Genomic DNA, 57,671 nt, shown 5'->3' with positions numbered 1-57,671 from the left:
GGCTGTTCACTGCACAAATCCACGCGACTTTACGAGCGATAAACACCATCGGGTAGACGATGAACCCTACGGTGGCGGTGTGGGGATGTTGATGAAGCCAGAACCGATCTTTGCAGCAGTGGAGTCGTTACCAGTTTTGCCGCGACGGGCAGTGCTTTTGATGACGCCTCAAGGTGAGCCGATGCACCAGGCAATGTTCCAGCAGTTGGCGATCGACCACGATCAGATCGTAATCATCTGTGGGCACTATGAAGGGGTGGATGAGCGCGTGCTGCATCTGGCAACGCGAGAAGTCTCTCTCGGTGATTTTGTGCTCACCTGTGGCGAGATCCCAGCGTTGGCATTGCTGAACGGTGTTATCCGCTTGCTGCCAGGTACGGTGGGCAAAGCAGAATCGCTGAAGGCAGAAAGCTTTGAGGATGGTTTGCTCGATTATCCGCAATACACACGTCCTTCTATCTTTCGGGAATGGGCAGTACCCGACGTGTTGCTTTCTGGTAATCACCAGGCGATCGCCCAGTGGCGCAAAAAGCAACAGCTTGAGCGTACCCGTGATCGTCGCCCTGACCTTTATGCCCAGTGGCTTGAAGCGCAGCCCAGTCAAGAATCATGACTGTCAGGGCAGCCTCAAGACTGATTGCTTAAAATAGTACGCAGGGTAGCTTTAACGTCAGAGGTCAGCTTTACAGCCGCAACTTCAATCTATGAGACACTCACAACTTCAGCGCTATTGTGCCATTGCTGTTGGAACACTGCTGGCAAGCACAATTACTTTGCACCCTTCCACTGATACAACCAACGCACGTTTGACCTTCGATGCTGAAGCCTCTGCCCGCAGCAGTGGTGGTCGCAGTGGTGGTGGCTCCTTCCGTTCGTCCCCATCGCGATCGTCTGGTTCAAGCTCATCCCCTTCACGATCGTCTGGTTCAAGCTCGTCCCCTTCACGATCGTCTGGTTCAAGCTCGTCCCCTTCACGATCGTCTGGATTCGATCGAAGCCCGTCCTACCAGCGTAACTATGGTGGCGGTGGCACTGTCATTGTGCCCGTGCCAGTCGGTCCTGGCGTCTATAATGACTCGTATCGCAACGATGGTTACCGTAGCGGTGGCTCTAGTAATGGGCAAGCCTCAACTGATGACTCCGGGCTTGGCTGGATTGTTGGACTCATCTTTCTGGGTGTTTCGGCAGCAGTCATCTTTGGTCTTGTGTTTCTGGTGGTGAAAGCCATGCGGGGCAGTGCTGGTGAGAACGAACGTGACAATGATATTGTCACCGTTAGCAAAATTCAGGTTGCACTGCTGGCAGTGGCAAGGGATATTCAGGCTGAGCTGACTGACCTCAGCCTGGAGGTTGATACTGACACACCAGAAGGACTGCTACAACTGGTTCAAGAAGCGTCTTTAGCGCTGTTGCGGATGCCAGAAAACTGGTCACACGTATTGGCAGACTCACAAACGGTTAAAAGTCGGGAGGAAGCAGAAGCCCTTTTCCAAAAAAGCTCGATCGCCGAACGTAGCAAGTTTAGTGTTGAGACGCTAACCAATGTAGGTGGCAGAGTCAACAAACGCGATGGGTTCAAGCCGAATCCAGATGAAGATCCAGCAGCATATATCGTGGTGACGTTATTAGTTGGCACAACCCACGATCAACAGCTTTTTGAACGGATTCGCACCGAGGCAGAGCTAACTAGTGCCTTAGAACAGTTAGCGTCACTGCCATCTGATAACCTCATGGCGTTTGAGTTGTTGTGGAGTCCACAAGAGTCATCTGATAGCCTCACCTACGACGAACTGCTCACGGAGTATACAGAGATGGTTCAGCTTTAGATTCACTGCATGAGCAAAGCAGGAACGGTTTGACACTAGGGCGATGCAAGGATTGTGGGAGAATGATTAGAGGGCGTCTGGTCTTGAGCAACCTAATGTTATGATCGTCTATCCTTCCATCGCATACTTCGTTAAAAACAAACGATTCAAACGCTTTCAAGTGGCATCTTTGTAGTCAGTCTTTTTGAGAATGGGGTTAAAAATAGGGTGCTATGGAACAAGATTTGCAAGCAATGTCAGACAGTGACGGCGCTGATGATTCAGAACTGACAAATGATATTGTGACAGTGAGTCGTCTTCAAGTAGCGCTGCGATCGCGGGCAAAACGCCTCCAGACAAAACTCTCCGACATTGCATTACGGGCAAATACTGCTACGGCAGAAGGGCTGTTTGAACTGTTGCAAGAGACAGCCAGTACACTGCTAGAAAATGCTGATTTCTGGACACATGTTTTAGCAGGGTCACAGACGGTAGATAGCCGCGAACAAGCAGAAGCGTTGTTTAATCAGTATTCAATCCAAGAGCGCAGTAAATTTAGTGCTGAGACTCTAACGAATGTCAATGGAGTTGTGAGCCAGAAAGCGCCCGTAGCACCCTCCTCTAGCGAACAGCCAGCTTATATCGTGGTGACGCTGCTGCTTGGTACAGCGGATGATGCGCCTCTTTTTAACGAGATTTATTCGACCTCCCTTCTGCGTGATGTGTTGGAAGATATTACCCTGCTGCGATCGCGCTTCCTGCTAGTCTTTGAACTCCTCTGGACACCACAAGACGTAACCGATAGCCTGACTGAAGCTGATCTAGCCTCCGACTATGCAGATCTGGTGCCCATTGCATAGCAGAAGCAGTCGGCATCTTGAGCGCTGTAGGTTCTCTTTAAGGCAATGCCTCAAGGTCGAGGCTTCAAAATTGGTGGCTCACAGTGCTGGTGTGCCGTTGATTGCTGCTTGTCCGCATATAATCAGAAAGCCGCTCACCGCAAGCTGATGACTAACATTCGGATTGGCAATGGATACGACATTCATCGTTTGGTTAGCGATCGCCCGCTTATCCTGGGGGGCGTGAGCATTGAGCATGAACTCGGGTTGTTAGGTCATAGCGATGCCGATGTGCTGACTCACGCCATCATGGATGCCATGCTCGGTGCCTTGAGCCTAGGCGATATTGGTCACTACTTTCCACCCACTGATCCTAAATGGGCAGGTGCGGACAGTGTGGCAATGCTAACCCAGGTCGATCGCTTGATTCAAGACAACGGTTGGACGATCGGCAATGTTGACTCCGTAATCGTGGCAGAGCGCCCGAAATTAAAGCCACATATTAAGGCGATGCGCGATCGCCTTGCAACAGCTCTGAACCTGCAACCCAATCAAGTTGGCATCAAAGCTACGACTAATGAAACTCTGGATGCAACTGGACGCGAAGAAGGCATTGCCGCTTATGCAGTTGTGCTGTTGGTGCAGCAGTGACAGGAAGTGATTAAGGTAGCTAATGGATGACTGCCTGCGACGATAAAGGCTTTCGTCAAATCTTCACTAAAAATTTATATGATAGCGCTCAACCTTGGCGGGGTAGATTAAGTTGCAGGTGTAGATCGAGGCTAGCTCCTTACGGCTAGATTGATAAACCCTATTGACCATCTGAAAGTGCTAGTTTAAGAAGTCTAATTTAGGGTTCTCTGCTTCCTTTAGTTGCAGAAACTCTGTTTAGTCCGGTTAAATGATCTTGTTTGCTGATTGCTTGGATGCACAAAAACCAATTGTCTTAATATCAAAGGGCGATCATTAAAGGGCGATTATATTTTGATTGAGCTTAAGCCTGTTTCTATTGAGCTAATTCTTTATCTTGCGCCTCCCCGTATGGTCATGCTCCTAGTGCTGTCTGTTTACTAATCATGCTTCACCTTTGGTCTGACACAACGTTTTAGTGCGGATCGTCCTGGTTTTTACGCTTACTGTCTCCTCGCTTTGGAAGCTACTTGTTATGACTGCTATTAACGCTTCTACTGGTTCTGCTGGATCGAAGCCTGACGCACCGACATCGATTCGGTTTGTCATCCAAGACGCACACAATCGAGGTGCAACAGCGTTATATCTTCAGCCAGGTCGCCCTCCGTTCTATCGAATGAGCGGGAAGTTACTTCCTCAGGAGCATCTTGCTCCGCTAGCACCAGAGCAGTTTCGGCACTACCTCCAAGAAGTGTTGACCCCCCAGCAGCTCAAGCATTACCTGGAAGTGCGTAAGCTTGATATGGATGTACGTATTCCTGGCTTTATGCAGGGTCGCATTAACTGTGGACCGACTGCCCAGGGTACTGAGGCAATGAGTCTCAACGCGATCGCGCTGGATGGTCCTGATCAAGCGGTGCAACGTCAGGGCACTGTGCAAGTCATGGTTGAAGATGCTTACAAACAACGTGCATCTGATATTCACCTCCAGGTCGGTGAGCCTGTGCGCTTCCGTATTCAGGGCAAGATGGTCAAGCAGGAGACGTACGGTAAAGTTACTTCGCGTCAGTTTGAAGAATTTTTGCAAGAAGTCTTGCTACCAGTCCAACAAGAGCAATTTAAGGAACGGCAAGAGCTGGACACTGCCATTCTTTATGATGGGATGGTGCGGTGTCGGGTCAATTGCTCTCAGTCGATTATGGGCGGCGCGATGGTGCTGCGGTTGATTTCGCTGGATGTGCCAACGCTGCGGAAGCTCGGATTGCCAGATATTTTGCGCGTGCTGGCAGAAGAGCGGCAAGGGTTGATTTTGGTGACAGGTTCGGTGAACTCTGGTAAATCTACCTCGCTGGCAGCAATGCTGCGCCATGTGAATGAAACGCTGCCCCGCAAAATTGTGACGATCGAAGACCCGATTGAGTACGTTCACACGTCCAATGAGTCGTTGGTGACACAACGCGAAGTAGGGCTGCACACTCAAGAATTTAAAGATGCATTGCGCGGCGCTCTACGGCAAGACCCAGACATCATTTTGATTGGTGAAATGCGCGATCGTGAAACGGTAGATACTGCCATTCGCGCCTCTCTTACAGGGCACCTTGTTTTGGGTACTCTGCATACAAAAGGTTCTGTCAACGCCTTCAAGCGCCTGCTCAACTTCTACTCTCCTGAAGAGCAAGAAACTGTGCGGATTCAGATTGTCGATGCCCTCCGTGCTGTAATCGCGCAAGCGTTAGTGCCGACTGTCCACGGTGGACGCACGGCTGCACTAGAAATCATGATCAACACGGATACTGTTCGAGACTATTTACAGAAGGGTGCTACCGACGAAATTTATCAGTTGATGGAAGAAGGTAAGGACGGTAGCCAAACGCTCAATCAGGCGCTTTTCGACCTTTATGAAGGTGGTGTCATTACGCCTCATGATGCACTTGCTGCCTCCCTCTTTCCAGATGATCTGAACTATATGCTGAAAAACTACACGCGCCGCTCGAGCCGATCGGGTCTCACGACCTCGGATTATTTCAATCACCAAATGACTTAGCTGCTTGAGTTCGCAGTATTCAACGTTCAGTTTGCCTCTGAGATACAAGCTACAGTACATTCCAGACTAACTACGCTGATGCTCGCTCGCTCAAACCACCGCTTACCGTTTATGCAAGATGAGAACTTCTAGCGTTAGTTAGTCTGGTCGTGAAGCACAACTTGAAGCGTAGGAATTGAAAGAAAAGTTGCGTTCTATGTTAGGTGTGAGGTCAACCGGAGGGGTTGAGCTAGAATAAAGTCAGCTAAATTTCTTCCCTACTAAACCGTTTTGACCTCGATTACGATCGTCTGTAGCCACCTTCTCTCTTGGTATGAATTCTCTCGGTGCAAACTAGGAGCTTCTCACCCGCATGCGTGAATCCGATCGCAACCTGGATTCCCCCATAGCAGCAGGTGCAAAGCATCTGAAGCCTATTAAGCAGCCTGCTAAGCTGACTTCAGATGACGCATCATTGGTTGCCCTTCCTAGTGTTCATCGCCCTTCTCTGCCTGAGCGCCCAGCGTCAGCACGCCCGCTACCTCATCCCAGCGATGCATGTGGCGCTGCCTCAAATCTTCTAGCTGCAGGAGTTGCGGGTTTAGATCAAGAGGTTTCAGAACGATCAGTTTTACGCGAGCGCATTCTTACCTGGTTGCAAAAGAATGTGCCGAACAGTCGCCTGCAGCACATTTTGCGGGTTGAGCAGATGTCAGCCGAGTTAGCTAAACGGCATCAGGTTGATGTTGCTCAGGCGGCTTTAGCAGGCTTAACGCATGATTTGGCAAAGTTCTTTAAGCCGCAGCGTCTGCTCCAGATGGCACAAGCGGAGGGTCTAACGCTCGATCCCGTAGAGCTAGCCAATCCACATTTGCTTCATGCTGCGGTCGGGGCGATCGTCGCTAGAGATGAATTTGGCATTGGCGATGACGCAGTGCTGGACGCGATTCGCCATCACACGCTGGGTTGCCCCGGCATGAGTGCGTTAAGCTGTATCGTTTTTCTAGCCGATAGTCTGGAACCAGGGCGGGGCGATAGTCTGGAGCTAGAAGCCTTACGCCGTCTTAGCCAGCAAGATCTCCATCATGCCGTTTGGCAAACCTGCGACGAGTCCCTGCGTCACTTGCTAGCTCGTTCTCAACAAATTCATCCTCGTATGGTGCTAACCCGCAACTGGGCGTTGGCACTGACTGACAAAAAGCCATTTGACAAGAAGTTGCCTGTCTCGCGCACACCTTAATTGTTCCGGGCTGGGGCTGTTGGAAGGCTCGTTCTCACCCACTACTTGACGCCTAAAACTACTTTATAGAACTGGAGACTAAATGCCAAATTACGCTCAAGAATCTTCCTTAGATGCTGCTGTAACAACCGTTGTTGACGCTGCAACGATCGCTCAAGATCCAAGCCTGCAACTCGCGATCGCGGCTGCTAGTGCTGCTGATGATCGCAAAGGTGCCGATATTACGCTTCTACGAGTGGCACATATTTCCACGCTGGCAGATTATTTTGTCATCGTGACGGGCTTCTCGAAGGCACAAGTACGGGCGATCGCGGGTTCCATTAAGGACAAGGTTGAAGAGGAATTGCATCGCCTTCCCACTCGTACAGAAGGGCAGTCAGAAGGAAGCTGGACGCTGCAAGATTATGGTGATGTCATTGTCCATATTTTGATGCCGCAAGAGCGGGAATTTTATAACCTTGAGGCGTTTTGGGGGCATGCAGAGCGAGTGGACTTTGCTGCGATCGACCAGTGGGCACATGTTTCTCCCTCCGTCTAAGTTGGGTAGCTTCAGTAGTGCTAGAAAGGGTAGAGGGGTTGTCCCAAGATAGAGACAATCCTTCTATGCCAAAAAGTATCTTTCACAGTACCCAACTTTTAATCTGTCTCGCGCGACGCCCTTAGCTGGACAGACACCAGTACTAACGTTGCTCCAAGCAGCAGCGTGGCGGCAGCGGCAGCATAACCGAAGTCAAACTGAGCGAATGCCTGCTCGTAGATGTAATACACCAGCAGGTTTGTGGCGTTGAGTGGTCCGCCACCCGTGATGACGTAGACTGGCTCAAAGCTTCGCAGGGTGAAGATGGCTGTCGTTACTGCGGCAAAGATTAGCGTGGGTTGCAGCCCCGGCAATGTAATGTACCAAAACTGCTGCCAGGCGTTGGCTCCATCTAGCGTGGCAGCCTCGTAGCGGCTGATAGGAATGGTTTGCAGCCCTGCTAGAAAGACTACCAGATTGAAGCCGATTTGCTTCCAGATGCTTAACAAGATCAGCACAGGCATTGCCCAGACAGTGCTGCTCAACCAGGGAATGGGGTCGATACCAAGTAATGCCAGCCATTGATTGACCGGTCCCTCTGTTTGAAACAGCCATCGCCATCCCAGACCGACCGCAACGAGCGAGGTAATCGACGGCAAAAAGTATGCCACTCGTAAGAGATCGCGCAGGACGATCGCTCGATCGAGCAATACTGCCAGACCCAGCGGCAGCAGCAAGCTAGGAAGCACAGTGGCGACGGTAAAAACGATCGTATTGCCCACGACTTGCCAAAAATCGGGAGTCAGAAACAAGCGCCAATAGTTTTGTAAGCCAACCCAGTGAACGCCAGCCCTGGTAAAGCTGCCTGCGGTAAAGCTGAGGTAACACAGGTAGGCGATCGGATACAGCACGAAGATTCCCAACAGCAGTAGGGCAGGCGCTAGAAAAAGCCAGGCAATGACTGTCTCATTATCAAAATCTAAGAAGGCGTTGCGGGATAGCTTCTGGTGGGTCATCTCACGGTGCAATGAGAACGATAGTGATGGCATCTGTTGAAGCGTAGGCTTGCAGGACGATCGCTTCAAGTTTGGCTCAGAGATTGTAAAGTTGGCTGGTAGTTCGTTGGGCAGTTTATGCAGCTAAAAGAGGTACTCCTAATGCTTGTAAATTAATTGTTTCTACATTGCGAGAATAGTTATCTAGGGTAATGACAACCACTTTGCCATCACTGTCATAGTCCAAAATCAAATCATCAGTGATGGTATCTGTTGCAGCGATCGGCTTTATTGTTAGCTCGATCGCTAGCGTATCTGTTTCAGAAAAATACTGGATTTTCATTAGGGTTCTTCACCTCGCTGCTGTCGCTTGTAAAAGTTACGGTCCAAAAAGGCGTTATGGATAGTTAGCTGAATTGTGTCGGTGCCCAGGGACCAACGATCGCCTCTCCCCGCTTTTCTTTTGCGGCTAGTTCTAAGTTTAACGTCAGCAGTTTTTCGAGCAGATCATCGTCTGGGCTGAAGCCGTAGGCTTGCAGGACGAGGGCATCGAGTTTGGCGTGGAGTTTGTGGAGTTGGCTGGTGGGTTCGTGGAAGTATTCGTTGTAAAGCTTAGTGATGCCCCACTGTTTTTTCTCCATTTGGGTGCTGCGGTAGTCGTGGAGTTCGAGGGCGGTGGTGCGGATGGTGGTGATGAGTCTGACGACTGGGGTTTGGGGAAAGGGGAAGGTTTCAAAGCAGGTGCTTGGAGTATACGCTGTTCTATCTTCAAGAGTAGATTTCTGAGCTTCCATCCATGTTCTGTGAACGATAGATAGTAAAACGCCTAGTACATAGAAATCATCAGAAGCAAAAGTAACCGTTTTTTCTCCTGCAAGCCAATCGACAGAAATAACGAGAGGCATTGCCCACTTAGAAACTCGTGGAACTGCAAAACAGTGGCTCAGTGTTGAAAGTGCTGTCCGCATTGGTTGATTAGTACGTTTAAACTTCCACCACGTATCTCTCAGCAATTGCACACGATTTTTGCCTCGTTCTGGTTTGACTGTAGCTTTGACGTGCTGAAAAGGTAGTTTATAGTCGCTGGCATCTTCAACAGACATCTCATTGAAATCAATCACCCAACGTTCGGGCAGTCCATGAGGATTTTGTGCCAAGTTTGCACCCATCGAAAACAGTTTGAGGACTTCTTGATTTCGAGAATCAGCTTTTAACCAATCTTGTACTTGTTCATTAGTGACTAAAAAACCCATACCGTTGGGTTCTACACCTCTAAAGCTCTTATTTGCATTGGCTTTAAGCGGTTTAGCAGCAGAAACATTCGTTGTAGATTTGAGCGATGAGCTAATAAAACCGACTTTCTGATTATCTAAATAAAACGCTCCGGTGTTCCTGCGGCTCCAGTTAATAATACTGACATGGACAGCCGCTTCTCCTGTCCAGGGTTGAGTAGAAATTGCGTCGTGTATGAATCCACCGTTATCAGTAACGTAATCTAACGCGGCTGCTTTGCTTTTGCCTTGACTAATTGAGTTGGTAGCAACCAGACCAGCTCTGCCATTCTCATCAAGTCGCTCATGCGCTAGTCGAAACCAATAGCTTGCAAAGTCAATCTGCTGATTTTCAATTGCTGAAAACTTTTCAAAGACTCGCTCAACGTAATCATCTCCCCGCTCCTTTCGCATTCTTGCACCACCTAAAAATGGTGGATTCCCAATAATTGCGTCTGCTTTTACCCACTCGGTAAACAGCGCATCTTTGCAAACAATATTGGCATCCAGCGTGTCTAACGGTAGGGCGGGTTGGTCGTGAATATCGCAGAGGTCGATCGCCACTTTGCGGGCAATCATCAGCGTCACTCGTGCCAGCTCCACCGCAAACGCATTTGTGTCCATGCCGTAGAACTGCTGCGGGGTGACAAAGCCAATGCTCATCTGTCCATGTTCGCTCTTTGCCTTTGGATCGGCATCAATCTTGTCTTGCAGTACGCGCTCCAGTCGTTTTAGTTCGAGATACGCCATGTAAAGGAAGTTGCCCGACCCACACGCCGGATCAAGCACTTTGTAGTCTTGCAATTCCATCCGTAGTGAGTAGAGTTCCGCTAACTTTGTTGTCTGCGCGATCTTTTCTTCCCAATAGCGCGTGATGGTGGGGCGAACAATCTTGAGAATGTCTTCTTCCGAGGTGAAATGAATGCCGTGGGCATGACGTTCTTTGCTGTCGCTTTTGCCGATCGCCGACTCAAAGATGTTGCCAAAGATGGATGGGCGCACTGCTTTCCAGTCTTGTGATGCGGCTGCTTCCAGTAGCTCTAGTTCTTTCCCGGTCAGTTCTAGCGGCTGCACCTCCCGAAACAAGCCACCGTTGAAATAGTCCACACCCTGATAGCGTCCTGCGGGAGCAATGCCGGGTCGATTCATCTCCTGAAACAGGTTGCCTAGAATATCGTAGGTGTTTGAGGATTTGCCCTGGCGAGTACGGTCTAAACACTCGCGCACCAGACTAATAAAGAGATCCTTTGGCAACAGATCTCGATCTTCCGCAAACATTGCCAGCACGCATTGCAGCACAAACCGCTGTGCCGTCTTCGGATCAACCGCATCGCGCGATCGTTTCGTCAGCATCGTCAGCAATTCGCCCATGCGTCCGGCTGCTTTCTCCGTCACCGACACCAGATTGTTGTTAAAGATAGGCGCACGATCCAGTTCTGGATTCATGAACGTGAACGCCCCAATGCGATCGGGCAAATGTGCTAACGCAATCTTCTCGATCGGTTCCTCGGACTGCTTACGAAAGTCGTAAAGCCAAAACTCATCAAAATTGCACAGCATCACATAGCTGGGGCACTGCAACTGCATCCAGTAGGTGACGGCTTGCGCGTAATGCTTGTTGAGGTCTTCACCCCGCTTCTTCATCTCAATCAGCAAATGAGGCTGCTATGCCAGATCGGCAAAGCCCGTATTGCCTTTTTTGCTGCCCTTTTTTACCCGTTGCTCTAGCGTTGCCCCCGCTTCTTTTACGCCTTCATGTCCAAACGCCTGAAAGAAGCGATCGAGAAAGTTTTGCGACTCGCCTTTTTCATCGCCTTTAAGATGCTGCTGGCAGTACTGAACAAATTTTTGGAGGCTTGCAGTTGTAGCTGGCATGAGGGGCGTTCAAAGTGAGATTAATGGAGGGGAGCGATCGATCAACACATGATAAGGAATGGAAATTAAATAAGTTCGATCTTTGGTAGGGGCGGGTTTTGCTGTCAAATCATTGCAGGATGCAGTTTGGTCTGCTAAACCCGCCCGTACAGTTTGCGGATTTATTAAATTCCCGATCCTAAGCGCTCAGTGTTCCCACCTTAACCTTCAACCTACAGGCTCTAGCCGAGATACCTAACGTCTGTATCTGGCTTAACCAGCACAATCAGGGCTATTCAAAGAAGTTAGGGATCTATTTCGAGCTTTTTGCTCGATCGTTGCAGTTCAGAACTCGAAGCGCCGAGCTTTTTACTCCAAGCACCGAGCTTTTTGCTCGATCGTTGCAGTTCCGAACTCGAAGCGCCGAGCTTTTTACTCGAAGCACCGAGCTTTTTACTCGAAGTGCCGACCTTTTTGCTCGACGATTGCAGTTCCGAACTCAAAGCACCGAGCTTTTTACTCGAAGCACCGAGCTTTTTGCTCGATCGTTGCAGTTCCGAACTCGAAGCGCCGAGCTTTTTACTCGAAGTGCCGAGCTTTTTGCTCCAATGGTCAGATTCAGACAGGTTAGAAACCGAGTTTCTGGAGCGCAAGCGATCGCCATCGCAAGGCAACTTGAGGGAGAAACCCGGTTTCTGGAGCGTGACCTTAGACGTTTGCAGCTTGTGGCTTTGGCTTGCGTGTCTTGCGGGCAAAACGCTGACCTAATTCTTCCACCAGCCCTTCTAAGCCAGCATCCTGTCCACTTGCCTTCGCGTAGCTGTAGACCTGCAACGCGGCTGCCATCGCCTCACTACCGGCTGCCGTGGTCGTATCATCGACCAGTTCTTGCAGTTGTGCCAGCGCTACCACGATCGGGTACATTGCTTCAAATAGCTGCACATCCTTCCGCATTTCCTCCAGGTCAAACGAGCGTGGCAAAAAATCTGGGTTCTGCGTGGCAACCTCTAGCGCCTTGCTTACAAACGCGCGACTCTTATCGCCCATTTTGGGCAGTGCTTTACACTCCTCGGCTGTGAGATCAATCAAGAACGGTAGTCTGGTTTTAATAGTGGTAATGGCATCCATCACGGCTTCGCGATCGGTTTGGGTCAGCGCAGCACTAATGCGGTTGGTCATCGGTCTTTTTCTCTCAAAGATTTGACGTGTTTAGAGTGCCCACGCGACCCGCAGGGATATAACAGTCAGCGGTGCGGTGCTCCATTGCCAAACTGACGGCAAACCTTAAGAAATCTATTAGCATTCAACCTCTGGTCAGTAGCCAGCAAAACAATAGACCAGGGTTTTTGGATGCTACTCTCCGTTTTTACATCCAGTACCATTAGTATGATTAAGTCGCTCGCTAGCGTGATGGTGTAGCCTGTGCATAGCTGTGGATCGCACTCGGAGTCTTGCACTCAGACAATGCCAACTCGACCAAAAACCGATCAGGAGTAACCAATGGCAACGAACCTACTCGAGCAACTGCGGGAGATGACGGTTGTCGTCGCGGATACGGGCGATATTCAGGCGATCGAAACCTTCAAGCCACGCGATGCCACCACCAACCCCTCACTGATTACGGCAGCGGCGCAGATGCCCCAGTATCAGGAAATTGTGGATGAAACCTTACTGCGGGCAAAGCGGGATGCGGGTGCCGATGCCCCTAACGAAACGATTTTAACCCTGGCGTTTGATCGCCTCGCCGTTGCCTTTGGTCTCCGCATTCTCAAAATCATTCCCGGTCGCGTATCAACCGAAGTGGATGCACGGCTCTCCTACGATACCGAAGCGACGATCGCTAAAGGTCGTGACCTGATTGCTCAATACGAAGCAGCAGGCGTATCGCGCGATCGCGTGTTGATTAAAATCGCGTCTACCTGGGAAGGCATCAAAGCGGCTGAAACGCTCGAAAAAGAAGGCATCCACTGCAATCTCACGCTATTGTTTGGCATCCATCAGGCAATCGCTTGCGCTGACGCGGGGATCACTCTCATCTCGCCGTTTGTCGGACGCATTCTTGATTGGTACAAAGCCAACACTGGCAAAGACTATGCCGCGACTGAAGATCCTGGCGTGTTGTCTGTAACCCAGATCTATAATTACTACAAAAAGTTTGGCTATAAAACTGAAGTCATGGGAGCCAGCTTCCGCAACCTTGGCGAAATTACCGAACTGGCAGGCTGCGATTTGCTCACCATCTCGCCCGCTCTGCTTAAAGAGCTACAAACGACTGAAGCGGAACTGTCCCGTAAGCTTGATCCTGCTAAAGCGGCTGGCTTAGAACTGGAAAAGCTCACGATCGACAAAGCCACCTTTGACCAGCTCCACGCTGAAGACTCAATGGCAACGCAAAAGCTAGACGAGGGCATCACAGGCTTTACCAAAGCACTAGTCGCCCTCGAAAAACTGCTCGAAAAGCGGCTGGCAGCGCTGGAGGGCGAAGAATTTGTGTTGCACGCGGCTGAAGATATCTTCCACGCCTATGATCTCGATGGGGATGGCTTCATCACCCGCGAAGAATGGATGGGCACGGATGCCGTTTTCGACGCGATCGATATCAACCACGACGGCAAGATTACACCAGCAGAAATGGGCGCAGGGCTGGGAGCCGCGTTCCACCTGGCTGAAGCGTAAATTTTGAAGGAATTCACAACTATGCAGACTGTACCGAATCAACCGATCGAGTGCGTGCCAACCGTCGTCGTCGAGGACGATCGCACCGGACTCAGCGTCGAAACGCTCAAACGCGCTTTTCAAGACAATCTGTTCTACATTCAGGGCAAGTTCGCCAACATTGCCACCCAAAACGATTACTACATGGCGCTGGCATACACCGTGCGCGATCGGCTGCTGCGACGCTGGCTTACCACTGCCGAAACTCATACCCATCAAGGCGTACGCACCGTTGCCTACCTCTCTGCCGAGTTTCTTATGGGTCCCCACCTGGGCAATAACCTGATTAGCCTGGGCATCTACGACGAAGCCAAGCAAGCAATTACCGAGCTCGGTCTTGATTTTGACGCGCTGCTCCAGCAAGAGGAAGAGCCTGGACTGGGCAACGGTGGCTTAGGACGGTTGGCGGCGTGCTACCTCGACTCCATGGCATCGCTCGATATTCCCTCGATCGGCTATGGCATTCGGTACGAGTTTGGCATCTTTGACCAGGACATCCGCGACGGTTGGCAGATCGAAAGCACCGACAAATGGCTGCGCTACGGCAATCCCTGGGAAATTTCTCGTCCCGAATGGGCAGTCGAAGTGAAGCTGGGCGGTCATACCGAACGCTACACCGACGAAAATGGACGCAATCGTACCCGCTGGATTCCCCACGAAGTCGTAATGGGCATTCCCTACGACACGCCAATTCTGGGCTACAAAACCAACACTGCCACTACCCTCCGTCTCTGGAGCGCCGCCGCCGCCGAATCGTTTGACTTCGCCGCCTTCAACTCTGGCGATTATTTCCGCGCGGTGCAGCAGAAAACCGTTTCCGAAACGCTCACGAAAGTCCTCTACCCTAACGACGAATCGGCTCAGGGTAAGAAGCTACGCCTTGCCCAGCAGATCTTCTTCGTGTCCTGTTCGCTGCAAGACATGATGTTGATCCTCATTCGTCAAGGCATTCCGCTGGAGCAATTCCATGAGAAGTTTGCGGTGCAGTTGAATGATACGCACCCTGCGATCGCCGTTGCCGAACTCATGCGCCTGCTCATGGACGAACACGGCATTGAGTGGGATACTGCATGGCGCATCACGCAAAAGACGCTCTCTTACACCAACCACACGCTGCTGCCAGAAGCATTAGAGCGCTGGGGCATGGGGCTGTTTAGCACTCTCCTGCCGCGCCATCTGGAGATCATCTACGAAATCAACAGCCAGTTTCTAGACGACATTCGCCGTAAGTTTCCCAATGACGACGCGCGCCTGAGCCGGATGTCGCTGATTGATGAAGCAGGCGAACGCTACGTCCGTATGGCGCATCTGGCATGTGTGGGCAGTCATGCCATCAATGGAGTCGCTGCTCTGCATAGTGAACTCCTTAAGCAGGACGTGCTGCGCGACTTCTACGAACTCTATCCCGAAAAATTTAGCAACAAGACGAACGGAGTCACGCCACGCCGCTTTATGGTGTTGAGCAATCCTCGTCTCACCAACCTCATCACCAGCAAAATTGGCGATGGCTGGATCAAACACCTCGATGACCTTCGCAAGCTCGAAGCGTTTGTTGAGGATGCTGATTTTCGCCAGCAGTGGCGAGACATCAAATTGGCGATTAAGCAAGACCTCGCCACTTACATTAAGCAGGTCAACGGCATTGATGTTGATCCCACGTCGCTTTTCGACATCCAGGCAAAGCGGATTCATGAGTACAAGCGCCAGCATTTAGATGTGCTGCATATCATCACCCTCTATAACCGCATTAAAGCGAACCCAGATGTCCACATTACGCCTCGCACCTTTATTTTTGGTGGCAAGGCGGCTCCTGGCTACTTTATGGCAAAGCTGATCATCAAGCTCATCAACTCCGTAGGGGATGTGGTGAACAACGATCCTGATGTGCGCGATCGCCTCAAAGTTGTTTTCCTGAAAGACTACAACGTGAAGTTTGCCCAGCGGGTGTATCCTGCTGCTGACCTGTCTGAGCAGATTTCGCTGGCAGGCAAGGAAGCCTCTGGCACGGGGAACATGAAATTCTCCATGAACGGGTCATTGACGATCGGTACGCTAGACGGTGCCAATGTGGAGATCCGCGATGAAGTAGGAGCCGAAAACTTCTTCTTGTTTGGTCTCACCACACCCGAAGTCTACGAGCTAAAAGCCAAAGGCTACAACCCTTACCACTACTACGAAAGCAACCCAGCGCTCAAAGCGGTGATCGATCGCATTGCCTCTGGTGGCTTCTCTAACGGCGATACCAACTTGTTCAATCCGTTGGTCAGCACTCTGCTTTACAAAGATGACTACCTGCTGCTGGCAGATTACCAGTCCTACATCGACTGCCAAGATCGCGTTAGTCAGACATACCTCGATCAAGAGTATTGGACACGGCTCTCCATTCTCAACTCGGCGCGGATGGGCAAATTTTCGTCCGATCGCTCGATTCGCGAATACTGTGAAGACATCTGGTACGTCAAACCCGTCGCGGTCGAACTCAAAGAGTATGTTCAGGCAGGAACCGGCTTGGCTTAGGCGATCGCTCTGCCCCAAAAGCAGAGTTTTGAGTTCTGAGTTTTGTCGTTGTCAACAGTGAACCGTCAGCAGTAAACAGTTCCTTAGCGCCTGATGTAAGACGATTGAGTCACTGAACACTGCCATGGAATGACGAAGGATTACCTTCTGCCCTTTGCCTTCTGCCTCCTGCCTTCCCTCCTCTGCCCTCTGCCCCCTGCCTTCTCCCCCCTTACCTCCCGATGGAAACAAAAGATCCGCATTTTCTAGTCGATCACCAGTCCGTCGCGTCTCTCGTCACGCAACTCCATGAGTATTTCAAAAATTCTCATTCTCACTATGAGGTTGAGCGGAGTACGCTCATGAGCAAGCTGCACGACGTTGAAGGCGACGTTGAGCAAACGTTACTACAAGAAATCCGCAAGCTAGAAGCCGAAATTTCGCTCTTCGGTGTTTTGAGTGATTCGCTGTCGATCGCCGATCGCGTCCTCCATGCTCGCACCGTCATGAATGAGTTGGGACTCGACAACCCCATTTATCGAATGCACTACGACGAGGACAGCAAGCAAGCCTCATGACCCTAACCCTTTATTTTGTGCGGCATGGTGAAACCACCTATAGTCGCTCTGGTGGCTATTGTGGCGATCTAGATGCAGAACTCACAGAAAATGGCTTCAAAATGGCAGAGGCGTTTGCTGCTGCCCATAAAACCATCGACTGGGCTGCCGTCTACGTTAGCCCCATGAAACGCACGATCGCGACTGCAAAACCCCTTTGCGACGCGATCGGGCTGGAAATGCAGTTGCGCGATGGACTCAAAGAAATTCGCTACGGCGAATGGGAAGGGCTGACGCAAGAGCATGTCAAAGAACACTACGCCGACGACTATATTCACTGGCTGGCTGAACCCGCTTGGAACGCGCCCACTGGCGGCGAAACCTCTGTGCAAATCGCCAGTCGTGCCTCATTGGTAGTCGCTGAAATTGAGCAAAAACACAAGACTGGTAACGTACTGGTCGTGTCACATAAAGCCACCATTCGCATTATCTTGTGCAGCCTGTTAGGGATTGATCTAGGGCGCTACCGCGATCGCATCAATACCCTTGCCGGTTCCATTAGCGTTGTCAAATTTCGTGAACATGGTCCACTTCTGGAAGTCCTGGGCGATCGCTCCTACATGGATGAAGCGCTACGGACGTTAGAAGGCACTTGAGCGAAGGCAAGCGGTGACAACAAAATAATCAGACAATCGCTCAGTGCTGATACATTGGTACTAGGGTGATTTTTGCTTGTTCAGTTAACTGTTAGAACGATCACATACTCTCCACATCTAGCGTCAATTCTTACAAAAAAGCCTAGCCGTAGCGCCTGCAATCGAGTAACCTTATTGGATTCGCGTGATGCTTGAGTAATAGTATGTCCTTTGTTGGTCTGCACATTCATAGTGACTACAGCCTGCTTGATGGAGCCAGTCAGTTGCCGGAACTGGTCGATCGCGCCGTTGAGCTAGGGATGAAAGCGATCGCCCTGACGGATCACGGGGTCATGTATGGGGCGATCGAACTGCTAAAGGTGTGCAAGGGCAAAGGCGTGAAGCCCATCATCGGCAACGAGATGTACATCATGAATAGTGATGTCACTAAGCAGGAGCGTCGCCCCAAGTATCACCAGATTGTGCTGGCAAAGAACGACATCGGCTACAAAAATCTGGTCAAACTCACGACTCTTTCCCACCTCAAAGGCTTTCAAGGTAAGGGGCTGTTTGCCCGCCCCTGCATCAACAAAGAGATGCTGGAGGAGTATCACGAAGGGCTGATCGTCACGAGCGCGTGTTTGGGTGGCGAAGTGCCTCAGGCGATTCTTCAGGGCAGACCGGAAATTGCGCGGCGAGTGGCACAGTGGTACAAAGATCGGTTTGGCGACGATTACTACCTCGAAATCCAGGACCACGGGTCGCAGGAAGACCGCATCGTGAACGTCGAACTGGTCAACATTGCCCGTGAACTCGACATTCAAATTATTGCCACTAACGATTCGCACTACATCTCTTGCTTCGACGTAGAGGCGCATGATGCGCTGCTGTGCATCCAAACTGGCAAGCTGATCTCCGAAGACAAGCGGCTGCGCTACAGCGGTACTGAATATCTCAAATCCGCTGAGGAAATGCGCTCGCTCTTTCAGGATCATTTGACGGAAGACGTGATTGACGAGGCGATCGCCACCACCCTCGAAGTTGCCGACAAAATTGAGGAGTACCACATTCTGGGCGAACCCCGGATTGCCGACTATCCCATCCCTGAAGGGTTTGATACAGCCGATGCCTATTTTGAGCACGTCGCTTGGGCGGGCTTGCTTGAACGGTTCAAATGCCACTCGCGGGAGGAGATTAAGCCGGTCTACCGCGATCGAATGGACTACGAACTCAAGATGATGCAACAGATGGGGTTTGCTACCTACTTCCTCGTCGTGTGGGACTACATCAAATACGCTAGAGACAACCGGATTCCTGTCGGTCCGGGGCGTGGTTCGGCAGCAGGTTCCCTCGTTGCTTATGCGATGAGCATTACCAATATTGACCCGGTGCATCACGGCTTGCTGTTCGAGCGCTTCCTGAATCCCGAACGGAAGTCCATGCCTGATATTGATACGGACTTTTGCATCGATCGCCGGGAAGAAGTCATCCAGTACGTCACCGAAAAGTACGGCACCGAGCGGGTTGCTCAGATCATTACCTACAACCGCATGACCTCCAAAGCGGTGCTGAAAGACACAGCGCGGGTGCTCAACATTCCCTACGGCGATGCCGATAAGATGGCGAAGATGATCCCCGTGGTGCGTGGTAAGCCGACCAAGCTGAAGGTGATGATTTCGGCAGAAACGCCTGCACCAGAATTTAAAGAGCGGTACGACAAAGATCCGATCGTGCGCCAGTGGATTGATACTGCCATCCGCATCGAAGGGACGAACAAGAGCGTCGGCATCCATGCGGCTGGAGTCGTGATTTCAGCGCAACCGCTGGATGAACTGGTGCCGCTTCAGCGCAACGCTGACGGTGCTGTCTTCACCCAGTACTACATGGAAGACATTGAATCCCTGGGACTTCTAAAAATGGACTTCCTGGGACTCAAGAACCTGACCATGATTCAAAAAACGGTTGATCTAATCGAGCAGACAAAGCAAGAGACGATCGACATGGATGGTCTGCCGCTGGATAACCCCGAAGTCTACAAACTCCTGGCACGGGGCGAGCTGGAAGGAGTCTTCCAGCTAGAATCCTCCGGAATGCGCCAGATTGTTCGCGACCTCAAACCCGACAGTCTGGAAGATATTTCCTCTGTGCTTGCCCTGTATCGTCCTGGACCACTGGATGCTGGACTGATCCCCAAATTTATCAACCGCAAACACGGACGGGAGCAAATCGACTATCCCCACGAGATTCTTACCTCCATCCTGAGCGAAACCTACGGCATCATGGTCTATCAGGAGCAGATCATGAAAATCGCGCAGGACATGGGCGGCTATTCCCTCGGTCAAGCCGATCTGCTGCGTCGGGCAATGGGTAAGAAAAAGAAAGCCGAGATGGAAAAGCACCAGGAGATGTTTGTCGCAGGTGCTCAAAAGAATGGCGTGAAGGCAAAAGTTGCCTCTGATTTGTTCGAGCAAATGGTGATGTTTGCCGAGTATTGCTTCAACAAATCGCACTCTACGGCGTATGGGTATGTGACGTATCAAACGGCGTATCTCAAAGCCAACTATCCGATCGAATACATGGCAGCGCTGCTGACCACCAACAGTGGCGATCAGGATAAAGTGCAGCGGTATATTGCCTCCTGCATGGCGATGGGTATTCGCGTAGAACCACCAGACGTAAACCGCTCGGGCGTAGACTTTACGCCACTGGCAGACCGCATTCTCTTTGGGCTGGGCGGTGTGAGAAACGTAGGCATGGGACCGATCGAGTCTCTTCTCTCTGCCCGTGATCAAGATGGACCCTTCAAATCATTGGCGGATCTGTGCGATCGCGTTGATTCTCGTACCGTTAACCGTCGCGCCCTAGAAGCTTTGATCTACTGCGGAGCCTTCGACACGATCGAACCCAACCGACAGCAGTTGATCAAAGATCTGGATCTGGTCATTGATTGGGCACAGTCGCGCGCGAAAGATCGAGCCAGCGGACAGGGCAACCTGTTTGATTTGTTCGGTGGTGGTACAGCAGTCAAAGAAGCACCTGCCAGTTTTACGTTGGCTCCCAAAGCGCCACCCACACCCGATTTTCCTCAACAAGAAAAGCTGCGGCTAGAAAAAGAAATTCTCGGCTTCTATATTTCTGATCACCCGCTTAAAGCGCTGCGGGAATCAGCGCGAGTGCTGGCTCCAATTAGCTTGAGCGATCTCAACGATTACAAAGAAGGCACCAGCGTTAGCGCGATCGTCATGCTTACCAGCGTCAAATCCGTCGTGACGAAAAAGGGTGATCGCATGGCAATCATCCAGATCGAAGACTTGACGGGCCACACTGAAGCGGTCGTGTTCCCCAAATCCTTTGAGCGCATTGGGCACTACATTCAAGCCGATGCACGGCTGATGGTCTGGGGTAAGGTCGATCGCCGCGATGATCAGGTACAGTTCATCATTGACGATGCTGAGCCGATCGAGTCTGTCCGCATGGTGATGGTCGAACTTGACCCTAAACTTGCCAGCGATATTTCAGAGCGGCAGCGATTGAAAGAGGTTTTGCTGGAGCACCAGGGCGAAAAGGACAAGGCAAAAGTATCCATCATTGGCATTGTCAGCAACTACAACCAGCGGTGTGTGGTTGGCTTTGGCTCTCAGTTTCGCATTCAGGATGATCAGCTAGTTGTCAGTGCGCTTGCCAGAGCAGGCTTTCGCGCAAGGATAGCGTCGTTGACGAGTGCGTAAACGCTGCTTGTAAAGAGAAATCCGATCGCGGGAGCGCGATCGGATGATCCACCAAGCAACAGTAACAATGAAACAAGGAACAGAAGCCGAAGCTTAACCAAGCGTTTTAGCCTGTGCAGCCTTGCGCTTCTGACGGAGAACGCCTAGCCCTAGACCAATGAGACCGGGCAAAAGTGCGGGTGTTGGCACCGCCGTCGCTGATGCTGTAACTGTTCCACTTGCCAAGTCACGAATAATCCCGACGCCACCTGGAACTGGAAGTCTTTCAAAGGAGAATGACGGCACCAATGAAATTGTGCCACCCGCCTCTGTTAAGGGTGCAGAGAACAACGTTTGGAAAGAGAACTCGGAGCCAATGAGTTCTAATCTAATAGAGTCTTGTAGACTTCCAGTAGACGATGCAGCCGTATAGGTCGCACCTGGGAAAAGGAAGTTAGACGGTGCGGATGTACCAGCCAACGTTTTAATGTTGAACTGAGACAGTACCCCACTGGTTGCATCGTAGTTGAATGAACCTGTGGCTGTGCCACCGCCAGCAAACTGAGCATTAAGGTTCCAGGTCAGTGATGCAGCCGATGCTGAACTGGCATGAGTGACAAAAGCAGCAGTGGTACTGATGGCAGCAACTGTCACAAGGGCTTTTAGTTTCAGGGTCATCATTAGTTCTCCAATAAAGTTGAATCTTTGGAGATGCACTGCGATCGTTCCCTTTATCAAACTGCTTCATTTTCAAGTAACGTCCAGAGCGCAAAATCTCATGCCCTGGATTGTGTAACGCTTGATATGACTTGAAAAGAAGGTCGAGCAGAGGGTTAAAAGACACACCTGAATGATGCCTACTACAATAAATTGCCAAAAGCGAGGCTGCTGCTTAAAGGGGGCAAGCAATAAATTGGCACATCGTTGCAAAGTCGGTTGAAGGAGCAGAATTATACCTACCTTAAGACTGGTGACGTTACGAAATCAACGAGCCTGAAAGGCTATCAGCGACAAACGAAACCGTAGATAGGTTATTAGCTTAAGAGTCTGTCTGCTTGTAGGACAAGTGAAAAAGTGTCCTATGCTAAGTGTGCATTTCCTATTTGTTTGTGGGTGACCAACAAATTTCGATTGCACGCATCAATCTTGGGAACGAAGAGCCCTTCGTCCCTAAGCCAGATTTATCGGCTGCAACTTTATTGACTGCAACTGAGAGTTACTGATGAGAGCCTGTTTGAGAGTCGCTTTCTTGCTGAAGTAACTTGTCCTTAGAGTCGCCCCAGTACGCGCTGTACGTCCAGACCTCGCTATTGCCTTTTAGTTCCATCGACCAACGGTAGAGCACTGCCTTGGGTTCAATGCCGATTTCGATCAGCTTCGCGCCCATATAGTAGTGCATCTGCTCTTTAGTACGAGTTTTGAAGAAGTCTGGTTTGTTGGACTCGATCGTACGCGTAATATGTGCCTGGGTATGTTTTGCCATTGTCTTGCTTGAGTAGCTGTCGTTCTTACCGAACGTTGTGACCTAAAAGCGATGGGTCAAGGTTTAGCTGCGTTGGTTCCATTGGTCAGCAGCATCAGCGATCGCCTGATCGACACCCTTTTGACCTAACATTGCTGCCTGCAAATTATCGTAGATCACTTTTTGGAGTTGTTTTACGTCCTTCATCGCTGGAATCAGCACTTCGGCATCCTGCATTTGCTTGGCGCTAATAATGCGGGCTTTGTCTACAGGCGTGGCGTTGGCTGGTGCTGTCTGAAAGTAACTGTCTTGCAGTGCCTTCACCGTAGAAGGCAGGACATTCGCGGCTTTAGCGAAGGAGAACTGATTGGCATCGTTAGTGACAAAGAGGGCAAACTTAAGGGCAGCATCAGGTACGTCTGTGTTTTTAGGAATCACCAGATTCATGACAGCGACGTTTTTCTTTGCTGTGTCACCCGTAATTTGTGGCGCAGAGGCAGAGGCTTTGGCGATCGTCGGTGCGTTTTTGGCGATCGTATTCAAAAACTCAGCACCTGAAGCCAGAATTGCAGTTTGCCCTTGCTGATACAAGTTAATTGCGTGACGATGCCCTTCCGTCAACGCTTCTTTAGGCATCAGTTCATTCTTATATAAGTCCACCCAGAACTGAAATGCTGCTTTACCCTGAGGCGTATTAAACGCTGCCTTGCCTTGGGCATCGACCAGATCGACCCCCATTTGCACAAACGATTCCAATACTTCGCCGGAGTCTTCTGGTACAACCGTCGTAAAAAAGGCGTATTTACCTGTTTTCGCCTTAATCTGCTTGGCAACCTGAGCAAGTTCGGCATAGGTTGCGGGGGGCTTGCTTACTCCCGCTTGCTCTAACAGCGACGTATTGTAGATTGCCACTCGTGTCGTTAAATACCAGGGAATGCCGAAGCTCTGGTCGTTCAGCGTGCTGGCTTTCCAAATCTTTGGCAGATATTGCTGCTGCACGTCGCGAGGAACCTTGTCATCCAGTGTTAGCCAGGCGTTGCGTTGTGCAAGTTGCGAAGCAAAATCTGGGTTCAGGTTTACGACATCAGGTGCAGTTTTAGCAGAGACAGCCGTCAGAATTTTGCGCTGCATATCTGCCCACGGCACATCGACCCAGCGGATCTTGAGTGTCGGATTTTCCTGCTCAAATTGGGCGATGAGTGTATTGAAATAGTTGGTGAAGTCGGGCTGGAGCTGCATAGTCCAGAATTCGACTTCTTGCTTGCCGCCTGCTTGCCCGCTGTTTGCAGCAGGTGGAGCGCCAGTACTGCAACTCACCAGCCAACTGAGCAAGAAGCCCAGCAGCGAAAAAATGCCAATTTGTTTCCAGGTTTTTGTCCGACTCATTGCACGTATCATCTAAAGCATTTAGGGGGCGGGAATTGAGAGGAGAAGCGGGGTGAGCACAAGTAGAGGAGAAGGATGGAGATCCTTTCGTCCTCAATGACTGCTTTACGGTGCCGTTTGTGTCCCAGTGGGTCGATCGCCTTGTTTAGTTTAGAGGATGCAAGCTAGCTCAGGGGCGATCGTGCTAGAAATCATTTGCCAAATCTCTCTTTTTACAGAGGTATTACCTGTCCACCTTGTCTAAGCTCACTTAATTAGATCACTGTTTTAATACGCAGCTTAAATAAGGGGGCAACCTAATGCATATCCTACGCCTAACCGCTTCTCTATCAGTGGCTTCTCTAGCAGCAGCGATCGCTCCAATTCTGCTACCTGGTAACGCTTTCAGTCAGTTAGTTAGCCAAACACCTGTAGGGGTCGGTCAGTCGCCAAACCTCTCCACGCCTGGTACGAACCTGGGAACGCCTGGCGTAGGGGTGCAAACGCCTGGTGTAGGAGTGCAAACGCCTGGTGCAAACTTGGGAACGCCTGGAGCAGGAGTACAAACGCCGGGTGCCACCCGAGCCACGACTGGACAAACTCAGACAACGGGTGGACAAACTCAAACGACGGGTGGACAAGCTGGCGGTGCAGTTCAAGCGCCCTCTCAAAGCATTAACGGGCAGCCTGTACAGATTACGCCTGGTTCAACGACTGGCGGTACCGGCACAACCTCAACAACTGGCGGCGCAGGTACAACTACAACGACTACCAACGGTCAAGCGGCAGGGACAACTACTGGCACGTCTCAAACCTTAATTAATGGGCAGCCTGTACAGGCTGCACCTGGTTCAACAACTGGTGTAACGGGTACAACTTCAACGACTGGGGTAACAGGTACCACTCCAGCGACTGGCGTAACGGGTACAACCACAACAACGACCAATGGTCAACCGGCAGGGACAAACACAGGTGCGCCTGTCGGTGCCTCTGGCAGTTCCAGCCCTACTAGTGTTGTAAGCCCACCACAGGTGATTCAGGGTACTGGCGGCTTTGTGCCATCTATCCAACCCGGAGTTAATCAACCCGGAGCAGTGCAACCAGGAGTTAACCAACCAGGAGCAGTGCAACCAGGAGTTAACCAACCAGGAGTTAACCAACCAGGAGCAGTGCAACCAGGAGCGGTTCGTTCTGGAACAACCCAACCGGGAGCCACTCAGCCTGGTGCAGCTCAATCGGGGACAAATGCAACACCTACGTCGCCTCAGGCGGCTCCTGGCGCAGCGGCTCCTGCGGCGGGCAATGGTCAAGCGTCACCCACTCCGCTACAGTCTGGGTCTGGACAAGGGTCGCTAGATATAGCGTTGCAGCAGGCAACCTGTGCCCAAAACTGGCAGCAGGCGATCCGGGTGGTCAACACCGCGATCGCAGCAACTCCTGCCAGCCAAGCAGGCTATCGATCGCAACTGGTTTCTTACAGAAGCCGCCTCCAAAACCTTCAAGCAAAACGTGTGCAGGCACCAAATTGGTCACAACAGTGTCGGGGTGGCGCTGTCACGAATGCCCAAACTCGGTAATATGAGTCGGTAGAAGGCGTTAGCAGTGTAAAGGCAACCTCTGGACAAGCATTAGGCATCACTTAGAGGCTGGTTTGCTTGACGGATGGTTGCCAACAGTTCTCGAATTGCTGGTGCTTCGGCGGCAGTGGGAGATAGGCTAAGGTACGCTTCTAAATCATGCTGGGCATCGACTGGGCGATCGAGACGATAGTAAAGGATGCCGCGATCGCGCAATTCTAAAGGCGCGTTGGGAACCAGCAACAGCAAGCGATCGACGACTGCTAACGCCTTGTCAAACTTGCCGCGATCGATGTATGTCACCTTTAGGTTGGTCAACATTCGCGTTAGATACTGCCGAGTCGTGACTGCTTGCAAAAAGGACGGTTTAAGCGCTACTGGACGACCATACACTTGAGCCAACCGTTCTTCGCAATCCTGCGGAAATAGGATATCGCCGCGATGAAACGGATCGACGCAAATCTCTACGTCCTCCAGGTCTGGGCGAATCAAAAAATGCCCCGGCATATTGATGCCTACCATCGGCAAGCCAACCCGACGCGCGATCGCTAAATAAACCAATGACAGCGTGATCGGTATACCCGTGCGACGATCGATTACCTCGTTTAGAAAGCTGTTTCGTGGGTCGTAGTAATCTGTGGTGTTGCCTGCAAACCCCAGATCATCGTAAAGATAACGGTTGATCGTTTGAATGATTTTGAGCGGATAAAACTCTATAGGCAATCGCTCTTCGACATCTGCCGCCATCGTTTCCAGCGCATTCAAATATGCCTCTACCTCCAGCTCAGGATATTCCTCCTGGGCTATATAAAGTGCTGCTCGTTCCAGATGAATCTGTTCATCCGGCTGCTGTACTTCGCGCTGAAACAATTGTCGGGCAAGGGAACGGTTCATGGGGCAGAGGGAAGAGGAGTAAGGATTGATGCAGAAGGAGAAGGACGGCTAGAGGCTAAAAACAAATTCAAACTTAAACCCATTTATCCCTCATCCTTTAGCCCTCATCTATAGTCTCCGCCTGAACCGTACTCCAGTGCCTCTAGCCAACGATGGTAATCGTACTGTTGAGTGGGCGGGAGTAGTTTGATCTGGGGTAATATCGATCGCCCTAAGGGATAAAGAGCAGCGTAAACAGCAAGACTAGTGAAGTGAAACAACCAGGCAATCAAGGTTGGCAGCCCTACATGAGGGATGATTTTCAGAATCAAGCGAGGATGGGCAAGCGCTGTTTGAGCCAGGGTTTGCAGTAAGGCAGGAAATTGTACTACATCTTGCAGGAACGGCTTCAGTACTGGGTCGCCCAGCGTGTTCATAGTTTGAAACACGATTGCCAGCAAGTCGTTGATCTGGTTTGGCTCGATCGTCTGGTTCATGCCGACGCTCATCGATCGCTGAAAAAGCCAGGTGACAGACAGGTTGGGTTGATAGGGCTGCAAGCGTGCTAACGCATGACGACTCAGCTGATCGCTCTGTAACGCTTCATGAATGCCTCCCGTCAACCGTGCTAAATGGCGCACCATTGCCCCGAAGCCGCCAAAACTAAGGGGCGATTGACTGCCACTGCTATCACCGATCGGTAAAATGCGTTGCCACCGTGGTTTAAGCGGGCTTTGGCGATAGCAGGGAAAGAAGCCAAACAGCGCCCGTTTGAACTGGAGTTGCTCTAGCGACACCGTTTGATAGCCAGGCATCAGGCGGAAATAGTCATCAAACAGCGCTTCTAGACTGGGGCGCTCGGGATGCGCGTCTAAATAAGTAAATAGGTAAGTGGTGCGCCCGTCTCTGGCAGGAAACGCTTCCCAAAAGTATTGGCACTGCTGCTGTATGGGTGTAAAAGTCGCCATCAAATCACCCGTGCTATTTTCGGGAAAGCCGTCCGCGCAGGTGCCCACCACTAAACAAACTGCATCCGGTTTTTTACTGTGCCGCGCTTGTTGCACGATCGGCGAAAAGTGTCCCATTGCATCCAGCACTAGGCGCGTTTTGAATGACTGTTGTCCTGCTTTAACGGTGACACCATTGGGATGAACGATCGCGCTTTCAAACGGTGTTTGCTCAAACAACTGCCCACCGTAGGTCAGAAACTTTTGTTTCAACAGTTCCAGCAGAGACACCGGATCAACCCCAATGTTCAGCACATCTCGCACCCAAACATCAGGACTGTTGAGAAACGCAATCCGGGCGGGATTGTACTCAGTGGCAATCGCCTGCTGCAACTCTGCTTCAGTCAGTAGTGCCAGTTCGACAAACACTTGCAGCTCGTGACGTGAAATGTTCCATTCCTGGTCGCGTCCTCGCAGGAAGCCACGTTCCAGCAGCGCCACTCGCCAACCTCGCTGCGCCAACGCTGCCCCTAGCAAAATGCCCAGCGTTCCACCGCAAACAACAACATCCCACTCGACCGCGATCACGTCCAGGCTCTCTTCAATCACAGTTGGAACGGGTTGAGTGCCGTCCTTCACAGATTGCCAAAGGCGATCGGTGCGTCTCAGTCCTTCCAACGGGTTTCCCGGTATCTGAGACAGCAGTTGTTCGGTCAAAGTCATGGCAAGGCGTGTCACAGAAGGCGGCTACCGTTCAGCGTAACGCGATCGCCGATCGTTGTTCAGTGCCAGTAAAAGACTAATCCTGAGAGCGTAGAAGACCGCTGCTTCCCCTACGTTCGGCTCCAACCTCACTAGAGGTAACGAGTAGCCACTTATTTTGCTGTTGCTGAGGCTGCCAGGGCTGCTTTTGCCTGAGTTTGTAACAGCAACCCATATTCCAAGCCTTCCACGACTGCTAGATAAGAGGCTTCCAAAATATTGCCGGACACGCCAACCGTCGTCCAACGTTGATGACCGTTGCTGGACTCAATGAGCACCCGCGTTTTAGCAGAGGTTCCAGCCGTACCATCCAGAATGCGTACCTTGTAATCAGTCAGGTAAAAGGTGCCAATTTCGGGATAGAAGCTGATTAGGGCTTTTCGCAAAGCCGCATCGAGTGCCGAAACAGGACCATTGCCTTCGGCGGCTTCAAGTATATCTTTACCGTCTACGGCTAGCTTGACAGTTGCCAGAGAGGTGGCGCGATCGCGATCTGTCTCTGATAGCAAGCTGTAATGCACCTGGAAGCCTTTTACCTCAAAGGCGTTTTGGCGTTGTCCCAGCGCTTCGCGCATCAGTAGCTCAAAGCTAGCTTCAGCCGCTTCAAACTGATACCCTTCACTCTCAAGAGCTTTTAAGCGCTGAAGAATTTCACGGCAGGTCGGGTCTTGTTTGTTCAACTCAATGCCAAAGCTACGCGCCTTTGCCAGAATGTTGCTCAAGCCCGCCTGGTCAGAAATCACAATGCGGCGACGGTTGCCTATTTGTTCTGGGCGAATGTGCTCATAGGTGAGGGGGTTTCGCTCCACTGCGCTAACGTGGATACCGCCTTTATGAGCAAAAGCTGACAGCCCGACAAAGGGCGCATGGTCATCAGGGGCAAGATTGACGACCTCGCTTACAAAACGGCTCGTTTCGGTGAGTTGTTCTAACTGATCAGCTGCAATGCAGCTAAATCCGAGCTTCGCTTGCAGATTCGGGATGAGGGAACACAAGTTCGCGTTGCCGCAGCGTTCGCCGTAACCGTTAATTGTGCCCTGCACCATACGAACGCCCTGCATCACGGCTGCCAGCGCGTTCGCTACCGCAGTGTCCGAGTCGTTGTGGGTATGAATGCCAAAGCGGGGGGAGTGGGGAGTGAGGAGTGGGAATTGAGGAGTGGAGAGTTGAGCCTTCTCTACTTTTTCTGCGCTCTCTCCGTCTGCCGTCTGCCGTCTGCCGTCTGCCTCTACTTCCGCTGAAGAATCAAATACCTGGATCACCTCTTGCACAATTTGGGCAATTTCATGAGGCAACGTGCCGCCATTGGTATCGCAGAAGACGAGCCATTCGGCACCAGCGGCGATCGCCACTCTCAAGGTCTCTAGCGCATACGCTGGATTCTGCTTGTAGCCATCAAACCAATGCTCGGCATCATAAATAACGCGACGACCGTTAGCGCGAAGATACTGAATGGTGTCCTGAATCATTGCCAGGTTTTCGTCCAGCGTCGTCTTTAGTCCTTCTGTCACGTGCAAATCCCAAGACTTGCCAAAAATTGTCACCCAGCGTGTACCTGCTGCCAGAATCGGTTGCAGCATTGGATCGTCTGTTGCTGCCATACCAGGACGACGAGTGGAACAAAACGCGACTAGTTCTGCTTGCGTTAACGGCTCTTCCTGTAGCTGCCAAAAAAACTGCACATCCTTGGGATTGGCTCCCGGCCAGCCACCCTCAATAAACGGTACGCCCAGTCGGTCTAGCTGCCGCGCGATGCGTAGTTTGTCTTCCAGAGAAAGCGACAAACCTTCTCGTTGGGAACCATCACGTAGCGTTGTGTCGTAGATCCAGAGAGGGGTGTCTGAGGTCATGGGGAAGCAACTGGAAGATTTGAACCGATAAACATTTATTTTAAGGAAATGTTTGACCGATCGACTGAAATTGCGTTGTGAAATGGTGGAGAGGGAGAAAAGAGAGGAGAAGACCGGAAACGATCGCGGCTTCACCTCAAGAGAGACCCGCCCAAAGCAGAAAGGCATCACAATGAAGGTGACACCTGCACTGGAGAACTGAGAAATGCCAACGATCAAAGCCGAAGGCAAACTGATAACGTGTGCAAGTGGTGCAAACCTACGTCAGGTGTTGCTCGACAATGGGATTGATGTCTACAACGGTGCTGCATCAGTAGTGAACTGTCATGGATTCGGCACGTGTGGTACGTGTGCGGTAGAGGTACATGGCGTCGTTTCAGACCTTGAGTGGGGTGAGAAAACACGCCTGTCGCTGCCGCCCCATACCCTTGAAAAAGGTCGCCGTCTTTCTTGCCAGGTGAAGGTTTTGGGCGATCTGATGGTGACAAAGTATGATGGCTTCTGGGGACAGGACGATCGCGTTGCCTGGACACCTGAGCAATCGATCTAATGCCTTACCGTTGCAGGGCTTGGAGAGGCGATCAGACGAGCGATCGTAGGGTGTACAGAGCAGAAGCAGAACATAGAGCCTTAACGCTGGAGCGAATGTTATGAGTCGGATAGTCGTTGCAGTTTTGATTCTATTTGCAGTGCTGGCAGGGCTGCGCTTCTCCAACTCCTCCTTGTTTCAGCGCAATGCGTCTAATCAACTCAATAGCTCAGCTTCCGATACTCGCAGCACAGGTTTCAGTGCTGATTCCACTGGCACGTCGTCTGGCACTGGCACAGTGTCACAATCAACGCGATACCAAACCCAACCGGGTACTGCTACTGGAACGACTCCTCTGCCGCCCAATCAGCAGCCAGCTATCCCTGCTGGCTGGTAAGCAGGTGAGAGAAGATGGTTGCACGGTCTGATACAGGGTCTGATGTTTTGATTGTGGGCGGAGGCGTGATCGGTCTAGCGATCGCCCTTGAACTACGCTTGCGTGGAGCCACTGTTACTGTACTGACCCGCAATTTTAACGAAGCAGCCAGTCATGCTGCCGCTGGTATGTTAGCGCCTCAGGCAGAAAAGCTTCCCCCTGGTGCCATGTTGGAGCTTTGCCTGCGGAGTCGATCGCTCTACCCAGACTGGACGCAGAAGCTGGAAACACTTACTGGACTACCGACTGGCTATTGGTCGTGTGGCATTCTAGCCCCTGTGTACGAGAGTGAATCAGACGCCAACGTTAGTGCCTCTACAGCAGCAAATCTGTCTGCTATCCAACTCCCGCCCCCTGCTCACTGGCTCGATCGCGTCACGATACACCAGCACCAACCCGGCTTAAGTCAGGAAGTCATTGGTGGTTGGTGGTATCCTGACGATGCTCAGGTTGATAATCGGTTGTTGACAAAAGCACTGCGGGCAGCCGTTTGCGATGCTGGCGTAGCATGGCGAGAATCAACAACTGTCCAAAAAATTCTGCAACGGGGCGATCGCGTGCTTGGTGTGCAAACCGCAAACGGCACCTTTCAAGCCGCGCATTACGTACTGGCAACGGGCGCCTGGTCACAGGACTTGTTGCCTATTCCCGTTCTACCCCGCAAAGGACAAATGCTGTCGGTTCAGGTTCCCACAGGGGCAACTCTTGCCTTGCAAAGTGTTTTGTTTGGCAGCGAGATCTATATCGTGCCGCGTCAAGATGGGCGGATTGTGGTTGGTGCGACTAGCGAAGCAGTGGGCTTTACACCAGAGAACACGCCTGAAGGCGTACAAGCCCTGCTAGAGCGAGCGACGCGGCTTTATCCTGCATTATCAAGCTTGCCGCTGCAAGAGGTTTGGTGGGGGTTTCGACCCGCAACGCCTGATGAGTTGCCACTGCTAGGTGCTAGCCCTTACGGCAATTTGACGCTGGCAACGGGGCACTACCGCAACGGTATTCTGTTAGCGCCAGCAACCGCGCAACTGCTAGTCGATCGCATCTTGCATCAACAATCCGACCCCTTACTAGATGCCTTCCACTGGTCACGGTTCAAAGCCGCGTCGTAATCACGGTCAACGTTCGGGTACAACCGTCATAAAGTAGCGATCGCCAAACAAGCCAGCGATGACACACGATCGCTAGAGTGCGGTAAACCCCACCTGCAAGCTCAAAGACTGCTGGACTAGCTGGTTCAGACAGCGGTTTTCACCCACGATCGCCGCCCCCAACGGTAGTGCTTTTTCACTACGATCGTACTAGTAGAAGTGACGCAAGCTTAACTGCTGTAGCCGGGTATCGTGCTCACGCAGGCTGGCAGCCTGTACTACAAACGGTAAACAGATTGACGCTGCAGCTTACTAGACGCTACCCAGGATTTTGCCAATGCAAGTCGGTCAGTTTTTCTCCTTTCAGCCAGGTCGCGTCGGGCAGTATTTGTCGCCCAGGGTGCTGGTAGTACGATCGCCCTTCCGAGCGGCTTCTGACGTTTGCTACCTCGGTTTTGATCAATTCAAGCAAGCGCAGACGTTTGCCCAAAGCCTTGCTAGAAGAGGCATCAGGTTTCAAATTCGCCGTAGCCAGGTGATGCCGCAACAGTACGAAATCAGACTGCATGGACGCAGTGATCTTGCCCGCACCCTAGCCTATTGGGATCGTCGGGATGCTGAGTTGAATGTGGCACAAGATGGTCAAACTGCCTATCGCAGTGGTGTTTCAACAGGGGTGATCGCAGCCTAAAACTACGCTTGAAACTCTCGTGAAAATTCACTAAAATAGTACATATATACCATTGAGGTTTTGTCTCATGACGAAGCACTACATTCTCAACCTCGACCCAAAAGCAAAGTACGACTGGGAGCGTTGTACGCTGCGTGACCCTATTACGGCAGAGCATCCGGCGCTGGCAGCCTTAGTTGCCCAAGCAGTAGGAGGGGAAGCTGGGTCGTATTTGATTGCAGTCAAGCTTGAAGTCAGCGTGTTGGAGAAAGCTGATGTTGAGCAAGTAAAGCAGGTTGCTGCGGCTATTGAATTGCCCAATCGTGCGCCGCTGCCTCAACTGAAGGAGTTAGTTGCCTAAAGAGTCTTAGTTTAATGACATTGCAGCACTGAGCCGGCAGTCCGCTTACCGATTTAAAGCTGATTGACCAAGCGGTTAGACGCGATCGCTTCATCTCAGCGGCAACGACACTTCACCTATAGCCTCCTAATCGATCGTCTTTTCGTTATGCCTTACTTTTTGAGGATACTTCTATGAAACTTAGTCTTAGCCAATATCCCAGCGCGATCGCTCAGGCGGCTCAGGCAGTGAACGAATTCGAGTACCAGATGGCAGAAGTGCGTCAGCACCTTGCGCGACTGGAAGGCAATGCCGAAATGGTCGTTGCCTTTGAGACGGCACTCAAGAACGATAACCAGCGCAAGGCTCGCCGCTTTGAAGTGCTTCAGGTGAATCAGGAGTATCAGCGTGGGTTGGATGCACTCAACCGCATCTCAACCGAGAAGGCAAATGCTCTGGCACGTCTAGAACATTTGCGGAATGAGTTCAGCGTTGCCAAGCTAGAAACACGGCTCACCATCGCCCAAAAGCTGACAGGTTTAGAATCGCGTGAACTGGTTGGGCTATAGCGGCCGCGCCAGCGTTTGCAAAGCAGCCACCGTCAGGCTCTAAAGTGATACGATCGCGCAAGCTGTAATGTTTGCTGACCTATGCCCATCACTGTGACACCAGAAGAGATTGAGCAATTTCGAGTTGATCTGGCTGATTATCCCGATGCGTTGACGGCTCTAAACGAGATTGAGGACTGTGAAGGCGACCTGGAAGATGCAGCGATCGCGCTGGCAATTCAGGTGGGTCAGGAACCGGATACCAACGATCGCTGGATCGAAGGGTTAGCCAAGCAGTGGCGACACATTCTTTGTCGCGCTGACCTGAAAGAAAGTCTGGAAGACGGGTTAACAGGCAACCTTCTCCTGACCCTGACTGAACACACCATGCTGCCGCTGAAGTTGGCAACGCCTGTCGCCATTTTTGCGATGAAAACCGGTATGCAAGATTTTTGTCGCTCGTTTGAAGCCAAAATTCAGTAAGCGCCTTAGTTAACGGCTTGCTTGCCAAAAACCTGTGCCAAAAAGGCTGTAAGTTCTGCCCAGGCAGCATCCGCTGCTGCTGAGTCATAGCGATAACCATCATCGCGCATAAAGGTGTGCTCGGCTTCGTACAACAGTTTCCTGTACGCTACGCCAGCATGAGTCAGTGCCTGGTCGATCGCTTGCCGACCTTCTTCCGGTACATGGGTATCCAGTGTCCCAAAAACCAGCAGTACATCACCGCTGATCTCATTCAGGCGCTGAAGTGTGTCGGCAATGCCTTGACCTAACTTGCCATTATGGACACCTGTGGGGTAGCAGCAAACCGCTGCTTTGACTTCTGACTGCAAGGCAGCGCGAAGGGCAAGATGACCACCAATGCAAAAGCCCATTGTGCCAATTTTTTCGGGTAGTACAGCGCTGTCTTGCTTGAGCCAGTCGATCGCAGCACGAGCATCGGCATCATAGTCAGCGATCGCAGTGCGCCGTGCTGCATCATTACCTCTCATGCGTCCTAAGTCATCTGGTTCAATGACCGTGCCTACCGGTTCTAGCCGATGAAAAATTTCAGGAGCCGCTACGACATAGCCGTAACCTGCCAGGCGATCGACCAGACGAGCGATCGCGCCCCCTAACTGATAAATATCGCTGTAGAAGAGAATGCCAGGATATTGCCCTGCTAGCTTGGGCGCGGCAATATACATTCGCATCAGGCTATCGTCTACCCGCAGTTCAACGTTGCGTTTGGTAATCTGCACGCGGTAATCTCCTGTTTCAACGGCGCTTAACAGCCATTACTCATGCGCCCTGTGGCAACAACTGCTCTACAATTTGAGCCTAAGGTTTCACTGTAGCAGCAAGATGGGAAAGGCTCTCTGCCTGTTGTTTGGCGGCTTCTGCTTGTTTTGGGGCGATCATTTTCAATCCTGAAAAGCCTAGCGTAATAACCGCAAGTAAGCGTATCAATATCCAACGAATGTTTCTGTTAAAGAGGAACGATCGCGCCGTATTTAAGCAGGACGACGCGATCGCCTGGCGAAGAAACTTAAGCACTAAGGCTTAGTTTTGCTGATGTTCCGAGCTTTGATAGTAGACCTGCGACCCATCATTGGGCACAAAGCGGCAGGTACGATAAGACTTCACAAAGCTGCTCCAGATAGATTCATCTGACTTGCGGTAATAGGAACCAAGAATAGGCTTGATTGCTTTGGTTGCCGCTTTGAGATGGTAATGAGGCATACTCAGAAAAATGTGATGCGCCACATGTGTACCGATATCGTGATGGATAGCGTTGATGAAGCCGTAGTCGCGATCGATAGTCGAAAGCGCGCCCTTCAAGAAAAACCAATCATCACCGCGATACCAGGGAATCTCTTGCTCGGTATGATGCAAGAAGGTGACTAAATCCAGCCAGATCACGAAGACGATGTAAGGCGCGAGATAGTACTGCACCAGAAAGAGCCAGCCATACGCATAGGTTAAGCCACCTAAGAAGGCAAGCATGAGCGTCCATAGTGCCGTACTGGTCAGCACATCCCATTTTTCAGACGGTCGAAAGAGATCGCTGGCAGGATGAAAGTGCGATCCCTGGCGATCAGACGATCGCTTAAACAGATAAATCGGATAAGCAAGTAGCGGTAAATAAAAGCGAAACAGCTTTTCGTACCAGGGCATTTGCTCATATTTCGCTTGCGAGACGGGATACCAGCTTTCGTCGGTGTCAAGGTTGCCTGTGTTACGGTGATGCGTCCGATGACTGATCCGCCAACCGTGGTACGGCACCAAAATGGGCGTGTGCGAGAGGTGCCCAATGAGACTGTTCAGCCACTTTTGGCGTGAAAAAGAGCCGTGACCGCAATCATGCCCGACGACAAACAGTGCCCAAAACATGGTTCCCTGTGCCAGCCAGAAAAAAGGAAAGAACCACCAGGCATTGATAACGTGGGCGATCGCATACAGAGTGGCAATGATCCCCAAATCTAAAAAGAAGTATGAAAGCGACCTCCAAACAGAGGGTTCAAAACAGTAAGCCGGAATACTTGCTCTCAGGTCTTGTAACGTAAATGGCAATGCTTCTGAAGCAGACGACGAATCTACCGATGCAGATTCGTCAAGAGTTATGAAATTATATGGCACGAAATTTTTGCTTTGACCTGATTTGCACAACGGAGCTTATTTTACTGCCATATTGTTTACATTCATCTAGGTGAGATCACGGTGTTGTCGGCAATTTCTGCACAATCCGAGGGAACGGCTCCAAGATTTTACTGAGCTTTTCAGAAGAGAAATTAGTTTTGTATCCCTTTGTAACGATGATCGTCCTAACCTTTTGCTACCTCGATCGCTCGGACATCGATCGTGCGATCAAACAACACTCGTGGTTTCAGCAAAATTTTGAACAGCAGGAGCAACGATTGCCACTCTCCAGGTGTTTTACGTCGCTTCCACTGCCCCGGACGGCAGTACAACATTTCCACTAAACAACGCTGCTGTTGCAAATTCATCGGTTCAAACATGACGCGCACCGTCGGAAACTCATCTTTGACACGGCTGCGAACTGCTACACCTTGCAGCGTCAAGCCTACTTCCATAATTTCTAGCGTTATCGGCAGCGCCTCTCCTGCTCTTAATGTCGGGAAGCCTGCTTGCGTCAGAGCGACTTCGGCTCCACCCTCAGAAATCATTGTGGTAACGCCCCAGAGGGTGAGGGGAGAGGCGAGAGGAGAAAGAGAGAGGGGACGGGGAGACGGGTGAGCAGCAATGGGAGTACTTTTAGTATCGCCGCCATAGGTCGCCCTAGGGTAGGACCCCCAGTTTCCGGCCGCAATGTTGGTTATATCCTTACGTGGCTGCCTTTCTGTCGTTGCATACTCGTCGATCGACGGCAGCAGGCTCATCCGTACAGTCCGGCGCAGGTCAAACCAGTCATTGGGGTCAGGTTTAGGAACATCTAACAAAATCAGCAGTGCAATCCCGATCATCACCAGGTTATAGCCACTCCAGAGCCAACCTAGCCCCAACCCTTTCAGCTCTGGCGCAACGGTGACTGACCAGCCACTTACCAGACACAGACCAAGATTGCGCCATAGGCTAATAGCGGTCATTACAAACAGTACGATGAGGGGCAATGCCAGGTTCCAGTTAAAGGAATAGCGATCGCTCGCAGTGCCCTTTGGTGTCACGTTGAAGCCTTTGGAGAAGGGACTCAGCATAACTTGAATCACTGTCATCGCTAGGGGAAACGTTAAAACCAGTGAATAGATATCTGAGAGCAATGCCGATCGTGAGTGGTGGTTAAGCCACGAAAAAAACGTGAGCTGCACCACATAGTAGGGTAAGAAGAAATAAAGCACCTCCTCCAGCGTTGCCCGCAATGGAATCACGCCCAGAAATGAAAATGCTAGCGGCACCATTAGGTAGCCCACGCGCGAAATGCTGGTAAACCAACTCAACAAACCTTCCAGATGCGCCAGACGTTGCAGCGGTTTGAGTCCGGGAATGGTCAGGGGATTGGCTTCAATAAAAAATGCCTGGAGTGTACCGCGTGCCCAGCGGAGTCTTTGCGCCGCGTGAGCCGCCATATTGTCTGCTGCCAAGCCTGCACTCAGTTTTTCATCCAGGTAGAGTAATTGGTAGCCTCGCGCTGCCAGCCGAATGCCTGTGAAATAATCTTCACTTAATGAGTCTGTGACAAAGCCTCCAACTTCTTGAAGGGCGCTGCGCCGCACTACAAACGATGTGCCTGCACAAATCACGCCCCCAGCCCCATCTCGAATTGGCTGAATTTGTCGATAAAAGACTTCTTCTTCTGGTATCAGAATGTCTTCTAACCCAAGATTATGGGCGATCGGGTCAGGATTATAGAAACTCTGCGGCGTTTGCACTAGGGCAACTTGTTCGTCCTGAAAAAAACCAACTGTGCGCGTAAGAAAGTTACGAGTAGGTACAAAGTCAGCATCAAACACGGCAATGAGGTCACCCTGAGTCCGAGGCAGTCCTTCTGGTGTGCTTGACAATGCGTAGTTTAAATTCCCTGCTTTAGCATGGTGGTTGTTTGGTCGCGCAATGTACTTACAGCCGATTGCTGCTGCCAGCGCCTGCATTTCGGGTCGCCGCGTGTCGTCTAGCAAATAAATCCGCTTATGAGGATAGTCCATCGCCTGACAACCCATGATTGTGCGCCGCACGATGAACACTGGCTCGTTATAGGTCGGTATTAAAATCGCTACCGTCGGGGTGAACCGTCCTTCTAAAACAGCAACAGCGTGACGATCGGCTTCGCGTCGGCGATCTTTAATCCGCAGCATCAAAAAAAGTTGAATGATGCCACCAACTAACATAAGCATCTCTAACAGAAACAAGCCTAGACTAAACACGCCATTGAGCGGATCAGCAAGGTTGAGGGTTGATAGCGATCGCCATGCAATGTACCGAAACGTCAACGTCAATAAAATGCCGACTACGATCGTCCGCGACCAACGGCGGGGTTCTGGAGACACCCGCATGATCACTAAAGCGACTAGCAAGAGGATGACTGTTGGTGCCAGTAGGTAATGCATTGCCAGCATCGGCACACCCACCCACAACGGTGGGGACTCTTGCAGCCAGTTCAGTCGAGCAAAGATACGATCGATGCTACCTTCTCTGGCAAACCAGGCAGCGCAAACTCCCGCTGCTAACATGACCGTACCAAAAAGCACCAACGTTGCTGTACGAGGACGAAATTGCCGCTTAAAGCCTTTTAGAGCTTGATGCTTAACTTGAGAAATCGCCATCGGTTACTCCTCCACCAAACTCAATTGGGTAATGTTTCAACGCAATGTAGAAGCAAAACGATTGGCTTTTTGTCATCTAGGCACGGTTGCTAGTATGGCAACAGCACAGATTAGACAGAGCGATCGTCTAGTAGCACCCACGCGCCGAAACGTTTCTTAATGTAGTTAATAAAGATACGATTGTGAATCCTATTCAGATGTTTAAAGTGGGCAGTTTGCGAGATTAACTACTCTAAATAGCTGCAATGGCAATAGCCGTGGGGCAAACTGTTTTTAACGCACAACAAAAAGACTACTAAACGCACTGAGGTTTAGTAGTCTCTTGCTTAACAGCAATCTGCTATGGGCGAGGATTACTCGCTAGCTACGATCTTTAAACGATGTTCTATTTGCCATCGTGATCTGCGTCACCAGGAATTGCCCGTTCTGCTCGATCCCATGCATCACGAGTAGCATGCTTTGCCTTTTCCCATGCCAAGCCTTTACCACCATGACGTTCTTCGTAACTTTGGCGCAGAGTAGGTTCAGCTTGATCGTATGTCAAGCCGCGATCGGAATGGCTTGAATAACCTTCATAACCAGTGCGATAAGCAGGTTCGTAGTCGGTATAGTCGTGGTCTGGCTCAACGTAAGGGCGAGACGCATAGTGCTCACGCCAATAAGCATCTTCGACTGTAGGGTTGACCCGTTCAGCTACACCTTTACCTGCTAACCCACCGCTGACTGCGCCAACGACTGCACCGACCACAGCACCAACTGGTCCACCGACTGCGCCACCAATTGCCGCCCCAGCAGCACCTGCTCCAGCCGCGCCAACACCAGTGCCAACTGGATGAGCACCTGTCTGACCTGTCAGCGGATCAAGATTGGCATCAGGCTCATTAGTTTTTCTAAGGTTGTCGTTATTCATCACACGTGACCTCTCAGCTAGTTTGGCGGCAAGACTTGTTAGCTTACCGATACTCAAACATTAATGGTGAAAGGCTAGAAGGATGTGTACCAAGAGTAAGAACCTTACCTCAACACAAAGGAACAGATTAGCGGTTAGACGTTAACTCTTTAGATCCCTAGCTGCCGAAAGCTAGGGATCGCCTCCTTAGGGACTCGTCCTGGGTGCAGGGGTACCAGGAATGCTGTTACCAGAAGGTTGTCCAGATTGTCCAGACGCAGGCGGGAACTGATACTGCCCTGGATCAAGCGTTTGATTTGGAGTGGGTGTACCAAAGATGCTAAACGGATCAGGTGTCGGCGTAACAGTATTGGGGGTAGCAGTTGGAGCAGGCGTTGAGCCAGGAGGCTGATTAGCTTCAGCTGGCTGGGTTGCTAGTGCGACCCGATCGCCCCCAACCTGTCGCATCACATCCAAAATTTGCACCACATCGTTATAAAACGCTGTCTGGGACGCATTGAGTACCAACAGTCCAGCTGGGTTTTTCTGGCGATAATCCTGTAGCTGCTGATAAAGCTGTGTGCGATCGATCAATTGCTTATCAATAAACGTTTGCCCTGCCGCATTTACTGTTACCACTAACATCTGCCGCATCTGTGGCGTGCCCGTTGTAGCAGTGGGTAGATCGATGTTGATGCCTTGCTGACGAGTGAGCTGGAGCGCCGCCAAAATAAAAAACGTCAGGATGCAGAAGATGACGTCAATCAACGGAATAATTTGAATCTGGACTTCCTCTGCTGGCGTATCAAGGTTAATTTTCATGTTTAGTCCTTAGAGAAATCACATTCCCAATCCACATGTAAACACGCTGTTCTACGGGTGCTTACTCCTCTGATCAATCCAGTACTGGCGGTAAAGCAGTTCTAAATCATTCCCAGCTTTGCGAAAGATCTTCACCTGGTTAAACAAGAGACCTTGAAACAGTCGGTAAAAGATCAGACTCAAAATCGCGACAATTAGTCCGGCGGCTGTACTAATGAGAGCTTCGCCAATCCCTGCTGTCACACCTGCCGTTGAAGCAGTGCCGATATCACCAAGACGGATTGACCCTAACGAAATAATCAGCCCAATCACCGTGCCCAGTAGCCCCAATAAAGGAGACAGTGCAATCACTGCTTCCAGCACCTTGTCGCCCCGACGCATTGACGACAGTTCCTCGTCTGCTGTCGTCTCTAATGCCAGTCGAAACATCTCTGGATCGGCATTTTCAAGTTGTAGTGGATTGTAGAGAAACCGCCCGATCGGTTGCTCATGTGCCTGTTGTGCAATCTCCTTAGCAGCACCCCAGTCCCGCCGCGCTGCATCCAGCACACGATTGACAATTTCACGCTCCTTGAGCAGCACACTTGTCCAGAACCAGACCCGCTCAATAATGACGCTTAGTGCCAGAATCGAGAGAAAGAGTAAGGGCAGCATCGTCGCGCCACCCTTTTGAAAAATTTCTACAACACTCACAGCTTGTTCTACCCTCCAATAGGTTCTCTACCTCAGCACTTCGCTTTACCTTGTTAGTAAAGCGCCTTATTAGCAAATCTGAGGCTACTCAATTCTAAGGATTTAGTACCTCATTCAAGCAGACTGATAAAACTTCAGTCAAAACTAGACAGAATGTTTTGGGTGCAACGTGGGTATATGAGGCGGGGGATTAACCGATAAGCGGCGGCGGCTAAGCAAAGTATTAGCAAGCAAGTAATAACTGCTATAGAGCAGTTATTACTTGCTTTACTTACGTTTCTTAAGTCCTGAACCACATGCTCTTGCTTAAGTAAGCCGCGCTGTGCTCTACCACTATCCAATGGTAGATTCTGGACCCTCTCACTGCCGTTATCGTTATACCGTACTGACGCTCTCCATAGCATAGGGAGGTTATCCACACCGGAACTCTTTTAAGCGATCTGTCAAGATTTAAATGTAATTAGAGGAGACACGTTGATGAAAGATTCGATTACAGGTTGGTATCGCAACGTTATTCGCAACCCTAAATATCGTTGGTGGATCATCGCCGGTTCGTTGATTTACCTCATTAGCCCGATTGATATTTCGCCAGATTTTATTCCGATTGTGGGCTGGATTGACGACGGTTTGATTGCTACCCTCCTGGTTGCAGAGCTGTCAACTTGGGCGCTTGAGCGGCTAAAAGTAAAAGGGCGCAAAGCTGAGGACGCTGTACAAACAGCGGATGCGGCTGTGCCAGGGTATAAATCAGAGACAAAAACGGTCGACGTCAATGCTGTATCAGCTGAGTAGAATAGACGCTTTTCGGCTGAGTTTAGTCATGTTTTTGCAGAAACTTAAAAAGCAGAGGTGCAACTGTTCGTGCTGCCTCTGCTTTTTTGTTGCGATACCCTTATAGCCTGCTTTTTGGCTTAGGGCTATTTGAGTTGCTTTCTAGTTTGAGGAATCCCTGGACTGGGTTTAGGAGTTACCGTTTAGCTGTTAGTTGCTACTGAACGTTTGCTACGGGTTCCTTTGCCAAAAATTTCTCCAGTTCTGTTAACGCTTCGGCATCGACTTTAGTCTGCATTGGGCAGAACTTTGGACCGCACATGGAGCAGAACTCCGCAGTTTTGTAGATGTCTGCTGGCAGCGTTTCGTCATGGTACTCCTTAGCACGCTCAGGGTCGAGCGATAGCTCAAACTGGCGATTCCAGTCAAAGTTATAGCGGGCCTTAGACAGTTCATCATCCCGATCGCGTGCCCCTGGTCGATGCCGTGCAATGTCGGCAGCATGAGCCGCAATCTTGTAGGCAATCAAGCCATTCCGCACATCTTCGGCATTGGGCAACCCAAGATGCTCTTTAGGGGTGACATAGCACAGCATAGCTGTACCATACCAGCCTGCCATCGCTGCACCGATCGCCGATGTAATGTGGTCATAACCTGGTGCAATGTCCGTCACTAGTGGACCCAGGACATAGAAGGGCGCTTCTGAGCATTCCTCCATTTGTTTCCGCACGTTGAATTCAATTTGATCCATCGGTACGTGCCCAGGACCCTCCACCATCACCTGTACGTCATGCTCCCAGGCTTTACGGGTTAGTTGCCCTAGCGTTTTAAGTTCGGCTAATTGCGCGGCATCCGAGGCATCATGGGCGCAACCAGGTCGCAGCGAATCACCCAAGCTAAACGAGACGTCGTACCGCTTAAAAATCTCGATAATGTCTTGAAAGTGGGTGTAGAGCGGGTTTTGCTGATGATGATGCAACATCCAGCGTGCAATAATGCCACCACCACGCGACACAATGCCAGTCAGTCGATCGCGCACCAGTGGTAAATGCTCGATTAAGATCCCCGCATGGATCGTCATGTAATCGACGCCTTGCTGTGCGTGCTTCTCAATAATGTGCAGAAAGTCGTCAGGGGTGAGTTTTTCGATCGTCCCATGTACACTTTCTAGAGCCTGGTAGATTGGCACAGTGCCGATTGGAATCGTTGATGCCTCAATGATTGCAGTACGGATCTTGTCTAGATCCCCACCGCCTGTAGATAAATCCATCAACGTATCAGCGCCATACTTCACTGCTAAGTGCAGTTTATCGACCTCTTCCTGTAAGTTGGAGGAGTTCGGTGACGCACCAATGTTTGCGTTGACCTTGCACTTAGAGGCAATACCGATCGCCATTGGCTCTAGATTTGGATGGTTAATGTTGGCAGGGATGATCATGCGACCCCGTGCCACTTCTGCTTGAATAAGGGCTACTGGAAGCTTTTCCCGCTGCGCTACATACTGCATTTCCTCTGTAACCAACCCTTGACGAGCGTAGTGCATTTGGGACACATTGCTTTGTCCGCGTCGTTTAGCGATCCACTCTGTCCGCATATTCGATTCCTCAGATAAACAGCTTCCCTCCGCTGGTATTACCCAGTCTCAGGTTCTAAGGGACTATCTCAGCCTGTATTCACAGGCACCCCTAGCTTGGCTGCAATTCTATCACTCTGAACGAACAAGGGTTGGTTTGTAGCGAAAAAGTCAGTGAAGTTTTGCTGCTATTTAGGCTTTGGTTGTAACACGCCTTTTCAGAAGCAGGCAGTTGCTAGTGACCTTAACATTTACTGGGGTATCCATTCTGCTTACGCTCTCAACGCTTGGTTGTGGATAGATCCCAAGCTTTTGTTTCAGCAGCAACCAGAAGAACGGTAGATCTTCAATCAAGTAGCGCTTCCAGAGTCGCTGCGGGTCGCAATAGATCCTAAACAACCACTCTATGCCCATCTGGCTCATCCACTTAGGGGCACGCTTGGTGACACCTGCTTCAAAGTCGATCGTGGCACCAACTGCTAGGAAGATCTTGACATGATGAAGTTTGTGCTTGTACTTGTAAATCCATTTCTCTTGCTTCGGCGCGCCAACACCTACTGCAAGCACGGTTGCTCCAGACTGGTTAATCATCTCAACGATTTCCAGGCACTCCTGTTCGTCCTTCTCGAACCCAAAGGAGGGAGAATGTGTACCAATCACAATGTCTCGATTGATTTTGCTGTTAATTTTACTTCCAGCTTTTGCGGCAACTCCCTCAGCGCCGCCGAGCAAGAAGACAGTAATGGCATCATTATCTTTATGGAAGTCACAGAACCTGGGGAAAAAGTCAGAGCCAGATACTTTCTCCTTAAACGGAGTGCCCAAAAAGCGCGAAGCGTACATCAAAACCTGACTATCGCAAACCTTGTAGTCAGCGAGTGCGTAGATTTTAAGAAAGTCTGAGTCTGTCTGTAGCTTCATTAAATGGTCAACGTTAGGGGTGAGAACCACACCGCTATGAAGTTGCTCCAGAAGCTCAAGCATCGATAAGTTGTCGATGGCAAGGTTAAGGATATTAATTTTGCTGCGCTGGCTGGCTGGCTGTAGGCAGTTGCTTTTATTGAGCTGTATTTGCTCAGCCAGCGTGTCTTCCGGCGCTTGTATGTTAATTGCCCGATCCTCTATCAGAGTTTGTCCAAGACGCTGCCATCCAACTGCTCTAGATTGCTGACGTTGCTTCTGCAGTGCTCGATCAAGTTGACCTCGATTCGTCAAGCGCTTTTTCAGAAGAATAGATCCTAAAGATTTTTCAGTCATTTTCTTCAGCCGTAATTGATGGAGTCGTCAACTTTTTAAAAACAGGTCGTCTACTTAAGGCTCTCAACACTCAACTAGATTCTTGGCTGAAAGGCGAGCGTTTGTCGTTGCTGCTTGGAAAAGGAGGCTAACAGGGTTAAGCGGTTTAGCAATCAGCGATCGAGAAACGTAGGCTGCTCTGGATAGAATCTTTAAGCATCATCATCAGGAGTTTCGATTGTGTAAGTACGACCGTTCGTGAAGTACACCAGCGCACTGCAAGACAATTTCATTTGAGAATATGTGTGTTGGTAAAGCGAAAAGCGTTTCAAATTAGTCCGTAACACACTAAATATAGAATGAGTCAAACAAGCTGTGCTGCTACACCTGCGCTGCTTTACAGAAACATCACTTGACACAGCGCAATGTTAAGCTCTCTCTTCACTTTCTTGTAGTGTTAACTAACACAAGCGATGGGGGAGCGTTGGTATGACTAGGTTGTCTGAACGCAACGTAGGGGATCTAGATAAGCGATAAACTAGATAATGATTGAATACTATATTTTTGTCTTTATAAGAAATTGCTATTCTTTAGGGTTTAAGCCAATTAAAGCTACATTCAGTAGAGAGAAAAGTTGCAAATCTATCTTTCGGCATAGATTGTATCTTGCCTTTAATTGCAAACTACGCAAGGATTTCTACAGCCTGCTTTTGCTATTGCCTTAGCCCCTGTTACTGTTCTACGAGGCTGAACTACTTTTATGTCAACCGCTACAATCACGGTTACAGTCAAGCTGTTTGCGGCATACCAGGAAGCCTGTGGTGTTTCAGAAATGCAGTTGGAAGTTGAGCAGGGTGTAGCCGTGATGGTTGTGCGCGATCGCCTTATTGCTCAATACCCACAGCTTGCCCAGTGGCGTGACTTGACCCGTTTTGGAGTCAATCTTCAGTTTGTTGAGCCAGATACACTGATGAATGATGGCGATGAAGTAGTGTTGATTCCTCCAGTCAGTGGTGGCGGTGTGGAGGGATGAGGGATGAAAGTCTTGAGGGTAGTTTAACTACTGATTCCCCTAAGACTCTTGTTTGATGCCTTTTGCCTTCTACCTCTTAACCATTGCGATCAAGTGCTAACTGCACCAGGCGATCGACCAATTCCGGGAAGGTGATGCCGCTGGCTCCCCAAAGCCGAGGATACATACTAGTAACTGTAAACCCTGGCATTGTGTTGATTTCGTTGATGAAAACATCTCCGGTTGCTTCGATGTAAAAGAAGTCTACCCGTGCAAGACCAGCGGCATCAATGGCAGTAAAGGCTTGGATTGCCATGGTCTGAATTTGAGCAGTGACAGCTTCTGGCAAGGCAGCAGGAATAATGAGGTCGGCTTTACCTTCGGTATATTTCGTTTCGTAGTCGTAGAAATCGCTCTGGTAAGTAATTTCGCCAACGATCGAGGCTTGCGGTTGCTCGTTGCCCAGTACAGCACACTCGACCTCTCGTGCGACTACGCCTGCTTCGACAATGAGGCGGCGATCGTAGCTAGCAGCACTATCTAGAGCCGCTTCGAGTTCGGCACGACTTCGGACTTTAGAGATGCCAACCGAAGAGCCGAGATTAGCGGGTTTGACAAAGCAAGGATAGGCAAGCTGGGCTTCAATGTCGTCGCACAGCTTAGGATAGATGCAGGGATTTGACCAGACCTGAGAGCGACTGACTGCCATGTAGTTAACTTGAGGCAAGCCAGCTTGAGCAAACATCGTCTTCATGGCGAGCTTGTCCATGCCGATCGCTGACCCCAAGATGCCAGAGCCAACGAAGGGGGTCTGCATCAGCGTCAACAGCCCTTGTATAGTGCCATCTTCGCCGTTCGGACCGTGTAGCACGGGAAACCAAACGTCTACGTCACCAGCAGTAGGCGGTAAACGCCAGCGATCGACGGGATCGCTAGAGGCAAGATCGGATGAAAGAGGCTGACCAGAGGTAAGTACCTGTTGCGCGATCGCGCTGTCGCACCACTGCCCGTTTTTCTGAATGTAAAAGGGTAGGAGCGTATAGACGGCGGCATTGCTACCAGCGCTAAGGGCTTGGGCGATCGCTCGTGCGGAGGCGATCGACACTTCATGTTCTCCAGAGCAACCGCCAAACAGCAGCCCGATCGTACGCTTTGTCATGTCACCCTTTCACTCCTTTACACCTTTACCTTCACGCCTTCACTAAATCTCATACGAAAGCTCTGGCAACTGCATTGCTCTTGCTAACTCAGCAGCAACTTGTGGACGGGAGAATTCAGGTGGCGGCAGTTCACCCCGACGCAGCAGCTCTCGCACTTTCGTACCAGATAGATGCACGCGCTCTTCGCGGGTACTGGGGCTGGTTTTTGTGGTTGCCATTGATTCGGTTCGCAGGCAGTAGAAAGCATGTTCAAACTTCATTGGGGCAATCCCCAGTTCTGCTGGTTCAAATTCGTCGAAGATGTGTTGCGCATCGTAGGTGCCGTAGTAGTCGCCCACACCGGCATGATCGCGCCCAACAATAAAGTGAGTGCAGCCATAGTTCTTGCGTACGAGGGCATGAAAGATTGCTTCACGGGGTCCGGCATAGCGCATAGCAGCAGGATTGATTGCCAGGATGACGCGCTCTCTAGGAAAGTAGTGCTCTAGCATGATCTCGTAGCAGCGCATTCGTACGTCAGCAGGAATATCATCTTCTTTTGTTGCGCCGACGAGAGGATGGAGAAAGAGCCCATCCACCGTTTCGAGCGCACATTTGATGATGTACTCGTGGGCGCGGTGGATGGGGTTGCGCGTTTGGAAGCCTACGATCGTCTTCCAGCCTTTACCGTGAAAGAGCGATCGTGACTCTAGGGGATCAATTTGATAAGTGGGAAACAACGTGTGAGGGTTGCGCTCTAGCAGCCAAATCTCGCCTGCTAAGTTAACGGATCCTTGCCGATAGACAACCGAAACACCCGGATGCTTCTCTTCATTCGTGCGATAAACGAGCAATGCCTCGTGACGCTTGTCGTAGCGGTATTTTTGGGTGAGATGCAGAACGCCTACAAAGCCATCGTAAGGATTGTCCAGGCGGATCAGGCTGCCTTCTTTCAGTGGAGCAGCTACATCTTCTGACACGGGTAGGGTGATGGGAATCGACCAGGGCAACCCGTTTGCCAGGTGCATATCATTGACAACCCCGTTGTAATCGGCTTCGTGCATAAAGCCTGTAAGGGGACTAAAGCCACCGATCGCAATCATCTCCAGATCGGAAACCGCTCGCGCATCTAGTTTCACTCTAGGCAAAAAGTCAGCTTTGTCGAGAAACTCTGCCCTCTGTTGCGGATTAGCGATGCGATTAATCAGTTGCCCACCGTGGGGAGCAATACTGTCTGGATGCTGGCTCATGGGAATGGGAATTAGTAAATTGCAGCGTTCTGCTTCTGTTGATCCATCCTACTAGGAGTCTGTCAATTTTGATTTGACGGCTAGAAGATCACAGCCAGTTTGACCCTACAGGGCTTAAGTCCTTGCTGCCGCATTTTGTGCTGAAAGAAGACAACTTTTTCAGGTACTGTTGCCTTAGCGGTCGCAAACGCTTTGAGCTTTGATCGCTATTTATCTCTCGCCTAGCCCCTAGTGCTTACTGCTGGCGTGCCATTTCCATGAGCGTACGCTGAGAGCTTTGTTCAATAACGCCGACAGCGGGACGACGCTGAATGTAATGCCCATCGGCTTGCAAGTCCCAGGCTTGTCGGTTATCAGCAAGGAGGATACCGAGTATTTCTTGCAGATCTTTGGCGATCGTTGGATCATCAATCGGCACCACGGCTTCGACACGGCGATCCAGGTTGCGCGTCATCCAATCAGCACTGCCGATGAAGACTTCTTCGTTGCCGTGGTTATGAAAGTAGAGGATACGGGAGTGTTCTAAAAAGCGACCAACAATGCTGACAACGCGGATATTTTCGCTGATGCCTGGTAGCTGCGGGCGCAAGCAGCACATTCCACGTACAATCAGGTCAACCTTTACACCTGCCTGAGAGGCTTCGTACAGGGCAACAATCATCCTAGGATCAACCAGCGCATTCATTTTGGCAACAATGCGGGCATGGAGTCCGTTACGGGCGTGTTCGCTTTCGCGGTGAATAAGGGCAAGCATACGATCGCGCAGATTAACTGGAGCTACCAGCAGTTTGCGGTAGGTCTGCTGCCGCGAGTAGCCCGTCAGATAGTTAAACAGCTCAGTCAAATCTGCTCCTAACTCATCACGACAGCTCAACAGCCCAATATCAGTGTAAAGGCGAGCCGTTTTGGGATTGTAGTTTCCGGTGCCAATGTGGACATAGCGGCGGATGCGCCCCTCTTCGCGCCGGACAACTAGCATCACTTTGGTATGAGTCTTCAGCCCAACCAAACCATAGACGACGTGAACACCGACGTTTTCAAGTTTACGCGCCCAATTAATGTTGTTTTCTTCGTCGAAGCGGGCTTTGAGTTCTACCAACACCGATACCTGTTTGCCATTTTCGGCAGCGGTAATGAGTGCATCGACGATCGGTGAATCGCCAGAGGTGCGATAGAGTGTTGTCTTAATCGCCAGCACGTCTGGATCGTGTGCTGCCTGAGTGAGAAACCGCTGCACCGTATTGGAAAACGACTCATAGGGATGATGCAGCATCAGATCTTGTTTGCGGATGATGGCAAAAAAGTCGTCTTCTATTTCTAAGGAGCTGCTGCCTTCGATAGTGCGCCGTAAGCGAGGGGGGAGCGCCGATCGCCAGACGGGATCTTTCAACTCTGGCAATGGTAAGCCAGTGAGCGCAAACAGATCGCTGAGGCAGAGCAAGCCTTCGACTTCATATACATCGTTCTCGCCCAGATCCATCTCCTGACGCAGCATCTCGCGTACTACTTCAGGCATTGAGGCATGGACTTCTAGCCGAACGATCGTTCCACCAAAGCGGCGTTTCCGTAGTTCTTGCTCGATCGCCAGCAGCAAATCATCTGCTTCATCCTCTGCTACTTCCAGATCACCATCGCGAGTAATCCGAAATGGGTAGTACTCCAGGATAGTCAGACCAGGAAACAGGCTCTCCAGGTTGTGAGCGATCACCTGTTCTAACGGTACGGCTGTCCATACAGCAGGCACATCTTTTTGCTGTAACCGCAGGTCTTCTGGCAGCGGCAAGAAGCGCGGCAGAATTCTGGGGACTTTGACTCTGGCAAACAGTTCCTCACCGTTGGCAGGATCTTTAATGACAACGGCTAGATTGAGACTAAGGTTGGAAATGTAGGGAAACGGATGCCCTGGATCGATCGCCAGCGGCGTCAAGACTGGAAAGATTTGCTCATCAAAATACGTTTGCAGGTAGCGGCGTTGTTCCTGGTTCAGGTCAATGTAGTCCAGCAGGTACACCCCTTTTGCTGCAAGCTGAGGGCGTAGGGCTTGCTCAAAATGACGGTGCTGTTGTGCCACCATGGGACGCAAGCGCTGACCAATTAGCTCTAATTGTTCTTGGGCAGTGCAGCCATCTGCCGATCGCCGTGTGACCTTAGCTGCCACCTGCTCTTTCAGCGCTGCCACCCGTACCATGAAGTACTCATCCAAGTTGGAGCTAAAAATCGCCATGAATTTTAGCCGCTCTAACAAGGGCGTACGTGGGTCAAACGCTTCATGCAACACCCGATTGTTAAACTCTAACCAGCTAATTTCGCGGTTGAAGTAATACTGAGGCTCAGTCAGGTTAATTTCAGTTGGAGCCTCTTTCACCGTTACAACTTTTTTGCGCCTGGTCATGGTTTAACCAAACACCTCATCTTCTCTACCCGTCCACCAGTCGCCCAGGTTCATCAAATCCTGATGAATATCTTCTACTGCCTGAATGTATTCCGTCTCGGAGAGGCTGTCTCGCCGTTCTTGCAGCTTTTTCAGTCGTAGTTGTACCAACAACCAGGGTTTCGTGATGCCGTCCGTTGCTTCGATGTAACGGGCGAGACTGTCACTGGACATATCTTGAGGCGATGGACGATTCATGGGCAGTCGGTACGATCGACGATAGAAACAACACGACAGAAAACTTTCGCCTCTTCATCGTATTACTCATCCCTGAAGAAAGTGAAGCAACCTCCGAAATGATTGTGTTTCTTTGGATGATGGGACGATCGCACACGGAATAGGGTCGATCACATTGGCATTGTGAGCGGTTGCGGTAGCCTGCTTGCCAGAACGTGTCGCAGTCACCTTGCAGAAAGTTGCTGCGTAACCGTAGCGATTCGATTGCTCCTAAGCTTGTTGACCAACTAAACCTTAACAAAACCTTCGTAGCCAATTAATCACTGCTTGGTACTGTTCTTTTCATTATCTGTACAAAATTCTCTACAGTTATGAATTGGTATCAGTCCTCGCATTTACCATCGACAGGGTTGAAACGGCGCGATGTTTTACGGGGCGCTGGCATTTTAACGGGTTTGGCGATCACTAGTCAGTTACCGCGTCGTTTAGTGGCTCAGCCAGCGTTTTCAGGCTATCCCTTTTCACTAGGAGTTGCCTCTGGCAATCCACTGCCCAATAGCGTAGTTTTGTGGACTCGACTGGCTCCTAATCCACTAAGTGGAGGAGGAATGCCAGCATACAACGTGCCCGTGCAATGGCAAGTTGCGGCTGATGAAAATATGCGACGCATTGTCAAGTCTGGTACTGAGGTTGCCGTGCCAGAGTTCGCGCATTCAGTTCATGTAGACGTGCGTGGACTGCAACCAGGACAGACTTACTGGTATCAATTTAAGGCGGGTAACGAAGTCAGCCCGATCGGTCGCACCCGTACTGCACCTGCCCGTGGTGAAAGGCTCGATCGCCTCCGCTTTGCATTGGCTAACTGTCAGGACTGGCAAAATGGCTACTACACGGCTTACAAGCACCTCGCCGAAGAAGATCTCGATCTGGTAGTGCATGTGGGTGACTACATTTATGAATATGGTCCGCAACCCGGTGGACCTCGCCAGCACAATGGTCCTGAGATTTTCAGCCTGGAAGACTATCGCAACCGCCACGCGCTCTATAAAACAGATGCTAACCTTCAAGCGGCTCATGCAGCGTTCCCCTGGGTAGTGACATGGGATGACCACGAAGTAGAAAACAACTACGCTAGTGGGATCTCAGAAGTTGATGGCGAGCCTGATCAAGATCCCGCCGTGTTCTTGCGACGGCGCGCAGCGGCATATCAGGCGTATTACGAGCATATGCCGCTGCGTAAATCATCCCTACCCTATGGTGCTGATCTGCGGTTGTATCGACGTTTAACGTATGGCGATCTAGCTCAATTTAATGTGTTGGATACACGTCAATATCGATCGGATCAACCCTGTGGTGACGAGCTTAAACCCCTTTGCGATGCAGCACTTGACCCTAATGCTACGCTAACAGGCAAGGCGCAAGAGCGCTGGTTGTTTCAAGGCTTGCAGCAATCATCCGCTCAGTGGAATATTCTGGCGCAGCAGGTCATGTTTTCGCAGTTTGACTTTGATGCACGTCCAGGGGTGCAACTCTTTAATATGGATCAATGGGATGGCTATGTGGCAGCCCGCAATCGCATCCTGACGTTTCTCGAACAGCAGAAGGTTTCTAACCCGATTGTGCTGGCGGGTGATATTCATTCCAGTTGGGTACACGACATCAAACGTGACTTCAACAAGCCAGGATCGCCAACGCTGGGCACTGAGTTTGTGGCAACCTCCATCACCTCAGACTTTCCCACCCAGTTCATTGCTCCAGTAACGGCAGCGCTTTCTAACAACCCGCATACTAAGTTCTTTAACGGTGCGTTGCGGGGCTATCTACGCTGCGATCTAAATCGCAAACGTTGGCGGAGTGATTATCGCGTCGTCTCGACGATCGCTGCACCCCAAGCAACGATTAGCACTCTTGCCTCGTTTGTGGTGGAAAACGGTAAACCGGGCGCTCAACGCGCTTAACTGTAATTAAAAACGGAGTGTAGCAGGATGGGTACTAAATGTTCCTGTCCTGCTCCGTTCGCGCTACCGCTTTTAATGCGATCGTCTTGAGCACGATCTGGTACTGGAGGCAGTCACAACAGACTCTCACTCCACTCGTTGTAGGGGCGTTAGTTTGGGATCGACAATCTTTTGACCCATACCAGCAAACTTCACAGCAAGGCAAATCTTATTCCCAGCACCAAAAATATGCGTTACCTGACCGCTGCCAAAGGCTTTATGAACAACTCGATCGCCGACTGTCCAATCATCTTCATGGGTATCAGGCAAAGAAGTCGTTTCAGAGGGACCCCGGCTTGAGGCAGCGCTCGGTTTCGTCCAGCGGGTAGGAATGGCTGTGGCAACATTGCTCTGCATCAGCTCACGCGGTAATTCTGCCAAAAACAGCGACGGGCTAGCAGGTTCGCGATTGCCATAAAGACGGCGTTCTCGCGCATAGGAGACAAACAAACGCTCCTGAGCGCGGGTGATGCCAACGTAGCAAAGACGGCGTTCTTCTTCCAGTGCGGCAGGGTCTTCGAGCGATCGAAAATTAGGAAACAGTCCTTGCTCTAGCCCCACCAGGAAGACGACCGGAAACTCCAGCCCCTTCGACGAATGCAGCGTCATCAGTGAAACTCGTGTGACTTCTTCTTCTAAATTATCCAGATCAGACGAGAGCGAGGCGCTAGAAAGAAAGCCAATCAGGCTGGGATCGTCCGTGTTCTGCTCTTCAAATTGCAGCACCGCGTTGTAAAGTTCGCCCACGTTTTGCATGCGGTCTTCGGCTTCTTCGGTGCCCTGGATTTTTAAGTCCTGCATATAGCCAGAGTCTTCCATAATGCCTTGGACGATCTGGTTCGCGGGCAATGTATCAAGCTGCGATCGCCATTTCTGAAGCATCTGGACAAAGCTCAACACACCTTTTGACGATCGTCCTGACAATGTTTTGACAGAGGTTTCATCGGTGAGAATCTCCCACAGGGGTACATCTAACTCCTGCGAGGCTCTTACCAGGGAATCGATCGTTGCTTTGCCAATGCCGCGCCGGGGCGTATTGATCACCCGCAGTAAGCTGACCGTATCAGCAGGGTTGGCGATCGCCCTTAGGTAGCCCAACACATCCTTAATTTCCTTGCGATCATAAAACCGCAGCCCACCCACAATTTTGTAAGGCACATCATGCTTCACCAGCACTTCTTCGATGGCGCGCGATTGGGCGTTGGTGCGGTAGAGGATCGCAAATTTGCCCCAATGCAGTTCGGGATGCTTCGCTTCCATCACGCGGATCTGCTGCACGACAAACTCTGCTTCGGCGTTTTCGTCGTCAGCGCGATAGCAGAAAATAGCTTCACCAGCACCCCGTGTGGGCTTCAGCACTTTGTCGATGCGCTCGGTGTTGTTATCAATCAGGTGATTGGCAAGTGCCAGAATGTTTTCGGTCGATCGATAGTTTTCCTCTAGCTTGACCATGGTGCGGGTGTCGTCGTCCGGCAATTGGTCGCCAAAGTCCTTCTGAAAGCCCATCAGAATAGTAAAATCTGCCGCTCGGAAGGAGTAAATCGACTGATCGGCATCGCCAACAACGAAGACCGATCGATACTCCCATTGGTCAAAGGTTTGAGTGCTATCACTATTGGTTACCAGCAGACGAATCAAGTCGTACTGAGTCCGGTTAGTGTCTTGATATTCGTCTACAAGAACGTGCCGAAAGCGGCTATGCCAGTAGGCACGTACCTGTTCGTTTTGGCGAAACAGCTTGACAGGCATCAAAATCAGGTCATCGAAATCTAGCGCATTGTTTGCTACCAGCGCATCTTGATACATACTGTAGACGTTGGCGATGACCCGTCCACGATAGTTTTGCTGCTCGCGCTCTAGATCTTGCGGTGACCAACTCTGGTTTTTAGCATTACTAATGGCAAAGCGAACGGAGCGAGGATCGAACTTTTTATCGTCCAGGTTCAGCCTGTTCGTTACGATATCTTTCACCAGACTTTGCGCGTCCGATTCGTCAAAGATCGAGAAGTTACGATCCCAACTGCGTCCCTTCTCATCCTGAAACTTTTCAATGTCAAGCCGCAAAATCCGCGAACAGAGCGCATGAAAAGTGCCAATCCACAGATGTTTAGTAATATTCTTGTAGACTTTTGACTTCAGCTTTGTTTGGTCGTAAGGCGGCAATGAATCCAGCGGCTTACCAAATTGACTATGTGATTCACGATCGGCAAAGAGCTTCTCAATTCGCTCCTTCATTTCTCTGGCAGCTTTGTTTGTAAAGGTGACAGCCAGAATGTTTTCAGGATCAACGCGATGCGTCAGTACCAAATTGGCAATGCGATAGGTCAACGCTCGCGTTTTGCCAGAGCCAGCGCCTGCAACTACTAGTAAAGGACCACAGTAGTGCTCTACTGCTTGCCGCTGCGAAGGGTTGAGATGAGCGAGAAATTCTGTCGTTTGTGTCATGAAGCGGTGTGGCGATCGGGCGATGCTTGGGACGAGCCAACAGCATCAAGACCAGCGTATCGCATCTTGAAGGATGAGAGCAGTTTTGGCAGGTAGATGCACGATCGAAGCCACGGTCTTTTCGCTCAAGCAGCGTGCTCTTTGTAATGGCGGGTTTTGAGGCATCGTTGTAAAGGTCTTGAGATACAGGGTCTGTACCTTCTGCCTCGGCGTGCCTCTACGAATTGCCATTTAGCTTGCTTTGAGGGACTTTCAGCTCCTTTTATCAAGACCCGTTGGTAATTGCTGCCTAAATTGCCTGGAAGACTCCAGGTAGGAAAGTTATTATCAACGAATAACGATATCCACCGAGTTCCATTCGGCATTGCCTGAAGGCACCTTGTGACTTTGCTTACTCCTTTCTATTTGTTGGCTGCTTCTGATCTGCGTCCGCTTCTGGGAGATATTCGGCTTGATGTCGCAGCGCTGGTGCTGATGTTGCTGCTGTCTGCTTTTTTCTCTGGCTCAGAAACGACCATCACGGCTCTAGACAATCTCAAGCTGAAGGCGCTAATCAAGGAACAGGGCGATCCTAGCCGCATTTTTACCCTAGTACTTAGCAATCGACGGCGGTTTATTACGACGCTGCTGGTGGGCAACACGCTGGTCAACAACTTTTCTGCTATTTTGACCAGCAACCTGTTTAGTCTTTGGTTGGGCAATCAGACGATCGGGCTTGCCACCTTTGTCATTACGTTTCTCACCTTGACGTTTGGCGAAATTGTACCAAAATCGCTGGCAATCAATAACGTCATGCCAATTTTTACGCTGGTAGTGCAGCCCATTTACTGGCTTTCTAAGTTGCTGTCGTTGCTGGGTGTCATTCAACTCTTTGAGAAGGTAACTCAGCTTGCCATTCGCACGTTTCAGGGGGAAGTGGTGCAGCAGGGCGAGTCGCTACAAGATTTGGAGCTAATGATCGAAATTTTGGGCGGCAAGGGGCAGCTTGACCTAGACCAGCATCAGATGCTGAATAAGGCGTTAATGCTCGATCGCCTGAGCGTTAAAGAAGTCGTCAAACCACGCATTGCGATGCGAACCATTTCGCGAGAGGCGACGCTACAAGATTTAGTCGCGCTGTGCCTAGAAACAGGCTATTCGCGCATTCCAGTGCAGGAAGAGTCAAAAGACGAGATCGTCGGTATTGTGAATCTCAAACGCGCCTTGCAGCACTTGAATCAGCTGCGTCACGATGAACAGAGCAATGGCTTTGTCACGCTGGCAATGGACCCGCCCTTCTATGTACCTGACACAAAGCGCGTAGCGGATATGCTGAAAGAAATGCTGCAACAGCGCCTGCACATGGCGATTGTTGTGGATGAGTATGGCGGTACTGTCGGCTTGGTCACGCTGGAAGACATCCTTGAAGAATTGGTGGGCGAGATTTACGATGAGAGCGATTTTCCTCATCGCGCCAGTCCTGCCCGTAGTGCCACAGTGCTCAACCGAGAGCCTACTAGCCGTGTTTCACGATAGGCGTGCGTTTCGCCCTCAGTGATCAGGACATCACCGTTCTATTTTTCCTTTTGCATACGGACTTTCGAACCTACAGAAAGATTTGGTGAGCGCTTCAATAAAGCTCAACGAATGCTCTGGCGACGGAGAGCATTTTGGTGATCGTGCTCTATCCAGGCAGCATCCGTCCAGTGAGGAGTGCTTTGCAGCCGAGCGATCGCCCAAGCATTGTATTCAGGGTTCAGGTCGCAGCCCAGCCATTTTCTACCTGCTTGCTCGGCTACTACCAGCGTTGTGCCAGAACCAGAGAACGGATCAACTACTGTGTCACCACGATCGGATGCAGCAAATACGAGCTTGCGAAGGAGTGCCTCCGGCTTTTGCGTGGGATGCTTTGTCTTTTCTGCCATGCCATTGCAGGTTGTGGGAAGCTCGATCACATCCTTTGGCTTTGCGCCCAACGGGTGTGGCAACCAGCGATCGCGGGGTTTCCCATCACCATACTGACTGGTCGCTGCCTGCGGATGGGCGGGATACTTCAGCGTGTGGTTGCCATAGGGAATCCGAATGCGGTCGATGTTGATCTTGGCGCTGGCACTCTTTCGCAGCAGCAGAATGCTCTCATGGGCGCGTCCCCAATCAAGACCCAGATTAGCCTTGTTCTTGTAATGCCACACTAACCAGCGGCAGGCTTGGAAGTATTGCAGGGCGGGACGCTTCAGATCTGCCAGAATCTCAGAAAAACCCATGACATAA

General features: G+C 50.8%; 53 protein-coding genes and 1 riboswitch (2 of these 54 cut by a window edge). Of the genes, 26 read left to right on the top strand and 27 right to left on the bottom strand.

Going from position 1 to position 57,671, the window contains the following annotated elements; translation table 11 throughout:
- The 7 genes from trmD to rsfS all read left to right on the top strand — a co-directional run.
- A protein-coding gene (gene trmD / locus H6F86_RS22295) for a tRNA (guanosine(37)-N1)-methyltransferase TrmD (protein ID WP_190451363.1) crosses the window boundary here: on the top strand, positions 1-613 show its 3' portion. The gene continues 92 nt to the left of window position 1, outside the view; 613 of the gene's 705 nt are visible here — the last part of the coding sequence; its start codon lies off the left edge, out of view; it ends in the stop codon at positions 611-613.
- A 91-nt stretch (positions 614-704) separates the two neighbouring features.
- Positions 705-1,826 (top strand): DUF1517 domain-containing protein, encoded by a 1,122-nt coding sequence (locus H6F86_RS22290; RefSeq protein WP_190451361.1) that lies wholly within the window; start codon positions 705-707, stop codon positions 1,824-1,826.
- 212 nt (positions 1,827-2,038) lie between these two features.
- A complete protein-coding gene (locus tag H6F86_RS22285) occupies positions 2,039-2,665 on the top strand; it encodes a DUF1517 domain-containing protein (protein WP_190451359.1) in 627 nt (208 codons plus the stop codon).
- A gap of 147 nt (positions 2,666-2,812) precedes the next feature.
- Positions 2,813-3,295, top strand: coding sequence for a 2-C-methyl-D-erythritol 2,4-cyclodiphosphate synthase (ispF, locus tag H6F86_RS22280; RefSeq protein WP_190451680.1), 483 nt, complete (start codon positions 2,813-2,815; stop codon positions 3,293-3,295).
- Positions 3,296-3,809: 514 nt separating this feature from the next.
- Entirely contained in the window at positions 3,810-5,318 is a 1,509-nt protein-coding gene (locus tag H6F86_RS22275) for a PilT/PilU family type 4a pilus ATPase (RefSeq protein WP_190451357.1), read from the top strand.
- Between the two features lie 352 nt (positions 5,319-5,670).
- Complete coding sequence (gene yqeK, locus H6F86_RS32380; RefSeq protein ID WP_190451355.1) at positions 5,671-6,537, top strand: bis(5'-nucleosyl)-tetraphosphatase (symmetrical) YqeK; 867 nt, start codon at positions 5,671-5,673, stop codon at positions 6,535-6,537.
- Between the two features lie 82 nt (positions 6,538-6,619).
- Positions 6,620-7,075, top strand: a complete 456-nt coding sequence (gene rsfS / locus H6F86_RS22265) for a ribosome silencing factor (protein WP_190451354.1) — start codon at positions 6,620-6,622, stop codon at positions 7,073-7,075.
- Between the two features lie 98 nt (positions 7,076-7,173).
- On the opposite strand, the gene H6F86_RS22260 is transcribed toward rsfS, so the two are convergent.
- The 4 genes from H6F86_RS22260 to H6F86_RS32375 form a co-directional block, all read right to left on the bottom strand.
- A complete protein-coding gene (locus tag H6F86_RS22260) occupies positions 7,174-8,070 on the bottom strand; it encodes a sugar ABC transporter permease (RefSeq protein ID WP_190451345.1) in 897 nt (298 codons plus the stop codon).
- A gap of 115 nt (positions 8,071-8,185) precedes the next feature.
- A complete protein-coding gene (locus H6F86_RS22255) occupies positions 8,186-8,392 on the bottom strand; it encodes a DUF2283 domain-containing protein (RefSeq protein WP_190451343.1) in 207 nt (68 codons plus the stop codon).
- Positions 8,393-8,456: 64 nt separating this feature from the next.
- On the bottom strand, positions 8,457-10,976 hold the full coding sequence (locus H6F86_RS22250) for a DNA methyltransferase (RefSeq protein ID WP_347240902.1): 2,520 nt from the start codon (positions 10,974-10,976) through the stop codon (positions 8,457-8,459).
- A 9-nt stretch (positions 10,977-10,985) separates the two neighbouring features.
- Positions 10,986-11,195, bottom strand: coding sequence for a type IIL restriction-modification enzyme MmeI (locus H6F86_RS32375; RefSeq protein ID WP_242033628.1), 210 nt, complete (start codon positions 11,193-11,195; stop codon positions 10,986-10,988).
- A 306-nt stretch (positions 11,196-11,501) separates the two neighbouring features.
- Between H6F86_RS32375 and H6F86_RS22245 the strand changes: the two genes are divergently transcribed.
- Positions 11,502-11,942 (top strand): hypothetical protein, encoded by a 441-nt coding sequence (locus H6F86_RS22245; RefSeq protein WP_190451341.1) that lies wholly within the window; start codon positions 11,502-11,504, stop codon positions 11,940-11,942.
- On the opposite strand, the gene H6F86_RS22240 is transcribed toward H6F86_RS22245, so the two are convergent.
- The gene (locus H6F86_RS22240) at positions 11,883-12,353 is read right to left on the bottom strand and encodes a hypothetical protein (RefSeq protein ID WP_190451339.1); all 471 of its coding nucleotides are present in this window, start codon (positions 12,351-12,353) and stop codon (positions 11,883-11,885) included. The two genes, H6F86_RS22245 and H6F86_RS22240, sit on opposite strands and share 60 nt — an antisense overlap.
- Positions 12,354-12,674: 321 nt before the next feature.
- Here H6F86_RS22240 and H6F86_RS22235 point away from each other — a divergent pair, with 321 nt between their 5' ends.
- The 5 genes from H6F86_RS22235 (at position 12,675) to H6F86_RS22215 (ending at position 21,305) form a co-directional block, all read left to right on the top strand.
- The gene (locus tag H6F86_RS22235; RefSeq protein ID WP_190451338.1) at positions 12,675-13,850 is read left to right on the top strand and encodes a transaldolase; all 1,176 of its coding nucleotides are present in this window, start codon (positions 12,675-12,677) and stop codon (positions 13,848-13,850) included.
- A 21-nt stretch (positions 13,851-13,871) separates the two neighbouring features.
- Entirely contained in the window at positions 13,872-16,406 is a 2,535-nt protein-coding gene (locus H6F86_RS22230) for a glycogen/starch/alpha-glucan phosphorylase (protein WP_190451335.1), read from the top strand.
- Between the two features lie 221 nt (positions 16,407-16,627).
- Positions 16,628-16,963: a hypothetical protein gene (locus H6F86_RS22225; RefSeq protein WP_190451334.1), complete on the top strand. Its 336-nt coding sequence runs from the start codon at positions 16,628-16,630 to the stop codon at positions 16,961-16,963.
- Complete coding sequence (locus H6F86_RS22220) at positions 16,960-17,598, top strand: histidine phosphatase family protein (RefSeq protein WP_190451331.1); 639 nt, start codon at positions 16,960-16,962, stop codon at positions 17,596-17,598. Before H6F86_RS22225 ends, H6F86_RS22220 begins: the two co-directional genes overlap by 4 nt.
- Positions 17,599-17,801: 203 nt before the next feature.
- A complete protein-coding gene (locus H6F86_RS22215; RefSeq protein WP_190451329.1) occupies positions 17,802-21,305 on the top strand; it encodes a DNA polymerase III subunit alpha in 3,504 nt (1,167 codons plus the stop codon).
- A 93-nt stretch (positions 21,306-21,398) separates the two neighbouring features.
- Here H6F86_RS22215 and H6F86_RS22210 read toward each other — a convergent pair whose 3' ends face one another.
- The 3 genes from H6F86_RS22210 to H6F86_RS22200 form a co-directional block, all read right to left on the bottom strand.
- Positions 21,399-21,965 carry a PTPA-CTERM sorting domain-containing protein gene (locus tag H6F86_RS22210; protein ID WP_190451327.1) on the bottom strand — a complete coding sequence of 189 codons (567 nt, stop codon included), beginning with the start codon at positions 21,963-21,965 and terminating at the stop codon, positions 21,399-21,401.
- Between the two features lie 535 nt (positions 21,966-22,500).
- Positions 22,501-22,767, bottom strand: a complete 267-nt coding sequence (locus H6F86_RS22205) for a hypothetical protein (protein WP_190451325.1) — start codon at positions 22,765-22,767, stop codon at positions 22,501-22,503.
- Between the two features lie 63 nt (positions 22,768-22,830).
- Complete coding sequence (locus tag H6F86_RS22200) at positions 22,831-24,132, bottom strand: sugar ABC transporter substrate-binding protein (RefSeq protein ID WP_190451323.1); 1,302 nt, start codon at positions 24,130-24,132, stop codon at positions 22,831-22,833.
- A 299-nt stretch (positions 24,133-24,431) separates the two neighbouring features.
- On the opposite strand from H6F86_RS22200, the gene H6F86_RS22195 reads away from it, so the two are divergent.
- On the top strand, positions 24,432-25,688 hold the full coding sequence (locus H6F86_RS22195) for a hypothetical protein (protein WP_190451322.1): 1,257 nt from the start codon (positions 24,432-24,434) through the stop codon (positions 25,686-25,688).
- A 51-nt stretch (positions 25,689-25,739) separates the two neighbouring features.
- On the opposite strand, the gene H6F86_RS22190 is transcribed toward H6F86_RS22195, so the two are convergent.
- From H6F86_RS22190 to cimA, 3 genes are all read right to left on the bottom strand, one after another.
- Positions 25,740-26,582, bottom strand: coding sequence for a transglutaminase-like domain-containing protein (locus H6F86_RS22190; protein WP_190451320.1), 843 nt, complete (start codon positions 26,580-26,582; stop codon positions 25,740-25,742).
- A gap of 104 nt (positions 26,583-26,686) precedes the next feature.
- The gene (locus tag H6F86_RS22185) at positions 26,687-28,231 is read right to left on the bottom strand and encodes an FAD-binding oxidoreductase (RefSeq protein ID WP_190451317.1); all 1,545 of its coding nucleotides are present in this window, start codon (positions 28,229-28,231) and stop codon (positions 26,687-26,689) included.
- A gap of 152 nt (positions 28,232-28,383) precedes the next feature.
- Entirely contained in the window at positions 28,384-30,120 is a 1,737-nt protein-coding gene (gene cimA / locus H6F86_RS22180; protein ID WP_190451679.1) for a citramalate synthase, read from the bottom strand.
- 205 nt (positions 30,121-30,325) lie between these two features.
- Here cimA and H6F86_RS22175 point away from each other — a divergent pair, with 205 nt between their 5' ends.
- The 7 genes from H6F86_RS22175 to H6F86_RS22145 all read left to right on the top strand — a co-directional run bounded on the left by H6F86_RS22175 (position 30,326) and on the right by H6F86_RS22145 (position 34,211).
- The gene (locus H6F86_RS22175; protein WP_190451315.1) at positions 30,326-30,670 is read left to right on the top strand and encodes a 2Fe-2S iron-sulfur cluster binding domain-containing protein; all 345 of its coding nucleotides are present in this window, start codon (positions 30,326-30,328) and stop codon (positions 30,668-30,670) included.
- A gap of 100 nt (positions 30,671-30,770) precedes the next feature.
- The gene (locus H6F86_RS22170; protein ID WP_190451313.1) at positions 30,771-31,046 is read left to right on the top strand and encodes a hypothetical protein; all 276 of its coding nucleotides are present in this window, start codon (positions 30,771-30,773) and stop codon (positions 31,044-31,046) included.
- A 14-nt stretch (positions 31,047-31,060) separates the two neighbouring features.
- Positions 31,061-32,191: a glycine oxidase ThiO gene (thiO, locus tag H6F86_RS22165; RefSeq protein WP_190451311.1), complete on the top strand. Its 1,131-nt coding sequence runs from the start codon at positions 31,061-31,063 to the stop codon at positions 32,189-32,191.
- A gap of 316 nt (positions 32,192-32,507) precedes the next feature.
- Positions 32,508-32,861 carry a hypothetical protein gene (locus H6F86_RS22160; protein ID WP_190451308.1) on the top strand — a complete coding sequence of 118 codons (354 nt, stop codon included), beginning with the start codon at positions 32,508-32,510 and terminating at the stop codon, positions 32,859-32,861.
- 67 nt (positions 32,862-32,928) lie between these two features.
- Positions 32,929-33,201 (top strand): hypothetical protein, encoded by a 273-nt coding sequence (locus tag H6F86_RS22155; protein WP_190451307.1) that lies wholly within the window; start codon positions 32,929-32,931, stop codon positions 33,199-33,201.
- Between the two features lie 173 nt (positions 33,202-33,374).
- The gene (locus tag H6F86_RS22150) at positions 33,375-33,749 is read left to right on the top strand and encodes a hypothetical protein (protein WP_190451305.1); all 375 of its coding nucleotides are present in this window, start codon (positions 33,375-33,377) and stop codon (positions 33,747-33,749) included.
- An 81-nt stretch (positions 33,750-33,830) separates the two neighbouring features.
- Positions 33,831-34,211, top strand: a complete 381-nt coding sequence (locus H6F86_RS22145; protein ID WP_190451303.1) for a hypothetical protein — start codon at positions 33,831-33,833, stop codon at positions 34,209-34,211.
- A 5-nt stretch (positions 34,212-34,216) separates the two neighbouring features.
- Here H6F86_RS22145 and H6F86_RS22140 read toward each other — a convergent pair whose 3' ends face one another.
- From H6F86_RS22140 to H6F86_RS22110, 7 genes are all read right to left on the bottom strand, one after another.
- On the bottom strand, positions 34,217-35,002 hold the full coding sequence (locus H6F86_RS22140; RefSeq protein WP_190451677.1) for a dienelactone hydrolase family protein: 786 nt from the start codon (positions 35,000-35,002) through the stop codon (positions 34,217-34,219).
- Positions 35,003-35,048: 46 nt separating this feature from the next.
- A complete protein-coding gene (locus H6F86_RS22135) occupies positions 35,049-35,264 on the bottom strand; it encodes a hypothetical protein (protein WP_190451301.1) in 216 nt (71 codons plus the stop codon).
- 6 nt (positions 35,265-35,270) lie between these two features.
- Positions 35,271-36,347, bottom strand: coding sequence for a fatty acid desaturase (locus H6F86_RS22130; protein ID WP_190451299.1), 1,077 nt, complete (start codon positions 36,345-36,347; stop codon positions 35,271-35,273).
- Positions 36,348-36,532: 185 nt separating this feature from the next.
- Positions 36,533-38,986, bottom strand: coding sequence for a glycosyltransferase (locus H6F86_RS22125; RefSeq protein ID WP_199305416.1), 2,454 nt, complete (start codon positions 38,984-38,986; stop codon positions 36,533-36,535).
- A gap of 385 nt (positions 38,987-39,371) precedes the next feature.
- A complete protein-coding gene (locus tag H6F86_RS22120) occupies positions 39,372-39,896 on the bottom strand; it encodes a hypothetical protein (RefSeq protein ID WP_190451297.1) in 525 nt (174 codons plus the stop codon).
- 186 nt (positions 39,897-40,082) lie between these two features.
- A complete protein-coding gene (locus H6F86_RS22115) occupies positions 40,083-40,697 on the bottom strand; it encodes a biopolymer transporter ExbD (RefSeq protein WP_190451295.1) in 615 nt (204 codons plus the stop codon).
- 51 nt (positions 40,698-40,748) lie between these two features.
- Positions 40,749-41,390, bottom strand: a complete 642-nt coding sequence (locus tag H6F86_RS22110) for a MotA/TolQ/ExbB proton channel family protein (RefSeq protein WP_190451293.1) — start codon at positions 41,388-41,390, stop codon at positions 40,749-40,751.
- Between the two features lie 477 nt (positions 41,391-41,867).
- Here H6F86_RS22110 and H6F86_RS22105 point away from each other — a divergent pair, with 477 nt between their 5' ends.
- A complete protein-coding gene (locus H6F86_RS22105) occupies positions 41,868-42,182 on the top strand; it encodes a YkvA family protein (RefSeq protein ID WP_190451291.1) in 315 nt (104 codons plus the stop codon).
- Between the two features lie 196 nt (positions 42,183-42,378).
- Here the strand turns inward: H6F86_RS22105 and thiC are convergent, their stop codons facing one another.
- Both thiC and H6F86_RS22095 read right to left on the bottom strand, forming a co-directional pair.
- On the bottom strand, positions 42,379-43,755 hold the full coding sequence (thiC, locus tag H6F86_RS22100; protein WP_190451288.1) for a phosphomethylpyrimidine synthase: 1,377 nt from the start codon (positions 43,753-43,755) through the stop codon (positions 42,379-42,381).
- Between the two features lie 7 nt (positions 43,756-43,762).
- Positions 43,763-43,858: riboswitch (TPP riboswitch) on the bottom strand.
- Between the two features lie 68 nt (positions 43,859-43,926).
- Complete coding sequence (locus H6F86_RS22095; protein ID WP_347240890.1) at positions 43,927-44,991, bottom strand: WecB/TagA/CpsF family glycosyltransferase; 1,065 nt, start codon at positions 44,989-44,991, stop codon at positions 43,927-43,929.
- Between the two features lie 739 nt (positions 44,992-45,730).
- On the opposite strand from H6F86_RS22095, the gene H6F86_RS22090 reads away from it, so the two are divergent.
- Positions 45,731-46,003, top strand: a complete 273-nt coding sequence (locus H6F86_RS22090; RefSeq protein WP_190451285.1) for a MoaD/ThiS family protein — start codon at positions 45,731-45,733, stop codon at positions 46,001-46,003.
- A gap of 76 nt (positions 46,004-46,079) precedes the next feature.
- Here H6F86_RS22090 and H6F86_RS22085 read toward each other — a convergent pair whose 3' ends face one another.
- The 4 genes from H6F86_RS22085 to H6F86_RS22070 form a co-directional block, all read right to left on the bottom strand.
- Positions 46,080-47,141, bottom strand: a complete 1,062-nt coding sequence (locus tag H6F86_RS22085; RefSeq protein WP_190451283.1) for a D-alanine--D-alanine ligase family protein — start codon at positions 47,139-47,141, stop codon at positions 46,080-46,082.
- 42 nt (positions 47,142-47,183) lie between these two features.
- On the bottom strand, positions 47,184-48,371 hold the full coding sequence (gene sat / locus H6F86_RS22080) for a sulfate adenylyltransferase (RefSeq protein WP_190451281.1): 1,188 nt from the start codon (positions 48,369-48,371) through the stop codon (positions 47,184-47,186).
- 235 nt (positions 48,372-48,606) lie between these two features.
- Positions 48,607-50,763: a polyphosphate kinase 1 gene (gene ppk1, locus H6F86_RS22075; RefSeq protein ID WP_190451279.1), complete on the bottom strand. Its 2,157-nt coding sequence runs from the start codon at positions 50,761-50,763 to the stop codon at positions 48,607-48,609.
- Positions 50,764-50,766: 3 nt separating this feature from the next.
- Positions 50,767-50,976 carry a hypothetical protein gene (locus tag H6F86_RS22070; protein ID WP_190451675.1) on the bottom strand — a complete coding sequence of 70 codons (210 nt, stop codon included), beginning with the start codon at positions 50,974-50,976 and terminating at the stop codon, positions 50,767-50,769.
- A gap of 11 nt (positions 50,977-50,987) precedes the next feature.
- Between H6F86_RS22070 and H6F86_RS22065 the strand changes: the two genes are divergently transcribed.
- Positions 50,988-51,143 carry a hypothetical protein gene (locus tag H6F86_RS22065; protein ID WP_190451278.1) on the top strand — a complete coding sequence of 52 codons (156 nt, stop codon included), beginning with the start codon at positions 50,988-50,990 and terminating at the stop codon, positions 51,141-51,143.
- 207 nt (positions 51,144-51,350) lie between these two features.
- A complete protein-coding gene (locus H6F86_RS22060; protein ID WP_190451275.1) occupies positions 51,351-52,937 on the top strand; it encodes an alkaline phosphatase in 1,587 nt (528 codons plus the stop codon).
- A gap of 126 nt (positions 52,938-53,063) precedes the next feature.
- Here H6F86_RS22060 and pcrA read toward each other — a convergent pair whose 3' ends face one another.
- Positions 53,064-55,421 carry a DNA helicase PcrA gene (gene pcrA, locus H6F86_RS22055; protein ID WP_190451273.1) on the bottom strand — a complete coding sequence of 786 codons (2,358 nt, stop codon included), beginning with the start codon at positions 55,419-55,421 and terminating at the stop codon, positions 53,064-53,066.
- 45 nt (positions 55,422-55,466) lie between these two features.
- On the bottom strand, positions 55,467-55,652 hold the full coding sequence (locus H6F86_RS22050; protein ID WP_190451271.1) for a hypothetical protein: 186 nt from the start codon (positions 55,650-55,652) through the stop codon (positions 55,467-55,469).
- Between the two features lie 243 nt (positions 55,653-55,895).
- Between H6F86_RS22050 and H6F86_RS22045 the strand changes: the two genes are divergently transcribed.
- Positions 55,896-56,936: a hemolysin family protein gene (locus H6F86_RS22045; protein ID WP_199322613.1), complete on the top strand. Its 1,041-nt coding sequence runs from the start codon at positions 55,896-55,898 to the stop codon at positions 56,934-56,936.
- A 104-nt stretch (positions 56,937-57,040) separates the two neighbouring features.
- On the opposite strand, the gene H6F86_RS22040 is transcribed toward H6F86_RS22045, so the two are convergent.
- A protein-coding gene (locus H6F86_RS22040; protein ID WP_190451268.1) for a site-specific DNA-methyltransferase crosses the window boundary here: on the bottom strand, positions 57,041-57,671 show its 3' portion. It continues 224 nt past the right edge of the window; 631 of the gene's 855 nt are visible here — the last part of the coding sequence; the start codon falls outside the window, past its right edge; it ends in the stop codon at positions 57,041-57,043.

Origin of the sequence: Phormidium sp. FACHB-592 (genome assembly GCF_014695795.1) — a bacterium.
Lineage (GTDB): Bacteria > Cyanobacteriota > Cyanobacteriia > Leptolyngbyales > Leptolyngbyaceae > Stenomitos.
Note: the sequence above shows the minus strand (reverse complement) of the source record. Positions and strands in the feature narration are given on the sequence as shown.

What these genes read in the sequence shown, in the direction of transcription:
- H6F86_RS22290 (WP_190451361.1), top strand. Translation starts at nt 705, where the DNA reads ATGAGACACTCACAACTTCAGCGCTATTGTGCCATTGCTGTTGGAACA.
- H6F86_RS22285 (WP_190451359.1), top strand. Translation starts at nt 2,039, where the DNA reads ATGGAACAAGATTTGCAAGCAATGTCAGACAGTGACGGCGCTGATGAT.
- ispF (WP_190451680.1), top strand. Translation starts at nt 2,813, where the DNA reads ATGACTAACATTCGGATTGGCAATGGATACGACATTCATCGTTTGGTT.
- H6F86_RS22275 (WP_190451357.1), top strand. Translation starts at nt 3,810, where the DNA reads ATGACTGCTATTAACGCTTCTACTGGTTCTGCTGGATCGAAGCCTGAC.
- yqeK (WP_190451355.1), top strand. Translation starts at nt 5,671, where the DNA reads ATGCGTGAATCCGATCGCAACCTGGATTCCCCCATAGCAGCAGGTGCA.
- rsfS (WP_190451354.1), top strand. Translation starts at nt 6,620, where the DNA reads ATGCCAAATTACGCTCAAGAATCTTCCTTAGATGCTGCTGTAACAACC.
- H6F86_RS22260 (WP_190451345.1), bottom strand. Translation starts at nt 8,070, where the DNA reads ATGACCCACCAGAAGCTATCCCGCAACGCCTTCTTAGATTTTGATAAT.
- H6F86_RS22255 (WP_190451343.1), bottom strand. Translation starts at nt 8,392, where the DNA reads ATGAAAATCCAGTATTTTTCTGAAACAGATACGCTAGCGATCGAGCTA.
- H6F86_RS32375 (WP_242033628.1), bottom strand. Translation starts at nt 11,195, where the DNA reads ATGCCAGCTACAACTGCAAGCCTCCAAAAATTTGTTCAGTACTGCCAG.
- H6F86_RS22240 (WP_190451339.1), bottom strand. Translation starts at nt 12,353, where the DNA reads ATGACCAACCGCATTAGTGCTGCGCTGACCCAAACCGATCGCGAAGCC.
- H6F86_RS22235 (WP_190451338.1), top strand. Translation starts at nt 12,675, where the DNA reads ATGGCAACGAACCTACTCGAGCAACTGCGGGAGATGACGGTTGTCGTC.
- H6F86_RS22230 (WP_190451335.1), top strand. Translation starts at nt 13,872, where the DNA reads ATGCAGACTGTACCGAATCAACCGATCGAGTGCGTGCCAACCGTCGTC.
- H6F86_RS22225 (WP_190451334.1), top strand. Translation starts at nt 16,628, where the DNA reads ATGGAAACAAAAGATCCGCATTTTCTAGTCGATCACCAGTCCGTCGCG.
- H6F86_RS22220 (WP_190451331.1), top strand. Translation starts at nt 16,960, where the DNA reads ATGACCCTAACCCTTTATTTTGTGCGGCATGGTGAAACCACCTATAGT.
- H6F86_RS22215 (WP_190451329.1), top strand. Translation starts at nt 17,802, where the DNA reads ATGTCCTTTGTTGGTCTGCACATTCATAGTGACTACAGCCTGCTTGAT.
- H6F86_RS22210 (WP_190451327.1), bottom strand. Translation starts at nt 21,965, where the DNA reads ATGATGACCCTGAAACTAAAAGCCCTTGTGACAGTTGCTGCCATCAGT.
- H6F86_RS22205 (WP_190451325.1), bottom strand. Translation starts at nt 22,767, where the DNA reads ATGGCAAAACATACCCAGGCACATATTACGCGTACGATCGAGTCCAAC.
- H6F86_RS22200 (WP_190451323.1), bottom strand. Translation starts at nt 24,132, where the DNA reads ATGAGTCGGACAAAAACCTGGAAACAAATTGGCATTTTTTCGCTGCTG.
- H6F86_RS22195 (WP_190451322.1), top strand. Translation starts at nt 24,432, where the DNA reads ATGCATATCCTACGCCTAACCGCTTCTCTATCAGTGGCTTCTCTAGCA.
- H6F86_RS22190 (WP_190451320.1), bottom strand. Translation starts at nt 26,582, where the DNA reads ATGAACCGTTCCCTTGCCCGACAATTGTTTCAGCGCGAAGTACAGCAG.
- H6F86_RS22185 (WP_190451317.1), bottom strand. Translation starts at nt 28,231, where the DNA reads ATGACTTTGACCGAACAACTGCTGTCTCAGATACCGGGAAACCCGTTG.
- cimA (WP_190451679.1), bottom strand. Translation starts at nt 30,120, where the DNA reads ATGACCTCAGACACCCCTCTCTGGATCTACGACACAACGCTACGTGAT.
- H6F86_RS22175 (WP_190451315.1), top strand. Translation starts at nt 30,326, where the DNA reads ATGCCAACGATCAAAGCCGAAGGCAAACTGATAACGTGTGCAAGTGGT.
- H6F86_RS22170 (WP_190451313.1), top strand. Translation starts at nt 30,771, where the DNA reads ATGAGTCGGATAGTCGTTGCAGTTTTGATTCTATTTGCAGTGCTGGCA.
- thiO (WP_190451311.1), top strand. Translation starts at nt 31,061, where the DNA reads ATGGTTGCACGGTCTGATACAGGGTCTGATGTTTTGATTGTGGGCGGA.
- H6F86_RS22160 (WP_190451308.1), top strand. Translation starts at nt 32,508, where the DNA reads ATGCAAGTCGGTCAGTTTTTCTCCTTTCAGCCAGGTCGCGTCGGGCAG.
- H6F86_RS22155 (WP_190451307.1), top strand. Translation starts at nt 32,929, where the DNA reads ATGACGAAGCACTACATTCTCAACCTCGACCCAAAAGCAAAGTACGAC.
- H6F86_RS22150 (WP_190451305.1), top strand. Translation starts at nt 33,375, where the DNA reads ATGAAACTTAGTCTTAGCCAATATCCCAGCGCGATCGCTCAGGCGGCT.
- H6F86_RS22145 (WP_190451303.1), top strand. Translation starts at nt 33,831, where the DNA reads ATGCCCATCACTGTGACACCAGAAGAGATTGAGCAATTTCGAGTTGAT.
- H6F86_RS22125 (WP_199305416.1), bottom strand. Translation starts at nt 38,986, where the DNA reads ATGGCGATTTCTCAAGTTAAGCATCAAGCTCTAAAAGGCTTTAAGCGG.
- H6F86_RS22120 (WP_190451297.1), bottom strand. Translation starts at nt 39,896, where the DNA reads ATGAATAACGACAACCTTAGAAAAACTAATGAGCCTGATGCCAATCTT.
- H6F86_RS22115 (WP_190451295.1), bottom strand. Translation starts at nt 40,697, where the DNA reads ATGAAAATTAACCTTGATACGCCAGCAGAGGAAGTCCAGATTCAAATT.
- H6F86_RS22105 (WP_190451291.1), top strand. Translation starts at nt 41,868, where the DNA reads ATGAAAGATTCGATTACAGGTTGGTATCGCAACGTTATTCGCAACCCT.
- thiC (WP_190451288.1), bottom strand. Translation starts at nt 43,755, where the DNA reads ATGCGGACAGAGTGGATCGCTAAACGACGCGGACAAAGCAATGTGTCC.
- H6F86_RS22095 (WP_347240890.1), bottom strand. Translation starts at nt 44,991, where the DNA reads ATGACTGAAAAATCTTTAGGATCTATTCTTCTGAAAAAGCGCTTGACG.
- H6F86_RS22090 (WP_190451285.1), top strand. Translation starts at nt 45,731, where the DNA reads ATGTCAACCGCTACAATCACGGTTACAGTCAAGCTGTTTGCGGCATAC.
- H6F86_RS22085 (WP_190451283.1), bottom strand. Translation starts at nt 47,141, where the DNA reads ATGACAAAGCGTACGATCGGGCTGCTGTTTGGCGGTTGCTCTGGAGAA.
- sat (WP_190451281.1), bottom strand. Translation starts at nt 48,371, where the DNA reads ATGAGCCAGCATCCAGACAGTATTGCTCCCCACGGTGGGCAACTGATT.
- ppk1 (WP_190451279.1), bottom strand. Translation starts at nt 50,763, where the DNA reads ATGACCAGGCGCAAAAAAGTTGTAACGGTGAAAGAGGCTCCAACTGAA.
- H6F86_RS22070 (WP_190451675.1), bottom strand. Translation starts at nt 50,976, where the DNA reads ATGTCCAGTGACAGTCTCGCCCGTTACATCGAAGCAACGGACGGCATC.
- H6F86_RS22065 (WP_190451278.1), top strand. Translation starts at nt 50,988, where the DNA reads ATGGACGATTCATGGGCAGTCGGTACGATCGACGATAGAAACAACACG.
- H6F86_RS22060 (WP_190451275.1), top strand. Translation starts at nt 51,351, where the DNA reads ATGAATTGGTATCAGTCCTCGCATTTACCATCGACAGGGTTGAAACGG.
- pcrA (WP_190451273.1), bottom strand. Translation starts at nt 55,421, where the DNA reads ATGACACAAACGACAGAATTTCTCGCTCATCTCAACCCTTCGCAGCGG.
- H6F86_RS22050 (WP_190451271.1), bottom strand. Translation starts at nt 55,652, where the DNA reads ATGGCAATTCGTAGAGGCACGCCGAGGCAGAAGGTACAGACCCTGTAT.
- H6F86_RS22045 (WP_199322613.1), top strand. Translation starts at nt 55,896, where the DNA reads ATGTTGCTGCTGTCTGCTTTTTTCTCTGGCTCAGAAACGACCATCACG.